Source organism: Nostoc sp., assembly GCF_036917675.1.
Classification (GTDB): domain Bacteria; phylum Cyanobacteriota; class Cyanobacteriia; order Cyanobacteriales; family Nostocaceae; genus Nostoc.
Window position 1 is genome coordinate 1 of record NZ_JBALCT010000074.1, and the last position, 57,671, is coordinate 57,671.

Genomic DNA, 57,671 nt, shown 5'->3' on the forward strand with positions numbered 1-57,671 from the left:
TAGTTTAGGGGTAGCCCTACGCAAAAATAGCTCGATGCCAGGTTTAATTTTACAAACTAAAGCCCTCTAGCTCACGTCATTGCTAGGGGGCTTTACTTTACGCGTCATTTGTCGCAAAAATCGGCGTTGCATAATGCGGGATGAATCAGTTAAACACGGATATTTCTCTATACTTTAAATAGTAAAGTAACAAGCGAATTGAGTATTTAAGCATATCTACTAATTTTGAGTAGCATAATGTTTTGCGATGTAAACGTGCTAAGTAATCACGTCAACGGGTATTTTCTCCTTCAACCCTGATCATATAGGTTTTGCTCACAATATAGTCTCCTGGAGAGGATAAAATAGGGGTAAACTTTCCATCCATCTGTGACATAAAAATAGCAGTGCCAAGTACAAACAATCTCCCACAGTGGTTGAAATGTTTCTGCACTATGGTCTCCTCTCCCAGCACCCAAGCCAAAATTCCTTGCCTTCGGCAGGCTTCGCCAACATGAAAATGATTTACGGCTGTCCTACAACCAAATTTTGTTTTTTTTGACCCGACAAAGGTTTCTAGTTCATCTAACTCTCCAACTTCTGGAATTTCATCTTCTTGTGGTGCATCTGGAAGTTGTTGAGCAATTTGTTTAACCCAATAAATGATTGTTGTATGATCAACTCCTGTAGAACGCTCAATTGCGCGAAATCCCATACCATTAACGTACAGCTTCAAACATTCTTGTTTAACTTGATCAGAATATCCGTTTATTAGCCAAGCCTTCTTTTAACTTCCTCAGCCAGATTTACCAGTAACACTTCTACTTGCTCACCTGTTTTCAAATCTTTGAGGGAGGACTTTTGTGTTGCTGCTTCCTTAGAACCAATAATTACGCAAAATTGAATTCCTTGTTTGTCAGCTAGCTGAAATTGTTTACCCAAGGGGCGCTTATCAAAGTTAGTTATAACATTAATTCCAGCCTGACGCAGATGTTGAGAAACTTTTAAATAAGTTGGCATTAAATCATCTTGCATATTCACTACCATCAACTGGGCTGGTGTCACAGCTAAAGTACTAAGAATACCAGCTTTTAGTAAACGACTAATTAAGCGAGTTAAACCAATAGAAATGCCTACACCAGGCATTTTTTCGCCCAAAAATACTCCTACTAACTCTTCATATCTACCGCCAGAACAAATACTACCTAATGCTTCATGTCCTAATAAGGTTGTTTCGTAAACTGTGCCAGTATAGTAATCAAGACCACGGGCAATGGATAAATCAATACAGAAACGATTTTCGGCAACTCCGAGATTACGCACGCCTGCAATTACTGTTTCTAATTCGGTAACTCCCAGGTTCAATTGCTCAGTTTCTGATAGGTTTTGCGCGAGGTGATTGAGCTTATTTAATACTTCATTAACAGAACCATCAATTTTAATAAATTCAATAATATTTTCAGCCTGTTCTGCTAAAATGCCCTCTTTTTCTAAATCTTGCTTTACTTTCTTTTCACCAACTTTTTCCAGAGTATCAACAATACCAATACACGATTTAATTTGGTTTTCAGCAATTCCCACTGACTTAAAGAAACCAGTAAGAACTTTGCGATTATTGATGCGAATCAGAAAATCACCAATATTAATTGCTTCAAATATCTCAGTGATAATTGCAGGCATCTGAGCATCATAGAGCAAGCTGAGTTCACGACGAGCAACTACATCAATATCGCACTGACGAAACTGACGAAACCGCCCATCTTTCGCCCGTTCTCCCCGAAAAACTACATCCATTTGGTAGCGGGCAAAGGGAAAGGTTAATTCATTCAGGTGGCGGGCAATATAAGCCGCCAAAGGAACTGTTTGATCAAACTTTAAAGCTCTTGCTTCCGAACCAGTTTCGCCCGATTTATCTCTCTCGGCTTGTCGATTTGGTGGCAGGATAGGATCAATGCCATAGATGATATTGTCGCCTTGATTGCCTTTAGCTTGCAGCACTTCTAAACGTTCTACAGCAGGTGTTTCAATGGGCGTAAATCCATAGCTTTCAAAAACTCTACGGATGATATCTAGCAAATATAATTCTAGACGCTTTTCGCTAGGAAGAAATTCTGGGAAACCGCTAGGAGTAGAAAAGTTTATTTTGTCACCTTTTGCCATGCATGTACCTTACTAAGTTGAGATTTGAGATGAGAGTTATACAGCAATACGGTTCAGTTAAGGCTAAAACTCTTTGTGAAAGTCATTTTTTTTAACGAACCGTAGAGGCGCAGAGAACACACAAAGAAAGAAAGAAAGAAAGAAAGAAAGAAAGAAAGAAAGAAAGAAAGAAAGAAAGAAAGAAAGAAAGAAAGAATAAATGCTTGACTGAACTGTATTGAGTTATACGGAATCCGCCGGAAGCATCTAACTTTTGTAGAAGGCTCTTTAAACCTCACCCCAACCCTCTCCTTACTAAGGAGAGGGAGCAGAAATCTTATTTCCTTGCTTGCTAAGGGGAGAAATTACTATTTTTTTAGCCGTTCTTCTTGAATTAGGGTGCGTTGAAAGATTTGATTATTCTTAAACCAATGCCAAGTGCGGGCACGATTGTTATTGTCAGGACTAATGTAGATCATTTCATAGATGGTCATTTCTGGGTTTGTCTTATAAGCAAACCACAAAATAACAACTGAATCATCTGCTTCCCAAGCTTTTCCTTGAATGCGATCGGTGTCAAACCAGAGTTTATTATCTTTATAGCTTCCAGGAAATTCATACTCTTCTCGTTTGCCATCAGACCAATTGTAACGATTGATTTGGTAGTAAGGATGAAGTCCATCTTCTGGAAATTGACAAGTTAAGTGAGACTCATACTTGTCGAGGATTTTTCCTGTTGTATCAATTAATGTATAAGTTCCTACCCAATCTCCTTCATGACGGACAAGTACGGGCATTCCTTCTCGAATATTTGAAGTCATTGCAATTCACCTCTTAACAACTGTAGGTAAGGTTGACAACACAAGCTAATAATAATAGATTGAGCGGGTAAGCAGTGCATACCCTACAAAAACTGCTGAATTTTAGCATTGGCATTGTAAGTTGATATATTAACATTGTAAGTCGATGCTATATACCGCTTCTAAAAACTTACCTTCTGTTTCTTGACAGTATTTATGATGATCGTCGTAATATCCTTCCCTCAACTTTCGTAAAGTGGGGCGCGTCAAACTTCATTATCAAACCACCAAGGGTCATTAGTAGTGTTAGTTTTGATCAAAATAGCTTTTTTTCGCATGAAGCGTTTTAGCGCCGCTGCACCCATGCGTGATCCTCCCAGACCAGAGAATTTAAAGGCGTTTTTCTCTCCCTCATGTATCATGGCGGTGAGTCCAGCATCGTTGATACTGATGCCACCTGCATCTATCTGGTGGGCAACTTCTAAGGCTTCTGCTTCTGACTCGGCAAACACAGCAGCACTCAATCCATAAATTGAGTCGTTCGCTAAAGATACTGCTTGCTCTACTGTGGAAAAAGGCATCACTGGCATAATCGGGCCAAAAGTCTCTTCGGTCATCACTTTCATGGAATGGTCAACTTGGGTGATAACTGTCGGACGACACCACCAACCCCCACCTAAGTCTTCAATTACACCCCCGCAGTGAATTACTGCTCCCTTTTCAACTGCATCTACGAGATGGTCGCTAATAATTGCTGCTTGTCTTTCGGTGATGATGGGGCCAATTTCTCCACTTTCAATTGTAGGGTAGGCTAGCCCAAGGCGATAAGCTTTGGCTACTAGTTGATGGTAAAACTTTTCAAATATCGATTCAGCAACATAAATTCGCTCAATTGAGAGGCATGACTGTCCGGTGTTGACGACGGAACCCCACAATATTGCTGAGGTTGCTAATTCTAAATTGGCTGATTCCAAGACGATCGCCGGATCTTTTCCTCCTAATTCCAAAAAAGCTGGAATAAACTGTTTAGCAGCGGCTTCTGCTACTTTTCGCCCTGTGGCTACACTGCCTGTAAAACATACCAAATCTACATTTTCAATCAAAGCAGATCCGGTTGTGCCTGCTCCTTCAACAAAAGTTAATACATCGTGCAGTTTAGGAACGGCGTTGAGTGCTGTAATCATTGGTGCTACGAAGCGGGGAGCGATTTCACTGGGTTTGACAATCACCGCACAACCCGCCAACAATGCCGGAATGGTATCAATGGTAGACAGTAACAGGGGAAAATTCCACGGGCTAATTATCCCAACTAGGGGATAAGGAACCGATATTTGTTGCAAGGCGATAAACGGAATGGCTGTATTTTTTGCAGATTCTTGCAGCAACTCTGGCGCTAACCGACACCAGCGATCGATGCTAGAGAGGAAGGAATCTATTTCTAATACTGAGACTGACAATCTTCCTGTATCATTTACCAAAGCTTCCGTTAAGCGATCGCGTCCAGATAATATCGCTTCCTTCCACTGCTGTAAAGCTTCAATTCTCCCCTCTAAACCCAACTGCTGCCAGCGAACTTGCGCTCTGCGGCTGCGCTTACATTGTTGTACCAGCAGCTTTGGGGGCGGTGGGATAATTACGTAGTCAAATTTGCCAGTTCGGGGATTGCGGACTTCTATTGGTTTTGTCATTAGGAGTTATTCAATTTTGGATTTTAGATTTTATATTTTAGATTTTAGATTTTTCTTCAATCCCAAATCCAAAATCCAAAATTCTTCTGCCCAATTCAAATTATCCCCAATTTGGTTAACCGCTCAATGGTGGCTTGCTGCGTTTGCAGGAAGTGTTTGCGGTCTACTTCTCCTTCCAGCATAGTATTAGCAGGGTAAAAGTGTGACTGGCGATAACTTTCGGCGTATAGCTCAAACCGTTGGCGTGAAAGTAAATTATTTAACCCCGGTCGGCGGCGATCGCGTCGTAATGCTACTAGGTCAATCTCTGCGAATGCTGCCATGCTTTCACCTGCACCTGTCTCAGCTAAAACGATTCCGCGATGGTCAATGATTTTAGAGCCACCATCAGCCGAAGTAATGGGGATGGCAATATTAGCGACACCTGCGGTATTGGCTGAAACTACGTATGCCAGATTTTCGACGGCGCGAGTGATTTTTGCCGCGTCTTTGGGGGTAAGGTTTTTGTTGTATACTTCCGAGGTTGAATGGACAAAAATCTCCGCTCCTCGCATCGCCAAACACCGCGCCACTTCTGGATACAAAATTTCTTCTGATGCTAAAGCTGCCAAATTACCGATCTCCGTTTTGGCAACGGGGAAAACTCCCTCTAAACCATAGCAGTCGAGATACTTATCCCAAACATCATGGGGGGTGGGAGCAAATAAGGAATTTAGCCGCCGATATCGCAAAACAATTGAGCCAGAGGGGTCAATGATAAAGCAGGTTTGGAAATACAATCCGCGAAAATTGGGGTCAACTTCGTAGGCATTGCCAGCTAAAAAGATTTTATGCTTTTGAGCAATTTTACCAAGTGCTTCATACTCAGCCCCAGCCATTTCTATACAGGCTTTTTCTGCCCATCCTAAGAGAGAATCTCCCATCGGAAAACCAGTCAGGAAATATTCTGGCAATACAATTAAACGACAATCAAAGCCAATGAAAGCGATACTGGCAGCAATTTGTTGAGCTAGGCGGTTGATGGAGTTTTGCATCAGCGATCGCGCTTCGTGGCGATCGCTTGTTTGGTTGACTGCATGACAGGTAACTTGCAGTGCCAAAGCACGGTAGGATTCTAAATTATCGGTGTTATTGTCCAAAATTCCTCACTAATTGAAAGAATGCGATCGCCATCTCAGAGCGTAGGCGTAGCCCAACCTAGCCATCGTACAAGTTTATCTGTCAACTCAGATCCAAGGGCTTTGTTGAAACTTTTTGCTTGGATGTTGTCGGTCTGAGGTCGAAACTTTAAGTTCTGATATTAAATCAGGTTGCTACTTAATTATTATTTGCTTCTTCTGTCTTTGTATAAACTTAATTTAAATAAAGAACTCCAGGTAGAAGAGAATGTCAAATTTCCCCGATCGCACAGAGTCAAACACCGATAAAGTGTTACTCATCGGAGTTACTGGTGGCACAGGTGGAAATGTCGTCAAGGGATTTCTCGAACAGGGAGTTACCAATTTGCGAGTCATCACTAGAGAAATTGACCTGAATCGTCCAACTCTTGCAAAACTCAACGATGCCAAAGTTGAATTGGTAAAAGCCAATCTCGACGATGAAACCTCCCTCATCGCAGCCTTTGCAGGGATTTCGGCTGTTTACTGCCACGCTACTTCTGCGGACTCCCCTAAAATTGACCCGCGAGAGGTGGAGAGAGCAAAGCGAGTTGCACAAGCTGCCAAACAAGCTGACATTAAGCACTTTGTCTATAATTCCGCAGGTGGGGCGGACAGGAATTCAGGAATTCCCCGCATTGAGCAAAAGTACCAAGTGGAGGAAATTCTCAAACAAGCTGGCTTACCGACTACTATGTTGCGAGCCTGCTTGTTTATGGAGGAGTTTTGGAAGAAGTACACGCGACCTTCCATCCTCAAAGGTAGTTTCCCGTTTTCTATTCAGCAAGACTTGCCCCTTCATCTAATTACAACGAAGGACATGGGGCGCGTTGCTGCCTACGTAATCAAACATCCTACCAAGTATATTGGTCAAGAAATTGAGCTAGCTGGCGATGTGCTGACTCCAAAGCAGATGGCAGAGGCATTCTCCCAAGCGCAGGGGATGAAAGTTGTCTACAAAGAGACACCCGCCTGGATTTTCTTACTCTTGCTCCAAAGGGAACTGTTTGATTTGATTCAGTGGTATCGCAAACAAGGTTATCAAGCCGATGTCCAGCGTTTACGAGAAGAGGAGTTTCCTGGACTTCTGACTACATTTAGGGAATTTCTGGCAGAAACCAACTGGGGAAATGCCCAACTCACCTACGAGAGTCTGTGATTACCTCACCCTCAATCCCTCTCCTTATAAAGGAGAGGGAAGCATTGATTCACCAATTTAGAGAATGCGATCGCCACCCCAGAGCGATCGCACAAGTCTATCTGTCAATTCCGATCCAAATAGCCGCACAGCGATTTGGTTATCTGCGTCGCGTTCTGCACTGCTCCGGCGCAGCCATAAATCACGAGCCGCTAGAGCATCCCGTGCATCTTCTGGCACAGGTTCAGCTGCATCTACCCAAGTTAACCAGCGATCGAGTGTTTCATGTGCAAGTGTGCGAGTTAGTTCGAGGGTATCAAAAGTAGGCGCGCCGGTGTAGCACAAGCTAACAGGCGATTGAAATAGGCGAACATACACACTTTTGCTAGTAAATAACTTGAGCCGCGAATCGGACTGCAACTTCAAGAATGTTTCGTTAACTGGCTCATAGTAGCGATCGAGATATGCCAAATCGGTTAAAAGCTCAGTCCGGGGAATGTAATCTATATAAAAGAAAATATTGGGAAGTGTGCCAAATTCAAACGCTAAATGAGGAACCTGGATATGCGACTTCAACCAAGTGGTAAGACGCATGACGCTGAAGTTTGAACTTTCAGGGCTTCCTAGCCATGAATGAACTAGCCAGTCAATTTCTGACGCCACAAAAGTGGTCAGCGATCCGTTGATATTGCCATCGAGACTGCGGTATGGCTGTAAATCTAGTGTAGAAGGGTCTGGATGTAACTGAAAACGAGCCTCTAGTTTTTGGTGGAGTTCCTTAGTAATTTCCCACAACTGCTCAAATACAGCTTTCTTGTCTAGATCAGTTGGTTGCTGAGTCATAGTTTGAGTTTGTTGCTTTTATATAGAGTTTGACACTTTCCCCATCTGTGATCAGGGGGAACATCTGTGCGTTGCTACCAAAGCCTATATTACATCGTAGACTGCGATCGCTATCATCATTTGTGACTGGATTCAAATCGGCTACGACTAGACGCATCAACATAACCTGTAATGCCCCTGAAATAGCAATTTGGCAGCGTAATTATTACGATTACATATTATTACATAATATTAGAATGCTCGTTGAAAACCCTTGAAGATATGTCCATGATCCAAATACGTTGGTAGGGACACAGCAATGGTCATAGGTGTCAACTTAGCGTGAAAACCTGCCTAGAACCAGCTTTTAGATTGTCTCGTTAAGAGTCTCCGACTGGGAATGCCGTTCTAGAGGCGGAGCCTCTTGAAAAGCGGCAGAGCAGCATTTCCAGCCTCTTGCTGGAAACGAGGTTTTAAAAGGCTTTGCGCTTAAGTTGACACCTATGAGCAATGGTGTATCCCTACGAGAAATCTATATGTCTCAGGGTTTGTGTGAAATGGGATGAAATCTGGAAATCATTTTTATCTCGGCGTGTAGGAGAGCCTGTAAATCGTGCCGCTGTAGTCATCCGATATTAACAAATTACCCTGCTGATCCACTACCGTATCCACGGGTCGCCCCCAGAAATCTTGCGTTCCTGGAATTACCCAGCCGGTGACTAAATCTATCTGGTTTCCTGGGATCTTTGTCGTATTTTCCCAGGGAAAGTAAGCTATTTTATAACCTGTTCTCTGCTGCCGATTCCATGAGCCGTGCAGCCCTACCAATACCCCAGTTGAGTATAGGCTGGGAAACTTCGTATTTTGTAAGAAGGTTAGTCCCAACGGAGCTGAATGCGCTTGGATACCTCTGATAATCTTGTCCATCGCATTGCAATTAACATGTCCATCGGCATTAAACTGATAGTCGCGGTCGAAGGGCATATAGTAGGAGCGATTTGATGTGTCAGGATTGGGGTTGCAGAATGGCCAACCGTAGTTACCGCCATCTCGGACTCGCGTGAGCTCCTCTGGCGGGTGGTTGTCTACGTAGGACGGGACAACCTTACCGTAGTTGTTAGTGGCATCCTTGAAGGGATAGGCGATGTTATCTCGATTATTAACGGCTACCCAGAGGTCATTTGTGCCAGGGACGAATGCCAGTCCTTCTGCATTGCGTAAACCTTGGGCAAAAAGCCGCGGATTGCTTCCATCAGCGTTGTACTGGTAAATCGCACCCCGCCGTGGGTTACTGACAGTATCTGCTACGCAGGCGTTGCATGTCGAGGCGATGGACACGTATAGTTTGTGGTTGGCATCGAGTGCGATATTTTTCAGTTCGTGACCGTAAGCACCTTTGAGTTCGGAGGTGCTGCTGTCTGGTAAGCCAGCGACGACAACTTGGCGATTCTGGGCGGTTATGTCTCCAGATTTGTAGATGAAGCGGTTAATTTGATTACTCTCAGAGATATAAATGTATGTGGTGTTATTAATCGTGTGAAACACAATGCCCTGCGGATTGCGTAGACCTGTCACAAAGTCAGAAATAATTGGGTCTTTGCTGCCATTTGCCCTGACAATCAGTACTTTACCGGTACTTGGCTGCGACACTAGAAGATTGCCATTGGGAGCAACTGCGATAAAGCGGGCTTTCGGAATGCGAGCATAAACGGAGATGGAGAAGTTGGGCGGCACTTTCAAGTAACGGCTAATATTGAAAGGCCAATAGCTCATTGTATTAGAAACCTGAATCTTGGTGTCAATAGACGCGGCTGCTGGGATGGCCAACGCTGGGGTGGAAAGAACCTCGAAGGGGATCACAGTAGTAAGCAGGGCGAGCAAGCTAACTAGCCGCGCAGATACTATCCGTCCGAGCCATTGTTTTGGCTGTAGAGCAAACAGAATTGACATTTTCAACTTCCTTTTGATGTGGATAGTAAAATAAGATAACTACACTTAAGACTGTGTTTAGAGCCTTAGTTGTAGCAGCCAGCAACGCCAGAAACGCTTTGACTGCTCTCAGTGCTAAGAATAAAGTGTTGAGTGAATTAAAAATTACTCAATACTTATCTAATTGCTGAAGTAGCCCTATTTACACTAGTTAGACTTCCAAATTTTAAACTGTTTATTTACCAAGAAAAAATCAGTGAAGATTTGATTATTAATTAATTTGTGTCAATTCAGAGATAGCTTTTTTAAACTTCTGCTAGTTGTTAGAGTATGGGGCTGGCAAGAAGTTGAGCCTATTTACCGGGACTTATGCAAAATTGTTTCAAAAACCTGATTTTTCGTAGTGGTAATTCCTGAATTACCACTAATTTAGAACTTTCTTCCGTAAGTCATATTTGCCAATAATCTTAGCTAAAATGGATGATTAAAGGTGATTACAGTTAATAGAACCGTCCGAAAGTTCAATTGATATAAATCAAGAAAATAAATCCTATCTCTGTTGACTAAAATTAATTCTCCTAAAGGCTAGTACAGATTACATAAGATACGAAATCGGGGAGTTACTCAAAATTAAACAACACTATCTTTCGCCCTTAAACTATCAGCAGCTACATGAAACCCTCATTACTGCATTGTTTTAAGACATCTAAATATTGTCTAAAAACCTTAAAGAGACTGGGTTCTAAATTTCCGAAAAAGTCTAATTCTTACCCGAATATCTCTGAATTGCAGGTTTGATTGATTAATATTGCTCTTGTCTAGATTTAACTAGCATATATAGAACTCCGGTTTGATTAATCAAAAGTTTTTAAGATAAAAGCTTCACTGGAAAATTTTTTAGTCTCAGTATACTTTCCAAATTCAAGTCCGATTCCTATATTTACTTACATACTATTGAGATCAGACTGAAACGTAACTCGTATATTCACTAATATTTAAATTTTCTCTTAAATTTTTTTAGAGTAAATTTACGTAAGCTGTAATTCAATATCATGTTTCAGCAAAAAGTGGCGATACTCAAATACAAGTTATTGTTAGCTTACTGACATCAGCCCTCTATCTTCATCCTTTTTTTTAGCTGAAGGTATTGAGTGTAGAACTTTATTTACGCTAACTAACTATTTAATTATCGGCGATTCATCTCTTTACCGGAGAATTACTAATAGAAAATCCCCGACGCGTGGGTTTAAGATTAGCCAATTCCACTTGAAAACTTACCTTATCGCTCATTTTCCCACTTCTGGCTTCCAAAGTCCAATTACCAGGACGCAAATACCAAAATAAAGAATTAGCTAACTGTGTATCTAACTTTTCACCATTTAACCACCACTCAACAGGCGCAGATTTATTTCCCACTAGCTTCAATTCGAGTTTTTGCTTCGCGTCTTCACCTGGATACAGTAAGAATAAATCGCCATGATGCGGAGATAAAATTCTCAAATTGGTAGAAGTAAAATTCGATTGCTGTTGTTTTGCCAACCACTCATCATACTCTGGTGGTAAATTGAATTGATTTTCACGTTCGTAATTACTTTTATCTTCAGGATAGAAATATTCCTGCACCACTGAGGTACAATCTGGTGTTGGTCGTAACCCCGAAATTGCACAAATAGGTAGTTGCACTAAACCTTCTGGAGATGGAAAATCTGCTGGTTCTTGATGTTCGTGCAGGTGTAACATAATCCGATTCCACAAGGGTGCAGCCCCTGTCACACCTGAAACCTGTCGCATCGGTTCGCCGTTGAAATTGCCTACCCAACTAGCAACGGTGTAATCGGTAGTGAAGCCAACTGTCCAAGTGTCACGAAAATTGGAAGAAGTGCCAGTTTTAGCCGCAGAAGGAAAGGGTAAATTTAACACTGAGTCTACACCAAATGCTGTTGCACGAGCATGGCGATCGCTGAGTATATTGGTGATTAATTGCCATATTGTGTGGTTGTTGGGGAGTGGGGAGTCGGGAGTCGAGAGTGGGGATTTGGAAAATGTGCTTACTAAAGGGGTCGCATCTCCAAGTCGTGCTATGGTCAGGTAGGCATGCGCTAATTCCCAGAGACTGACTTCGCCACTACCTAGAGTTAACCCTAAACCATAATGTTCTGGGGTTTGATTGAGGTGTTCAAATCCTAGTTGATGCAGTCGTTCTAAGAAAGTTTCCACACCTACTTTTTCTAACACCCGCACTGCGGGTACATTCAGGGAATTTGCTAAGGCGATTCGCACCCGCACTGGGCCAAGAAAGCGTTCGGTATAATCTGTTGGACTATAAAGTTTCGCGCCGGGAATGGCATAATGGGCGGGTACATCTGCTAAGATACTATTTGGGCGAATTAAACCTTTTTCTAAAGCTAATTCATACACAAAAGGCTTGAGTGTAGATCCTGGTTGACGTAGAGCTTGCACTCCATCGTTGCGTCCCAGTTTGACTTCATTAAAGTAATCAGGCGAACCGACATAAGCCAAAACTTCGCCACTGCGGTTGTCAATCACCAACGCAGCTGCATCATGGACATTGTTGGCGGCTAGAGAATAAATTACCTGTTGTACCTGTGCTTCGACAAACTGCTGCAAAGGAAGATTTATAGTCGTGCGGATGGGGGAATTTTCTTCTGTTTGCGTCTCAGACATCTTATTGGCTAACCAAAATAAAAAGTGTGGTGCAGCGATAATTCCCCGTTGGCGAGATTGAAACACAACTTTTTCGGTGTGTGTTCGGGCTGCGATCGCTCCACTAATATACTTTTCTAGTACCATACGATTGAGGACGTATTTTTGTCGCTGCTTCAGCCGTTCCCAATGCTGGTAAGGGTTAAAGTATGTGGGATTATTGGGAATAGCAGCCAACAAACTAGCTTGGGCAAGATTCAACTCACTAGCTGAGATGGAAAAATAAGTCCGCGCAGCTGCTTCCACACCATATATATTGCCTCCCATTGGCAGCCGATTGATATATGCAGCAAAGATTTCATCTTTGTTCATCCCTGCTGTTAACCGCCAAGATAGCCAAATCTCTTGCATTTTACCAGAGAAGCTGCGAGGCACGGGATCTAACATCCGCGCCAATTGCATCGTAATCGTGGAAGCGCCGGAAACAACTTTTTTGGCGTGAATGGCTTCTTTACTGGCGCGGATAACAGCTTTCATATCCAACGCCCCGTGATGGTAAAAGCTGCCATCTTCGGCGGCTAAAATGGCATGGGTAAACTGGGGCGAAACCTGATTTAGTGGTACTACTGATGTATGCTCTTGGTCACGGGTGAGCAATGTTCCTAATTGTAAACCATTGCGATCGCTAAATTGCATTGCCAACTGATTTTGGGCAATGTCTGCGGCACGAATGGGCGCAAAATAAGGTGATAGGCGTACTATTAGGCAGATTAGCAGCAGAGCCAGGATAACTTTACCAGTTTTATGCAGTTTGTGCTTAATTTGAGTTAGCGATCGTGAAATTAGTTTCATCAGGGAAACCCCTGTCTAAGAAAAGTTACCTTAATTTTCCCGCCGACTTACTTACATCTACATCAGTAAATATGTCAAATCCTTAATAATTCATTTTTACTAACTTAGCAGATGTAAATTAATGTTTGCAAAATTTATAGTTAAGAATTGTAGTTATTTTTTGGAACAATCACACTGAATTAGTTATCAATGTAAATAAACATAGTTAAATCCAAAGTTTAAGTACAAATAACTAGTCATCTGGAGTAGTTTATTAGTATTAAGATTGCCCACTGAATAAGCGAGTGTGAACTTTTGTTAGCTATAATTTGTGAATTTTTAATTTTGAATTACTAAAAATATGATTATCAGAGTTTTACTCCGTTTCCACCATAAAATTCTCTATCTCTTCCTTAGTGTCCTTGGCATTCTTAGCGGTTCATTAAAAAAAATTAGTCATTCCTCAAGGCGCAAGAGAAAAATACAGTTTATTCTTCTCTTTACATTTATGTTAGGAATGGCAGGGTGTAATTTTTTTGGTATCAACTCAAGTAAAGAACAACTCCCAGCAGTTTCGCCACTCACACCACCAAAACTACCAGATTGGATTGAACAAATTAGTCCCATTGGGGATGCCAAATCTCTTAACCAAATTCGTATCCGTTTTAAAGAAGCTTTAATCCCAGTTGAAAGTCTTGATAGTCCAGAACAGCAAAAGCTATTACAAAAATTTGCACTTTGGCCACCTTTACCCGGTCAATTTCGCTTTTTAACACCGCGTATGGTGGGATTTGAAGCTGATAAAGCATTGCCAATAGCGACAAGATTTCAAGTCACTCTCAAAGCAGGTTTAGCCGATTTAAAAAATCATCGCCTAGACAAAGATTTACCTTGGACTTTCAATACCGAATCTATCAACCTGACTAATTTACCTGGTGTCAATCCTGTTGAGAAGGCTGAGGTTGAACCAATTGATTTACAACAGAAGTTACAGTTTACTTCCAATGTAGAATTAGATTTAGCTTCTGTACAAAAACATTTACAGTTAATTACCGAAGGACAAAATAAAGTTACAGGTTTTAAAGTCGAATTTAACAAAGAAGAAAAACCATCAAAAAATGAAGAAGATCCTTTAGAAAAATTTGACCCTTCGGCACGCAATTGGATTTATAACCTCATCCCCCAGCAAAATCTCGAAAAAGCAACTCGTTATCGCCTGGTATTTTCTCCCGGAATACGTCCTGCTTATGGTAATCTAACTACAGCGAAAGAATTCGCCAGTAAGTTAGTAACTTATTCGCCTTTGGCATTTCAGAAAATTAACTTTTACGGACAGCCAGATGCAGGTGGAACTTTTGGAAGATTTCTTAAAGGCAGTCCGCAGCTTGAATTTAATAACGTTTTATTAGCAGATTCAGCTAAAGAAAATATTACTATTAATCCAGCACCAAAAGAAATTTCGAGAATTATACAAGTAAATGATGAAGATAAAATTGTCGGCATCAATCCTTATGCGTTAGAACCCGCCAAGACTTATACAATTACTATGGGTGCTAATCTCAAAGATAAGTTTGGACAAACTTTGGGTAAACCTGTCACAGTTAAATATGATACTGGAGATTTAGCTGGGGATATCTGGGTCCCATCAGATTTGAATATTTTCCCCACAGGTAAAGATTTACAGCTAAATATTAGTACGGGAAATCTGCCAGAATCTAAGTACAAAGCCGCTTATCGAGTAGTTAACCCGACAGATTTAGTTTATTTTAATAATAGTAGTGATTTATTACCAAACCCTTCTGATTGGCAAAGTTTTAAAGTATCGGGTAAGAAAAATCAATCAGTTGATATTGCTGTTCCTCTCCGAGAAAAAATAAGTGCTGCTACGGGAATGTTAGCTTATGGAGTGCAAGCCCGCACTAATAAATATCAGGAGAATGGTAAGGAACTGTGGCGAGAACCGACAACTTATGGCTTAGTTGAATTGACGAATTTGGGCGTATTTACTCAGTGGTTTCCTGAGTCAGGCTTAATTCGCGTCAATCATCTTACAGATGGTTCACCAGTTAAAGCGGCTGCTATTGAAATTTATCAATCAAAATTACAGGCAAAATCTCGCCCGGAACCTGTACCTTGTGCAACGGGTAAAACTGATGAAAATGGAACTTTTAGAATTGTTCGTGAAGGATTACCGCAATGTTATTCTGGGAATGAAAGTTCTAGTAAATCACCACAATTATTAGTAATTGCGCGTGAAAATCAAGATTGGGCATTCGCTAGAACAGAAGAATATAGCGGCGTTTATGGATATGGTATTGATGCAGGTTGGCAAGATAGTAAGCCAGAATCACGCGGGGTAATTTTTTCAGATAGACAGTTGTATCAACCAGGAGAAAAAGCTTGGTTAACTGGGTTTGCTGACTATTTACAAAATGGCACAATCCAGCAAGATAAAAATGCTGTTTACCAATTAACCTTGGTAAATCCTGATGGACAAAAGACTAATTTAGGTACGCAAACTACAAATGAATTTGGCACATTTTCTCTGGAACTGCCAATCAAAAATACTCAGCGCTTAGGCTACCATACAATCCAGGCTAAGAGAAAGAACGGGCAAGAAATTTCTGGAGAATTTCGGATAGCTGAGTTTAAGCCACCTAATTTTAAAGTCGAACTCAACTTAGATAAAGAATTTGCTCTCATTGACGAGAAAGTTGATATTAATGCTACAAGTAATTATTTATTTGGTGCGCCTGTACAAGGTGGAGAAGCAAAATACTTTATTACTCGCCAGCAAGCTAATTTTGTTCCTAAAGGTTGGGACGAATTTACTTTTGGTAGACAATGGTTATGGCCGGAAGAAACTCCTACCATATCTAGTGATGTGTTGCAAACTAATGCCCAGCTAGATGCTAATGGTAAAAGTAGTCAAAGTGTGAATGTGGCTAATGATTTACCATATTCGATGACTTACCGAGTAGATATGCAAGTTGCAGATGTTTCTAATCTGTCTGTAGCGAATTTCAAAACTTTTACAGCTTTACCGAGTAATCGCCTCATCGGGTTAAAAAGCAATTTTATCGCTGATGCTGGCAAAGCTTTTCCAATTGAAGTGATTGTTACTGACCCTACAGGAAAACCGATAACAGGTCAACGGGTGCGCCTGGAATTACAACAAATTAAATATAGCAGCGTCACCCAATTAGTTGAAGGTAGCCAAACACCAAAAAATCAAGTTGAATATAAAACAGTCGGACAAGCAGAAATTACATCTGCTAGTAATCCGCAATCGGTAAGTTTGACAGCGCCGGAATCTAGTTCCTATCGGATTAGAGTTAATTTTAGCGATGCCAAATCCGAATTAAGTGCCACAGATTTACAAATTTGGGTAACTGGAGGAAATTCAGTATTTTGGGGTTCGGAAGAAAAAGATGTATTAGAAGTAAAGTTAGATAAAAAAGAGTTTAAACCGGGTGAAACCGCTACTGCAATAATTCAATCTCCCTATCAAGACGCAGAACTGTACTTTGCTGTGATTAAAGACAAACCCCTTTATCAGCAGATTATCAAAGTTCAGGGAGGCACACCAAAAATTCAGTTTCAAATCACGCCAGAAATGCTGCCAAATGCAGCCATCGAAGCTGTATTAGTAAGGCAAGGTAAACCCATAAACCAAGTGGAACCAGGAAGTTTAGATAAGTTGGTGAAGATTGGTTTTATACCTTTTAAAGTTAATTTAGAAGATAAGTATTTAAAACTGCAAGTTAAGCCAGTGCAAGCATCATTAGAACCTGGTGCAGAGGAAACAGTACAACTAGAACTAAAGGATAATCAAGGAAACCCCACCAAAGGACAGTTTACAGTCATGGTGGTAAATGAGGCGGTGTTACAACTTTCTGGTTATCGTCCACCAGATTTGGTAGATACAGTTTATGCAGAACAGCCAATATCTACCCGCTTTAGCGATAATCGACCAGATGTAATATTACAACCACAAGATGTAGCTAAACCCAAAGGTTGGGGTTATGGCGGTGGTTTCTCAACTGGTGCAGCAAATACTCGCACTCGCACTGATTTTAAAGCTTTAGCTTACTACAACGGTTCTGTTCTCACCGATGCTAATGGTAATGCACAGATAACCTTTAAATTGCCAGATGATTTAACCACATGGCGGGTGATGGCTGTGGCCACTGATGGAAATCTGCGTTTCGGTAACGGCGACGCGACGTTTATCACCACAAAGCCACTGCTAACTAATGCCATCTTGCCACAGTTTGCCCGTCCAGGCGATCGCATCCTTGCTGGTTTATCTGTAACTAACAACACTGGGAATACAGGAAATCTCTCAATTAATGGCGAACTTAGCGGGAATGTGAAGTTTGCTAAGGAAAACCCCACAACTACTTCTTTGCAAACCAAAGCTGAATCTGCAACTCATGCTTATCGCTTTCCAATGGTGGCGGATAGCGTGGGAATTGCTAAAGTTCGCTTTACCACTCAGCTAAATACAGCCGCAGATGCTTTTGAAGTACCTTTGGAAATTAAGCCAATTGAAATTACAGAACAAGTCGTTGAAACTGGTGTCACTGAAAAACAGGTGAAGATTCCCCTGAATGTTGATAAAAATACCTTCCCTGATGCGGGAGGTTTAGATATTCAGTTGGCGAGTAGTTTGATACCGGAGATTCAAGCACCAGCAAAGCAGGTTTTAGAGGATAATGATTTGCCGTTTACAGAACCGGCGGCGAGTCAATTAATGATTGCTGCTAATCTGCAAACTATCGCCCAAAAATATGGACAGGCATTTGCAGAATTTAATCCCACCCAACAGGGAAATCAAGCAATTGAAAAATTAAAAAAACTCCAAATAGCCGATGGTGGTTTTGCTGCTTTCCCCGGACAAGAAAAATCTGACCCTTGGGTTTCTTCTTATGCGGGTGAATCTTTGGCTAAAGCCAGTCAGGTGTTCCCTAATTTAGTCGATTCTGCAATGGTGTCTCGCCTGAAAGCTTATTTGCAAAAAGTTCTGGCGAATCCTGGAGAATACGATTTTTGCAAACAGCAACTGTGTAAAAGACAACTGCAACTTAATGCTTTAATCTCACTTTCACAAATTGGGGAAAAGCGCAATACCTTTCTTGCAGATATTTATGAACAACGCAATAACTTTGATGTCGTAACTCAAATTAAACTGGCACAATACTTGTCTCAATTCCCAGAATGGCAAGATGAATCTCAACAATTAGTGAACAAGTTACAACAGAATATATATGAAACTGGTCGCACAGCAGTTGTAAGTTTACCCAGCAGTTGGGGATGGATGAGTTCATCTACCACGACGCAGGCGGAAGCTTTACGCTTATTTATTGCCAAGCAAAGTAAACCCGAAGTTATAGATAAGTTATTCCAAAGTCTTCTAGCACTGCGACGGAATGGCACATGGCAAACTAACTATAATAATGCCCAAGCCTTAACAGCTTTGGTAGAATATAGCCAACTGCAACCCACGCCGCCTAATTTTGTTGCCACAGTGGAATTAGCCGGTAATAAGTTAGGAGAAAATCGGTTTAATGGCTATCAAAATCCTAGTTTACAGCTAAATGTGCCAATGAATAAATTACCTCGTGGTCGCAATGATTTAACGCTGCAAAAATCAGGTAATGGCACTTTGCACTATCTGGTTGCTTATAATTATCGCTTGCAAGGAAATCAACCAGGCAGATTTAACGGCTTACGCATAACACGAGAAATTAGTCAAGTAAATAAAGAGAAAGTTTTACAGAAAACAGGTCTTTACGCTTTCGATAAACCCTTGACTTTAGCCTCTGGACAGGTGTTTGATATTGGTTTAGAAATCATCGCCGATCGCCCCGTGGATCATATAGTAATTAAAGATCCACTACCAGCAGGTTTTGAGGCGGTGGATGCAAGTTTCCAAACTACCACAGCTGCATTACAAGCAAAAGCCGATAACTGGGAACTTGGCTTTAAAAATATCTACCGCGATCGCATTATCGCCTACGCCGACCACCTGGAACCAGGAGTTTATAGCTTGCATTATTTAGTCCGTTCTGTTACTCCTGGTACATTTTCTTGGCCTGGTGCCCAAGTTCACTTGCAATATGCACCTGAAGAATTTGGGCGTACTGCTGAGTCTACGTTAATACTGGAGGATGGGAAGTAACTATTTATCTGAGTGACTGTTCCGGCATTAAAAAGTTTTTGGCTGGTGGTCGCTTGGCGATCGCGGTTGGAATTAGGCAGATATGCCAGTTCATCACTGTTTTCTACTGCTACCGTCCTGTCTTGAATACCTCTGCTGGAGATGATGCTGTTAAGTCAAAAGAACTCTTACCTGACTGACGGGGCAGAGGGCGATCGCATCAAGCCTTAGGTCTTTCTTGCCAATCGACATAGAAAAAGAGAATTGCAAGCATTATATAGCCAATAGCCCAAGGCGCACCAGTTCCCCAGCCGAAATTAACAACTGTATCTGCAACAGTCCAACGATAACTGTGCATCAATCCAACCCAGGAAATTACAGCAGCGATCGCAGACCAATAGGCAGCTTGGCGAAACTTGCGCTCAATAATGTAAACTGTGATCCCAGCTAAAATCATGGCGGAAAAAATAAACCCTTGCTCAAGAGCAAAAGCCCCATCAATATACGTATCACTCAACTTAAATTGCTCAATCAAGGTTGGTGTAAAAGGTTTTTCCGGTGTACCCAAACCTGCTGCCCGGAGTGCATTTTTAGCTATTATTGCACCCCAACCAGCAATTCCCGGTAATAGACCAACAACCACAGCAGGTGCATGGTGCGACGGGGTGGCTGTAAAGCTTTGAGCCACAATCACAATCCCAATCCACAACACAATTGCCATCCCAGCTTCAATCGGGACAAAGTAAGCCAGCATTGCCACAGTTCCACTTAGGCAAAGCAAGCCCATGATTATGCCATTGAGTATAGAGTAACCAACTCTTGCTCCCAAAGCTTTCCAGCCAGGATGACCAATATAAATAGTAGTCGGAAAACAGGAACCACAAATAGCAGCAACCAATGTACCAATACCATTTACCCTCAGACAGGGAGCCGCAGGATAAGTATCACCCGCAGCTGAGGCACTTTCTAAATTCTGAAGACTGCCGACAAGATTAAATAACCCCATTGGTAGAATAATGCTGAAATATTCCACCAAGACTGAACGACTGCTCCACAATTTTGCCAGCCACAAAGAAGGGAGATAAAGTCCTATTGGTTGCAGGGTAGCGCTAAACTTGGCATGATCCCAACTGACAAAACCTGTTCCCCAGGCAAGGGCAATTCCCAACAGAACTGCCAACAAGCCACCAGGGATGCCAAATCGCACTCGCCCAAAATAAGTCAGCAGAATTACACCAAGAGGCACCAAACCGACTACAGGATTGGCAAAGGTACGAAATAGAAAACCAATAGCAATAAAAGTGATTGCAATCCCGCCCAAAGTGGAAAGCAATGCTGCACGGGGGGCGAAGCGACGGAGTGCTTCTCCTCCCCAAGCCCCGACAAACTCTATCAAACCGGAACCAAAGCAAGCCACCAGTCCTGCTTGCCAAGCTAATTCAGCAGCTTGTTCGCCAGATGCACCACCAGAAATTGCTGCTAATTTTACAGGCAGCATCACCAGAAAAATATAGGCAAAAAGGCTGACGGTGTTAATCCCATAGGGCAAAGCAGTAATATCGTCCCTCTGCTCACGTTTCCCTTGCTCTTTGGCTAGCCTTGCGTAATAGAAGTTGCCAACAATCAAACTTATTGCAACTCCTGGCAAAATGCGCCCATAAACTAACGATGCAGGAAAGCCAAGCACTCGTTCGCACAAATTGACAATCAATAAAATTTGAATAAAATTATCAAGCGCCAGCCCAAACAAACCATCAATGTCTCTGCGAACGAACCAACGGGGTACTCTGGTTGTAGCGATTTCCATTGTTTTACTTTTGCTTTGCCAATTTTATGGCTATGGTCTTGCCGCTTTCAGAATACCAGCAATGGTATTACAGGTGATCGGTCGGTTACAGATAGTTTTCTGTTAGCCTACATCAGCAAGGCTTTGGGCAAGTTGAGAGAATCGATTGTTGCTGCTGGCGGACTACGCCCCGCCTGAGCAAGCGTCCGACATTCCGCACCCCCCACTGTCACAATCGGTTTTTTGGGATTTTTACCCCCTATTAAGGCTACTTTTTATACTAAGCAAGGAAATATCCAATTGCGTAGGCGCAGCCCAACTTAGGCATCGCTAATCCCAAATCTCGAAACGTCCAAAATTCGTTATGTGACACTTTAGGGTGCGGAATGTAGGTTTAATGGGAGATAAACAGGGTGGCTAACAGTCGAGCGATCGCACTTAAGATGTAAAAAAGGGAATCTAGAAATCTTCAAAGCCTATGGCAGAACAAGGCAGTGACACATATTCTCAAAGTCAAGGAACATGGCGATTTGTATTTACCAATTTCCTGCCTACGCTATCAGTAGGGGATTCAGACCCGCCAATGATTGAAGACCACAAAACAAGAAAATTTGGTGGGGGTGCAAAAACGCCACTCGTACAGAATTCAGAATGAATTCTGTTTCGATAAATAGAAATGGGCAAAAGCCGGATATTCTACAGGAGAAGCTTTTCAATGTCGATAGTAGAGTATGAATTCACAAAAAGTATTCTTGAAATTATAAATTTGTATTTTCCTGATCAAGGAACTATAATTTTGAACTCTAGTGAGTTATTCCAGTAGTTAAATATTAAGACAAAAGCTATCAATAAGAAGTTATATGCTAGATTTGCTGACTTTTGGCAGTGAGCAGTTATCCTTAAAAACTGATAACTGCTCACTGATAATTGATTAATCAAACTTCCGCAGGAAGATATTCTTGTTGTCTTTCAACAAATGTTTGGACACGGCTGCGGTAGTTTCTTATAGTCTCATCTACCCAATCGCGATCGTTGCTATTTGCATACAAATGTACCAGTGGTTCGCTGGCATCTGGTAAAACTAACAGCCAGCTGTCATCGTAGGGTTGACAAATTTTCACCCCATCGATGAGTTCTAGGTTTTGGGCTGGGTGAGTTTCCACCAAGTAACGCATTAAAGCACCCTTGGCTGTCCACGGGCAGCGTACTGTATAAGTTTTATGAATTACACGAGGCAATTCTGACCGGGCAGCAGCAAGCGATCGCTCCTGTATAGTCAACATCTCAATTATTTTAGCAATGCAGAACATGGAATCAAATCCCGGATGCAGTTGCGGAAAAATAAAACCAGTCTCTCCACTACCTCCTATTACCACATTTGGATTTGTCTGGCAAGCCTCCATTAAGGCTGTAGGGTTGGCTTTAGTGCGAATCACTCTGCCATCGTGGCGGCGGGCGACTTGTTCAATAGCACTGGAAGCATGAACTGGCACTACTACTGTTCCTCTGGGGTTAGCCGTGAGAATCATGTCCACCATCAGTGCTGTTAACATTTCTCCCCGAATTGGGAAGCCTGATTCATCAACTAAAATCAGCTGTTCTCCATTAGCTGTGACTTGCACACCAAAGTTAGCTTTCAATGCCTCGACTACATGACCTAACTGAGTCAACAGTCCTTCTCGGTCAGTTACTGACATCGCCGTTTTATTCACACTGGCATTCAGTACTACTGCATCAGCACCAAATTTATCCAACATTTGGGGTAAAACTGCCCCTGATACAGCATAAACATAGTCAATTACCACTTTTGCCCGACTGTTGCGGAGTGTATGAACATGCAATAGTTTCTCAAAAGCAGTGCAGTAGCGATCCATCACTTGGCTGGGGTAAGATACATCGCCAATTTCATGAATTAGCGCCCGCCGCATATCTTCCTTAAAGTAAGCCCCTTCAATTTTCTTTTCCAGGGCTTTGGTGATATTAATACCCTTAGCATCCATGAATTCAATCAGAATGTAGTCAGGGCGATCCGGGTGTACCCGCACATGGATACCACCAGTTACCGACATTGTGGGGATAACCGTGCGGGCGATGGGGATAGCTGTAGCATCGAGGTTTTGAATATCAACACCTACTGACATCAAACCAGCAATCAGCGATCGCGTCACCATCCGAGAGACATTACGCTGGTCACGAGAAACCGTTACCTTAGAACTAGGTTTCAAAGTAGAACCATAAGCGGCTCCCAATTTCACGGCGAATTCTGGGGTGATGTCGATATTAGCTAATCCTTGTACACCACGTTGCCCAAATAAATTCCGTTGGGCGGTGTTCCCCCAAATCAAGTTAATGTTTAAAATTGCCCCTGACTCAATCTTTTTACTCGGCCAAACGCGCACACCGGGGCTAATTTGGGCTTCTTCTCCCACCGTGGAAAGCGAACCCACAACCGCAGCTTCTAATACTTGGGCGCGGCGGTCTACACGAGTGCCACGGGAAATCACACAGGCAGAAAGATGTGCTTCTTCGCCAATGATTGCCCCATTCCACACTATCGGGCGTTTGAGATTGGCATCAGCACCAATAGTGACATTATCCCCAATTACGGTTCCTGCTTCAATCTGTACTCTTGCCCCGATGCGGCAATTGTCACCAATCACTGCTGGGGCTTCAATCACAGCCGTCTGGTCGATATAAGTATTTTGGCCTACCCATAAGTTAGGGGAAACTTCTTTGTAGGCACAATCCAGTTGCACTTTCCGATCTAAAGCATCATACTGAGCCTCGCGGTAGGCATCTAAGTGACCAACATCACACCAGTAACCTTGAGCAATGTAACCATACATTGGTTCTTCTTTTGCTAGTAGTAAAGGGAATAAGTCTTTGGAAAAGTCGGATTCAGTGTTTACTGGCAGATATTCCAAAACTTCTGGTTCGAGAATATAAGTGCCAGTATTGACGGTATCAGAAAAAATTTCACTACTAGAGGGTTTTTCTAAAAATCGCCGAATCCGTCCTTCTTCATCGGTAATCACCACCCCAAATTCAATCGGGTTAGGAACCCTAGTCAAAATCAAAGTAGCTTTTGACTTCTTTTGTTTGTGAAATGCGATCGCTGCCGTGAGGTCGAAATCTGTGATACTATCGCCACTAATCACTAAAAAAGTTTCATCAAGAAGTTCAGCAATGTTTTTCACACAGCCTGCTGTACCTAAAGGCTGATCTTCTTCAACGGCATAGGTCATCTGGACACCAAAATCGCTGCCATCTAGAAAGTAGTCTCGCAAGACATCAGGTAAATAATGCAATGTCGCAATCACTTCTGTAATTTGATGTCGTTTGAGGAGATTGATAATATGTTCGGCAATTGGTCGATTTAGAATCGGCACCATCGGTTTGGGCAAATCGCAAGTTAACGGGCGAAGCCGGGTTCCCGAACCGCCTGCCATCAGTACTGCACGCATAAATCCTCCTTAACTATTTACAGCCTTCGCTGCTTGAAAACGCGTCAGATATATTTTGTTCTTCTTTCTTTAGTCTCCTATGGATATCGATATTTGAGGAACTTCCACAAGACGCATCTCCGGTTGACACTCCCGTGTGATCGCGTACCGGACAAGGGACGATCGCGTTTTGATTGGGGATAACTCCCTGAACAAGGACGAATAGGCATCCTTGTTCGGGATGTGGAAAATTTTTTACAATAAGTGGTTATTGCGATCGCTTTTTGGGCTGTCAATCGGAAGGCAGTCCAGTAGTCTGGAGCGAAAGATTTAGTCTAACTACTACAAAAACCCCAAAGGCACCAGAATTTAGTCCACCAATGAGCGCGGAAGTATCCCAGAATCTCAAAAGAGAGAAAAAGAAATTAGTTTGGTATTTTGGGGCTTCTTAATTTTTTTGTTTGGCGGATGCACAATTATAGGGGCAATGTCAGGCAACTCAACCAGTGGCTCTGGTAGTTGCTACGAGCAACCAGGACAAGACATACTCAAGCGAGAAAGCAATAAGACTGTAAATCAATCGGACGTGGATCGCTATTACATCGAACTTAGAGGTCCTTGTGGGTAACAACGATAAAGTTTATATTCGTAGCCGTTCACCCTTGGCAAAGATTGAGTATCAGATATAACGCAAGTTTTGACAGTTTCTGCTACGGGGGCGTGAAAGTTTACCAGCCACAAGTCAAAAGGTCGTGGTAATTTCTTTAAAGTATTTTCCAGAGCAATGGTGGAAGTATTCGGGTCTTTATCTTGATGGGCAAGGAGAAACAAAAGTTTTTGGGGTGAATTGGCAAGTTTAAACTCCCTAGCTACCCCCATCATTTCCCCAGTATGTACATAAGTTTTGTGGGTAGTGGCAACCAGTACTGGCACTGGGGATATTTGTTGAATTATTTGCACAAACAGGTCAGGGCGATAATATTTTTGATAGCCGAGATTGCAGAATACTGTAACTGCACTGACAAATCCCATTAACCAAATTAATATCACGGCTTTTTTCCCGTTTATTCCCCATCTGCCGATGCTTTTTACCCCATTTTTCCCTTGTTCTCTTCCTGTCCATTCCTTGGGAGGATGCCAACAAACTGCGAGACTTGCCCCTAGTAAAACAATCACGGCGGGAAAGTAAACAAAGTTATAGCGGGCACCCCTAGTCAGATCGATTCCCAAAAAGTACGTAAAGATAAAGAATAAAGCGATCGCGCTGATCACGACTCCAGCAAACACCTGAATCATAATCCGGCTTTCTGGTTGCTGTAATTGAATCTTGATCCCACTTACCAAAATTGGTACTGCCCAAATAAAGAAAATCAGCATCACCAGTCCAGAAAGAATCACCACCAATAGCTGTGGAGATTCAACTGGCAGGAGGGAAATCATTGTAATCCATGTGCCTAAAGCTTGAAAAATTGGGCTGAACCAATCTAGTCCGACGCGCGAACCTTGAATCCACTCGGTCAAATTACTGCGATTTCTATTCTCTAAAAAGATTGGTAGCCAAATTAAACTCGCCACCAAAGTACCTGTGATAACGCCATAGATGCGCCGCCAGGGAGGAGAGAAGAAAAGAGAAAATTTGCTGCTAGTCTGTAATTGAAGCCAAGCCAGAAAAATTAAAACGACACCTTCTGTGCAGAGGGTGAGGGTGAAGAAGTAATGAGTAGCAACACCTAAAGCATTAATTGCCACCCAGGAAATTGCTACCCACATGGGTAAAGGTGTGCGGTTTTGAATATGACGTGTGGCAATTACTAAGCACGTGAGAGAAGCAGTTACCCATAAAGCTGCCAAACTGTAATGACGCGCTTCTTGTGCTAAAAAGATGCCGTAGGGTGATACTGCCATCATGGCAGCAGCCAAGTGTCCCACTAATGGCGAACGAAACGCTATCCTACCTAATACGTAAGCAGATGGAATCGAGGCAGCACCGATTAAAGCTGGTAGCGATCGCGCCGCAAACAGGGATACTAATCCTCCTTCGCTCTTAAATAATTTCATCCACAAGTAAGCCAGCACAAAATAGAGTGGGGGATGGGTATCTTGGGTAAGTAAGTTATGAATGACATCACCAACACTAGCGCCTGGGTTTGGTTGCAGTGGTTGCAATAGGATATTAGGTGCGATCGCTTGATCTAGGGGTACTGATAAAAAATTATTCCCCAAGCTAAACACCAAGGTGGAAAACTCATCAGTCCAAGGAGGCTTTGCAGTCAAGTTCGCCAGGCGCAAGCCAATGCCGATCAGCAACCACATCAAGTTCAGCAAGGAGTGAACCCACCAAGGAGGAAGGCGAACCTGCCAATTATGCCAATACTTATGTTGTGAGCCAGAGTTTACATTTGCCAGAGGCAGGAAATGGGTAGCATAGACTGGTAGCAACGAGATAATTTTTCTGTAAAAATAGAATGCACCTTGGAAAATAACTCTCATTGCCTAGCCTCAAAGGAATGGATTTGTAGATTTGACGTTTTAGATTTAAGTTCGTTCTAAAAACAAAAATCAAAATCTCAAATCCCTCGTTGTGATTATTTCACATCGGTAACGCGCCAGCTAAGTTTCAAATTAATCCAGAAATTCCAGATTGTAGCAACTGCGATCGCAATAAAGTTGGCAATATAGCGGTTATGAATAAGAAAATTGAATACCAAATTTAATATCAGTACATTTAATACCAGTCCAGCAAGGCAGATGGCGTTGAATTTCACAAACCGCTTCCGGCGTTGATGCCATTCTTGCTGTCTGGCACTGACATCAGCAAATGTCCAAGCGTCATTCCAGAAGAAATTATTTAAAATCGCAATCTCACCAGCAACAATTTTACTGCGTGTCAATGGCCAAGCCAAGGTAGTCGGATCACTGAGCAAGTAAAGTACTGCCATATCTACAAATACCCCACTAAAGCCAACTAACCCAAAACGCAGAAATCGACCAACCGGGAAATTGACTTTTCTACTCAATTGTCCTACCCGCCCTGTGGAAAGCCGCAACCGTACTAAGTGGTGGATGTAATCTATATATTGCTTCCATGTCACTTTACTCTCACCCTCTTTGCGTTCGCAGAACACATACCCAACTTCCGCAACTTGGTCTACTTTTCCCCGCCCGATTACCTCTAGGAGAATTTTGTATCCGACGGGATTGAGTGTTACATTGGCGATCGCACTCCGACGCACCATAAAATAACCACTCATCGGGTCGGAAACTCTGCCCAGTACCCCCGGTAAAATCACCAAGCCTAACAACTGAGCGCCACGAGACAAGAAACGTCTGACAACACTCCAGCTACTAACGCCGCCTCCTTCCACATGACGACTGGCTACTGCCAAATCTGCTCCCTGCTCAACACTACGCAACAGTTGCATCAGCACCTCTGGCGGATGCTGCAAATCTCCATCAATCACCCCCAACACACTCCCCCTCGCTGCTTGCCACCCACGAATCACAGCTGAAGAAAGCCCCCGTTCTTCTTGGCGTCGCATCACTCGCAACTGGGGGTATTCTGGGGTCAAGGATTGTGCTATTTCCCAAGTTCGGTCTGGGCTATCATCGTCTACCACAATCAGTTCATAGTTTCCTGGAATAGATTCATCCAGTAACTGACTCAATATGCTGACTACATTCTGGATGTTATCACGCTCTTTATAAGTAGGAATTATTAGAGAAAGATGGATAGATTCACCACTTGTACTCACATGGTTAGGCGGTAACTCTGAAATTTTTAGTGGGCCAGTTGGTACCGTTAACAGCAAGTTGGATGAGTTTATCTTCATAATTTCAGATTACAGAAGGAGGATGTGTAAAGGCTGAAGGAAATAGAGCCAAACAAATGCTGGACTTATTGACTGAACCTGCTTACTCAAAGCTTTATGAATACTTTTGTTACAGTTAGCTGTTCTGAAAAGTTTAGTAATTCCCACACCTCAATTCAAAATATTTTCCTCAACTTTATCTAAACTTTAAATTTAACCACTTATTTTTATGGTATAGCGTACATTTACATAATTTTTTATACAAATAATTGATACTGTACCATTAAGCCAGCAAATCTACAGTTTACCAAGAGTTATGCAAAGACTTTTTAGTATTAGTAGGGCTAATATACCAATCCAAAATCATTTGTGAGAAAATAGAGAAATAAATATAAAGTAGTGATTACGACTAAGTGCAAGGTGTCATAATAGTGAGTGAAATCACTAAAAGAGTTTATCAAAACATAGCCAAGACAACGCAAACGCGGTCAAGATGTTGTTCTCGGTATATAAATATAAGGTGACTATCCCAATACTGAGAGTTTCTCGTGGGTTCATAACTTAAGCTGTAATATTAGATACTATATTCTTGGTTTTATTGTTGTTGGGGTGTTAATGTCTGTTTTACATAAATATACCGTTATTGCTCCTGTGAGCCTGAGCATTGCTTTGTTGATTACTAGTTGCAGCGAAAATAAAGTCTCCCAGTGCCAGCGACTGATTCGAGTTGTGAATGCTGGAACTTCTTTGATTGATAAAAATAAAGGAGCGCAAGTGATCACCAGCATACAGCTGTCTAAAGATTTGGAATTTGTGACTAAATCGATTGGGGAACTGAAGTTAACAGATCCCAAGCTGAAAGAATTTCAAAGCAGTTTTGTCCAAATTTTTCAGAATCTCAGTCAAGCGATCGCTAAAGCAGGTAGGGCGCTTGGTGCGACTAAGACAGCAGAAGCCTCGGCATCTGGTAGAGAAAAAATCCAAAAGGCTAGAGCCGAAATTGATTCAGCACTGACAACAGCTACAACTATTGGCAAGCAGTCGGATACCTTAATGAATGAGATGAATAAATATTGTAGCCAACCAGAATAATCGAATTTGGGCATGGGGCATTGAGCAAAACAGTTCCTCTTTTGGGAGTTAAGAGGATGTTTGTCAAGTCTTAAAGTATACTATAAAATCCCGCTTCCATTCCTCTCCTCGAAAGGTCGAGAGGCTTTGAAACCCCCATTCCCTTGTAGGAAAGGCGGATAGGGGGTTAGGTTTCTGAGCTTTTCGTGTTAGCAATAATACTTTTAAAACATCCTCTTACACTCTTGGCAAAAACTTTAGGGTGCTTCTGAAACTCTAGCAGAGCAAAATAAAATCAATATAATAGCTAAGACAAAGGTAAAATTCCCATAAAAAGTCTACAGCAACTTATTCAACGGCGTTTTTGTCGCTCAGACTTTCTTTCGATGGTGGATTTTACCCTGATGATTTTCTGGCTATACTAGTGATTTAAGCCGATTGGTTGATAAATTTCATCCCCCAGTATGAAAGACATAAAAACTCTAAATTTCAGACATATATTAGTGTGCATTTCCTTTTAAGTGACACAAAAGCCTTGTCTAGTCTGGGAGTAAATAAATTTATTTGGGGTACAAAAATTTTATCACTCAATCACTGAAGTTAACACTAATACTACAGAGTGAATCTAGATCAATCAAACGTCTTCTGAGTTAGCACCTATGAAAGAAGAATTGACAGCCAGAGTTGTACAAGTCTTGCGAATTAATATGAGTTGGATGACTTGGAATTTATTTCTGGCTTTTATACCTTTAGCTTTGAGTGTGTGGTTATTTCGCTTTCGGCGTGGTGGCTCTTGGCTTTGGTGGCTAGGATTTTTAGTTTTTTATGCTTTCTTACCGAATGCACCATATTTGTTGACTGATGTAATTCACCTGATAGATGATATCCGCAAAATTCAATCGGTCTGGATGATTACGTTGGTACTAATTCCTCTGTATTTACTAGTAATTCTCGGTGGATTTGAAGCTTACGTAATATCGTTAATTAATTGGGGTTACTACTTACATCGCATCGGCAAGAGTCAATGGATTTGGCGCTTTGAGTTGATTACCCATTTTCTCTGTGCTGTTGGTGTTTATTGGGGGCGATTTTTGCGTTTCAACAGTTGGGATTTTATTACTCAACCGGATGCCGTACTGACTAAAGGGGTAGAAGAAATTCTTGGGAAACAGCCCCTGGTGATTATTGTTATCACCTTTGTGGTACTTGCAGGTTTGTACTGGATTATGAAACAAGTAACTTTAGGTCTTAGTCAACGAGATAGTAGAATAGGCATAAATTCAGGACGCGCAAACTCTAATACGCCAAACATTTGATAAACCAAATACACATTTACCGATTTAGGAGACGGACTTTTGGACAGGCTGCAACGATTAACCATTAACGGATTCAACGATATTTTGCGATCGCTCAACGAAGATAGTAATCGTGATGTATTCTTCACTACTATGATTGATTTGTATGCTATCCATCCTGATTTTCCGGGATTAACTGAGTCTGAGAGTTTGCGCCAAAAGCCCACAAAGCGAGTTGAATTTCTAGAGCAACGCTTTGCGGAGGACATCGGTGATTACCGATTTCTCCCGTACATTCAGTTACATGAATACGAGGCATACCTTTTTGCTGATCCAACCTGCTTTGAATATCTTGATGCTAATCGCACAAAGGAGATTGAGGCTCTTAAGGCGATCGCTAATCAATATGAGACACCTGAGTTGATCAATGACGGACAGCAGACAGCTCCCAGTAAACGCATTATCGCTCAGTTTCCTGATTATAAAAAAGCGAAGCCTGCTTTTGGACCACAGTTGGCTGAACGAATTGGACTGCAAGTAATTCAAAGCAGGTGTCCTCACTTCAACACATGGCTGTCACGGCTAGAATCATTAAATTAATTAAATTAGCTCGTAATCAGGGCTGGAGCCGCTTACTACAAACCTTTAATTATGGCAATTTTAGATTTTGAATTGAAGAAAAAATCTAAAATTTAATAACTCCTAACTAATCAAGTTTTCGTCGTGCTGCTTCTAAAATTATGCGTTGTTCAGCACGAGCGATCGCTTGATATGTTCGCTCTACTGCTTCCGGTTCAACAGAAATGGAAGTTATACCCCATTCCACTAACTTATCGATAATTTCGGGATAGAGGGCTGGTGCTTGACCGCAGATGGAACAAGGGATGCCGGCACTTTTGGCCATTTTGATGAGTTGAGCGATCGCACTCATAACTGCTGGATGACGTTCATTAAATACTTTTGCTAACTGTCCTTGTTCTCGATCCACTCCTAGCAGTAATTGGGTTAGGTCGTTTGTACCAATAGAAATTCCAGCTGCACCTGCCTTAACATATTCTGGCAGTAAAAACAGTACGCTTGGCACTTCTGCCATTATCCACAATTGAAACTGTGACACCTCAGTTAAAAGAGCTTGCTCAACTTTGCGACGACAAAAGACAAATTCTTCCACAGTCCGCACAAAAGGCAACAGTAGATTGACATTGCTATAACCGGCTTGCTGTACACTCGCTAAAGCTTTCAGTTCCAACTCAAATACTGCGGAATTTTGTAAATAGCTAAAGGTGCCACGTTCACCTAACATCGACTTTGGTGAAGATTGTAAATTATCACTCAATGATGTTAAATTTTGTGGCCAATCTAAAGAACGATAAAAAACTGGTCTTGGTGCAAAAGCACGAGCAAACTGCATAATCTGCTCAGACCATAGCTCTAACAATTCTGCCTGACGTCCGCTTAAAATCCAACTATTGGGATGTCGCCCGGACAATATATTTAGTACCATCAATTCTGAGCGCAACAATCCCACCCCATCCACAGGCAAGCTTTGCACTTGTTCTATTAAACTGGACTGACTTAAGTTAACCAGCAGTTGGGTAGCAATCATTGGTAGATGAGAAGTAACAGCAGGATGGGGCGCTTTCGGGTTGGGGCGATGGGCAAAAGGAAGATTTTCTTCTCCCCCTCTCTCCATCTCCTCCTTTGAGTCTCCTTTGATCCGATAAACTTCTCCTCTGTCGCCATCAAGCAGCAGTCGTTCGCCAGTTTTGATTAAGCTTGTCGCAGATGTTGCGTTCACTACTGCTGCAATACCTAATTCTCTAGCAAGAATGGCAGCATGGCTGGTTAATCCGCCTTGTTCGGTAATAATACCAGCAACTTGTTGCAGTAATGGCAACCAATCAGGTGCGATCGCTGGTACTACTAAAATTACTCCCTTTGGTAGTTGTTCGGGTTTCTGTTGGGGATTAATAATTACTAGGGCAGTCGCTACAACACGTCCCCCAGCTGCTCCTAGTCCCCGAATGAAGTCTACGTGGGGAATTACAGATTGGGGAGTACTAACTTGTGTGATGTAGAGCTTGTCAGATATAGTTTGCCCAGCGATAGTCCATTTAATGGTAAAGGTTTTACCTAGTTCACTCACCAGTTGAGTTCCCAGAGCAATTATTTGTTGTAAGTATTCTTCTTGTAAAGCGTATTGTTTTTGTTGGCCTGACGCAATTAGGTAGGTACTCAGACAAGTGTGATCTGCTGTTAGCACTGACTTGGGCACCGTTTGCGAAAAAGCTCCAGGTGCTGCATTATCAACACCATAAGCCAGCATTTTATTGCCCATCTGTTGCTCAAGCACAACCCCAGTTTCCTGTTGAATGTAGTAGACATCTGGCTGGATTTCGCCAAGAGCGATCGCAATTCCTAATCCCCAAGTAGCTTCAATTTCCCACCCAGAAGAGTTAGCTCTGAGCAAACCACTAGCGATCGCATTTTCAACAGGTTGCACCAAAACTGCTAGATTTATTTGTTGCAGGTCAATTCCGGCTCGCTGCCAATATAGTAGACTTCTAGCACGAAATATCTGGCTCCAGGTACGCTTTAATGCTCTTGCGATCGCTTCCGGTTCGCACTGGCAAAATACTGACTCCAGCAAACCAGATATATTCTTCATACCTGGGGTAGCAGTTGATACTGCCAAGGTAGGTCGAAGAATCAAACAGCCAGTTTGCCATTCTCTAGCTGCTTGGAAAATTGTACTCACCCACTGCTGTGGCACAGTCGCAGTGAGAATTTCTTGGCGCAAGCGACTAGCCACCTGCTGAAGTTGACGCCAATTAGCTACATCTAGGTGTAACGAAGAATGGGGTAAGTCAGCCACTAATGACTCTGAACTATTGAGATTTTCGAGAAATTGCCGCAAAATTTCTGCCGAAACGACAAAACCAGGCACCACTGGATAGCCTAGCTGCATGATTCTACTCAAGTAAAACGCTTTGTCACCTACTTGGGCGCGGTCTTGTAGTTTAATTTGTTCTAGCCAGTAGAGTTTGTCCACTCAATTTGTTAGTGTCAAAAATAAAATCTTATTGGAAAATAATCTTCAGAATGCAAGATATTAATTTGCACGTAAAAAAGCTATATTTTTGTAACTATATTACCAAATAGCCTAATATATAAAATTATCTATACCAGACTAAGCATTGCCAAACACTTACTACCTTGCAACTAATGATTGGGTAAATATCAGCTTCAGGCTATGCCTTGCATTGCTTATTGGAGCAATTATCGGCTTAGAACGCCAAATTAGGCACAAACCAGCTGGTTTAAGAACTCATATACTGGTGAGTTTGGGTTCAGCGATGTTTACTCTCATAATTATGCAAACAGGTGCGTCACAGTCCAGTCCTGATGCACTCAGCCGCGTGATTCAGGGGATTGCAGCCGGTGTGGGATTTCTCGGTGCTGGAGAAATTGTCCGCCAATCTTCTCAAGAATCACAGCGACTTAAAATTCACGGACTGACATCAGCAGCAGCTATTTGGGTTTCGGCTGCTTTGGGAATTGCTGCCGGGTGTGGTTTGTGGCAGTTAGGATTAATTAGTGCTGTGCTGACTTTTCTGGTTCTCAACGTTTTTAGAAGGTTAGAAAAACGTGATTAGTCATTTGTCATTTGTCATTAGACCTGTTGCAAAAGTCCCAAACACCGCAGCCTTAATCCCCTCCTCGCTTGCGGGGAGGGGAGACAAAGCGTAGCGGGAGCATCCACTTTTGGCAGATCGCCTTTTTTAGACCAACCATATAGTAGGGTTTTTGGCATCAAATAATTATGTTTCTTCCAAAAGTGGATGCTCCCAAGCGTAGCTTTGGCGGGGTGGGGTTCTTATTTATGCAAGAAGTCTATTAGTCATTAGACATCTCCGAAAATCAATTAAGACCCCACTTCCATTCCTCTCCCCGTTGGCGTCAGCCTGCCGTTAGGCAAGGGTCGAGAGGCTTAATTTCCGTGATATCTGTATGTAAATTTAAGATAACTAAATCTTTTTCGGAGATGTCTATTAGTTAATCAACTATGTTTAATCTTGATAAGTGACAAATGACTAATTTGGGATTATTTCTCCTGCTTTCACAAATAGAATTTGGGAGGACTTCAACCACTGGGAATCAAAAGAACCCAAGTGAGTGGTAGTAATCAGGGTCTGAAAGCGGTCTTGAATAGCATCAAGCAATTGATTTTGGCGGGATAGATCGAGTTCGGCAAGAACATCATCAAGCAATAGCAATGGTGGCTCTTTGACGACTTCTTCAATTAATTGTAATTCTGCTAATTTTAAGGCTAGAACCAGCGTTCGTTGTTGACCTTGAGAACCATATTGACGAGCGGGTGTCTGGTTAATAGTTAATTCTATTTCATCTCGATGTGGACCGACAAGGGTAGTGCCTTGGTGCATTTCGGCGATCGCTCGCTGCTGAATTTTTGCTAAAAAAGCTTGCTGCACTTCTTCTGGATGGTTATCCTCTAAAGGAATATTCGGCAGGTACTTGATTTGCAGAATTTCTGTACTGCCACTGATGCTGGCGTGCCAAGCAGTAGCAATGGGAGCTAATCTTTGGATAGCGCGATCGCGTCGTCTAATTACCCTGGTTCCTGTGGTGGCTAACTGTGCATCCCACACCGCCAGTTCTGTGTGCTGAGTGTCCAGTGCTGAGTCTTGATTTTTTTTTAAAAAAGCATTGCGCTGGCGTAACACATGGTTATACTGCTGCAAAATGTGAGCATAAACTGGTTCAAGTTGAATTAAGAGTGTATCTAACCAGTTGCGGCGACCTTCCGGGCCGCCGCGTACTAAGTCTAAATCTAGGCTGGAAAATTGGACTGCATTCAGAACGCCGAGAAAATCCATTTGACGGCGGATAGATTCACCATTGAGAGCAACACTACGGCGACCATTGCGGCGGAGGGTTAAGGTAAGGTCACTAACGCCTGTTTCTCGCTCAAGGGTGGCATTAATTTGGGCTATGGCTTCCCCTTCTTGAACTAAATCCCGATCGCGGGTCATTCGGTGCGATCGCAATGTCGCCAGCAACTCCACCGCCTCCAATAAATTCGACTTTCCCTGAGCGTTATTACCTACCAAAATTGTTTTGGCAGCAGTAAACTCAACCTTTTGGTCTTGATAATTGCGAAATTGTCGGAGGTTTAGAGTTTTCAGGTACATAAGTACGATTTTGGATTTTGGATTTTAGATTTTGGATTGAAGATAATAGGACTAACCTTTTCAAGGTGGGTAAAAATTTTGGTTAAGAAATTGCTCTTTAATATCTTTACTCTGTGTTCTCTGCGCCTCATAAGGTTAAATAAATTACTTTTAAACCGCAGAGAGCGCAGACGCTGAGAGAAAAAAGGGATTTTACGAGTCAACTTGAAAGGGCTAGTTCTAGATAAATCTAAAATCTAAAATCTAAAATCTAAAATTTCTTTTTCAGACGGCTTTCTTGCCCATAATCCGCAAAAATATCTTCTCCGCTTCAATCCAGACAAACATTAAGGCACTGAAGCCAATACAAACTCCCAATTCCTGCATATTCAGGTAGTGAGTACCAAAGAACTCTCGCAGGGGTGGGACGTAAACTAGCATCAGCTGCAAAATCGTGGTGACGACAACAGCCGCTAGAACAAAGATGTTAGAGAAGGGATTCATCTCGATAGTCAGTCGGTTGTTGGAGCGAATAGCGATCGCATGACCCATTTGGGCAATACACAAGGTAGTAAATACCATTGTTTTCCAAGCATCGCGATCGCCCTGATACTCAGGGGCATGGGTATGTTGATAAGCCCACCACATCAGGCTAATGGTGATAATCGCAAATATTATCCCAATGCGAATCATATAAGAACCCAATCCCCTAGCAAAAATACTTTCGCGGGGACTAAAAGGTGGACGTTCCATTACATCGGGTTCTGGGGGTTCCACAGCTAATGCCAAGGCTGGTAAACCATCTGTCACCAAGTTCATCCAGAGAATTTGTAAGGGAGTAAGGGGAACTCCTCCTAAACCAATTAAGGGTGCGGCGGCAATTGTGAGAACTTCACCAATGTTACTGCCGAGGATGTATTTAATAAAGCGGCGGATGTTGGTGTAAACTACTCTGCCTTCCTTGGTGGCGCTGACAATGGTGGCGAAGTTGTCATCAAGTAACACCATGTCACTGGCTTCTTTACTGACATCAGTGCCAGTAATCCCCATTGCAATACCGATGTCAGCTTGTTTGAGGGCTGGAGCATCGTTGACGCCATCGCCTGTCATCGCTACAAATCGTCCCCGGCGTTGCAGGGCTTGGACAATTCGCAGTTTGTGTTCTGGGGAAACCCTGGCATAGATGCTCACCAGGTCAACGTTTTGCTCTAATTCCTGGTCACTCATCCGTTGCAATTCTTGACCTGTGAGGACGCGATCGCCTTCTTGGGCAATTCCCAAATCGGTAGCGATCGCTCGTGCTGTTAATTGGTGGTCGCCAGTAATCATTATTGGGCGAATACCTGCATCCCGACACTCTTGAACTGCTAACCTTACCTCTGGGCGTGGCGCATCTAGCATTCCCACCAATCCCAGCCACACCAAACCTTGCTCGGATGTCTCATCTGAACCTTCCGGTGGGATCTGCGCCAGGGGTTTGTAGGCAAAACCTAACACCCGCAAACCTTTACTCGCCATTTGGTCATTGTTTGCCAAAATTTTCTGGCGTTGTTCTTCAGTCAAGGGAGCTGTATCATTACCCAAATGAATCTGAGTGGAACGTGCCAAGATTAACTCTGGAGAACCTTTGGTAAACATTAAGTAAGGTTCAGATTGTAATAAACTCGCGATCGCTGGGTCAACGCCTCTCGAAGATGCTTCACCTGTGGCGACATGCTGCACCTGAAAGATCACGCTCATCCGCTTGCGTTCTGAGGAAAAGGGAAACTCCCTAACTCTGGGTAACTTACTATTCCACTGGTCTTGTTCGATTCCAGCTTTTCGGGCTAGTGTTAACAATGCGCCCTCTGTGGGATCTCCTAAAATTGCCCATTCCCCTTGTTCTTTTTGCAACACCGAATCATTACAAACGGCACAGGCGACTGACAACGCTAAGATTTCTGGAGACTCCTCTAGGGAGATTTTTTGACCATTTAACTGAAAATCCCCTGTGGGAGCATAACCTTCGCCAGTGACACCAAAAGTTTTGTTATTAGTGGAAACCGATTGCACCACCATTTTATTTTGAGTCAGTGTCCCGGTTTTATCAGAACAAATGGTAGTTACAGAACCCAATGTTTCCACTGCTGGCAGTTTGCGAATCAGGGCATTTTGGCGTACCATTCGCTGGGTTCCCAGTGCCAGAGTGACGGTAATTACAGCTGGTAAACCTTCTGGGACCACAGCAACTGCCATACTCAAGGAAACTTCTAAGAGTTCTTGGATGTTTTTAAAACCGCCGTCCTTGATCACACCGCCGACAACAACGATCGCCACGAGAATTAAAGAACCCGTAACTAGAACGTTACCCAGTTGAGTCATCCGCCGTTGTAAAGGCGTAGGTTCATTTTCTACCGCCTGCAACATTGCAGCAATTTTACCCAGTTCTGTAGTCATTCCGGTGTTAGTTACCAGAACTTTACCCCGTCCTTGGAGTACTTCGGTTCCTTGAAAGACGACATTGAGGCGATCGCCTAAATCGGTTTCTTCCGGCAATTTTAGTGTTGCCTGTTTGTTGACAGATTGGGCTTCACCCGTCAGCGCCGACTCTCGTATTTGTAAATTAGACTGTTCTATCAAGCGTCCATCTGCGGCTATCTGCATCCCAGCTTCCAGCAGCATTACATCCCCTGGAACTAAGTCCTTGGCTGCTATCTCCACCAATCTAGCGTCGCGGATAACTCGCACTAAAGGAGAGGTGAGTTTTTTCAGGGCTGCCAATGCTTTTTCGGCACGGCTTTCTTGAACGTAGCCGAGTATGCCATTGAGGATGACAATTGCTAAGATGGCGATCGTATCCTTAAATGGCACTTCACCAGGCTTTAAGGTGCCCGTTCGCCAACCCCATAGGTCTATCAACCCAGAAATCAGAGCTACGCCAATCAGCATCAACAACATAATGTTCTTGAACTGATCCAGCAGAATTTCCCAAGCTTTACGGCCAGCAATTTCTTCAAGTTCGTTGAGGCCGTATTTTTGCAACCTCGGTTGAATTTCTTGGGGTGTTAAGCCACTGTCTGCGTTACTATCAAGCAGGTCTAGCGCTTTATCAACTTCTAAACTATGCCAAACAGCGGCACTTTCAGGCAGAGAATTAGCAGACATCGTGTAGGTCACAGCAAATGGTTACAGAATTCGATCATAATTTAGTGATGGCAAGAATTCCATTTCCTAAAGTTACATTAAGGCGATCGCTCGGTCTACTGAATGTATATGTAATTCTTAATATTTGTAAATTCTTGCTCTTTTAACATAGTATTATTTCTCACGAAAGAGTTTTTCGGAACAAATTGTACCGATAATTATCAGTACCCCGCTCTAAACGTAGCGATTCCGCATCAAGCAATTGGCGTAACGGCGGTTAAAACCGCTTGAGTCATGTTTCCTTCCCTACCTAAAGGTGAGGGGTTTTTACACTTCCCACAAGGTTTTATGAGTTTTGCACTCCCCACTTTGACCGCAAGCCACGCAAGCCAGATGTTTGGGCAAAAAACAATTCGACCGCTTACTGCTGCTAGCCTGTGTGGCATTACTTTCATTCAAGATCGACTGATTGCTATTGACAGTTTTAAAGGGCATCTACTGGAGATTGATCCCACTTCTGACAACAGCAAAATTCTCAATCCCCATCAAGTTAAAGAATTTACCGATGTCACTGGTCTAGCCGCGTGGTCAGATACCCTCTGGGTCAGCCGAGAAAATACTGTTTACTTTTGCAAGCTCAATGCTTTGGATTTAGAAGATTTTGTAACATTGCCTTATCCGGCTGACGGCGTTGCTGTTTGGGAAACAGCAGTTTATGTCAGCTGCCAAAAGCTGGGTTACATTCTGATTTTTGACCGCGAAACCCGAAAAGAGATTACCAGATTTTATGCCCCAGGCGTTGGGATAGAGAATTTGGCAGTGACTCAGGAAATGCTGTGGATTTGCGATCGCACTGAACAATCAGTTTACGCGATGGATCGGGCGACAGGAGAACTTCAATTTAGTGTTTTGACACCCTTTGAATGTCCCACAGGCATAGCGATACATAAAAATGCCGAAACAGGCAAAGAAAGTATTTACGTCGCTTATGCCTCAGAGGAGGCTTATATTCGGGACAACCCAAATGCTGATCCGAGTTATGAGCTAACATTCCGCGATCGCACTTTTATTCACCCTTTGTATTATCATTATCAGCCAGATAAGCGCTACGCCCTCTCTAATGGCTATCTCATTGAAATGTCCTATGCTGAGGAAATTGCCCCCTTAGACGAGGTTTATTTACCTGATGTGGAATGGCGCATCGCCCTACCATCGGAAACTGAGCGTCAAAAGGTGAAACACGTTGAACCCATTGGTATACCCTTTACCGAAGAAGTGATAGAGGGGCAACGTGTAGCAGTCTTTAAATTTGATTCTCTTGCCCCAGGAGAGCGGCATATATTTGGCTGGAAAGCACTTTTAGAAGTTCGAGGTATTAAGTATCGCATCACACCCAGAGATGTGGAAAATATACCTGAACTTTCCCCAGAATTACAAACACGCTACTTAGTGGATGACGACGATTTAGCAATGGATACTCCCATTGTTCGCCGTGCTGCCAGAGAAGCGATTGGTTCTGAAACCAATGTGCTGCGGAAAATGCACAGCATCCGCAACTACGTCTATGATCAGTTATCCTACGGTATTAAACCTTACATTGACGCGCCAGATACAGTTTTAGAACGGGGCGTTGGTTCCTGTGGCGAATATGTCGGCGTCTTACTTGCCCTATCTCGTTTAAATGGTATCCCCTGTCGCACTGTAGGTAGGTATAAATGTCCTGCCCATAGTGACTTACAAGGTGTGCCGCTACAACCCGACTTTAATCATGTTTGGCTGGAGTTCTACGTTCAGAATTTTGGCTGGTTGCCAATGGAATCAAATCCTGACGATGTGAGTGAAGGTGGGCCTTATCCGACGCGCTTTTTTATGGGCTTATGCTGGTATCACATTGAAATTGGCAAAGGTATTACCTTTGAAACTGTGACAAGTCAAGGTGCGCGGCTAACGAAAGAAGATATCCCCATTGGCGATTTGGCGATTAATCATATTCGGTTTACAATTCTTAAAGAATTGCCGCCCTTTTGAATTTATTCCATTTATTTAGCCAAATTATACTTTTTAATTAGCTTCTGGTTTTCAGGCTGATTGAGCCAGTCTTCTAGAGCCTCAGCGATACTATCGCTGAGGTTTTTTTCTTTGAGAGTAGGACTACCTTAAAATAGCGATGTCTACGATGGTCACTGAGCTTGCCGTACCACTTCTCTACGAGACGCTCCGCGAACGTGGAAGCAAGCTACGCGCAGCGTCTCGCAGAGAAGTGCGGGCGTAGCTGCGGCACCAGCAACGCTACAGGCGATCGTCCATTCTACCTAAAAGCTTGCATCAATCCCAACAACCCCCTCAGAATGAATTAAGTAGAATAGTAGAAGATGCCGTACTCTCGGCGCTAACACACCCGAAGACTATGACCACCTTATAATAGCGATCGCAGTTCTGAAACAAATCCATAAGTACTTATCCCAATTCTCTTGATGGAGAGACGGTTTCGTTAGTTTGAGAAGACGGTTTATTGAAGAAGAAACTCCAGATTCTTTGAATAGCTATTATTAGAAAACCAATCACAATCGTTCCTGCTACCAGTGGTAAAGCTAGCGCCAGCACAGACAGTCCGATTGCCATGACTAACTCAATCGTTGACACAACTGGATTGGTTAATCCACCTGAAACGCCTGTAGAACTTATCCGCAATGTATTCATTAATCCCTTAGTTAATCCTGCGGTTCCACCACCTGCAATTAAAGCTAACGTCCATTGCACCAGTGGATTCATCTCTGGAGCAACAGATGCTGTTACGATTGTCCCGGCGATAAATGCCGCAGGTGTGGCAACAATATCCAGCAGATGATCTAACCAAGGAATGTAATAACCGATAATTTCCAGCAAACAAGCGACTGCAAATACAATTACGGCTTGAGGTGTTTCCAGCCAATCAAAGTGAGTCGGCAAATCAAAATGTCCAAAAACTGAAGCCACACTCAATGCTAGCAGTGGTACAAATACTCTGAAGCCAGCCGCCGCACTCAAACTAATCCCCAGTAATAATTCAATAAATGTATTTAGGTTGAACAAAGAAATTAAATCCATAGTAAGACTCAAGTTATACTTCTGGTGTTTTTTCCATCTTTGAGCAGAACGGAGTGACAACTCTAAGTTGTGATCTCAAGATAAGAAACTTGATGAAAATATTTCATCTGACTATGTGTAGAATCAGTGAAACCTCACCTCTGTCAATGGGCAATGCCCATTGGTGTTAACTTAACGTGAAAGCCTTTCTAGAAGCAGCTTTTAGATTGTCTCGTTAAGAGTCTCCGACTGGGAATGCCGTTCTTGAGGCTCCGCCTCCCTTGCTGGCGGCTCTGCCGCCAGCAACAGCGTTTCCAGCCTCTGGCTGGAAACGAAATTTTAAAAGGCTTTTAGCTTAAGTTGACACCTATGGGCAATGCCATACCCATATGATAAATCTATAATATTGCCCACCTGATAATAGCGATGTCTACGACGGGCGTAGCTGCGGCACCACCAACGCTACAGGCGAGCGTCTGTTGTGAAATGAGATTTATTAAACACTCTTCCCTAAGTATCGAGAAAATTTTAGATTACTACTCTAAATGCTTAACAGGTATTAATACCAAGTTTCCCAAGCAATCAGCAACTTCTTTCCGATGACAGCGATTCGGATTCATTTCAGCACACAACAGTAAAACATTACTCGTTTGAGCAACTTGTGCAATTTCATGTAGAGCTTTATCTGCTTCTTCTTGATTTACTGGAATCCAATTTTATTTACCAGATGTATTACCTAGAGCGGTTTTAGAAATATACTCAATATTATTTAATTCACAGAAGATTTTAATTTTGTCGCCGTACCATTTACGACTCCAAGCACGAGGAACCATTCTCACATCAACAACACATTCGACATCAAACTTTTGCAGGTATTCCAAGAAGGCATCGTAGTCTTTGCGATTGCCATATCCGAAGGTAAATATGCATCTTGTTTTAGCAATATCTTTAATCTTCATTTTTAATTCCTGGAACAATCAATGCAATTAAAATTTTCTTTCTTTCCTTAGAACAACCTCTATATGAAGTAGCTAATTAAGTGATATTATAGATACATTACTACTTTCAGTATGGTATCAAAGTTTTTCCATTACATACTGCCGAAACTTCCAAAATTTTGGAAAATAATAAAGTAAGTCGAATATTATACGACTGACCCAAATTCTTCTAGGAAAATATGACTCATCCTTTCCTTGAACGCCTGCGTAGTCCAGATAGCCCAGTCCTCGTTTTCGACGGGGCTATGGGAACCAACCTGCAAACCCAAAACCTGACTGCTGAAGACTTCGGCGGACCACAGTATGAAGGTTGTAATGAATACTTAGTCCACACCAAACCGGAAGCTGTCGCTAAGGTTCACCGCGACTTTCTCGCGGCTGGTGCTGATGTCATTGAAACCGATACCTTTGGCAGTACGTCCCTGGTGCTGGCAGAATATGATTTGGCAGACCAAGCATATTACCTCAGCAGGACAGCCGCAGAATTGGCGAAGCGTGTGGCTGCGGAATTTTCCACGCCAGAAAAACCCCGATTTGTGGCAGGTTCCATCGGCCCGACAACTAAACTTCCTACCTTGGGACATATTGACTTTGACACCATGAAAGCTACTTTTGCTGAACAAGCAGAAGCGCTGTGGGATGGTGGTGTCGATTTGTTTCTGGTGGAAACTTGCCAAGATGTGCTGCAAATTAAAGCGGCGCTGAATGGCATTGAAGAAGTGTTTGCCAAAAAAGGCGATCGCCGACCGTTGATGGTATCTGTGACAATGGAAAGCATGGGTACAATGTTGGTTGGTTCAGAAATCAGTGCTGTACTGACAATTTTGGCACCTTATCCAATTGATATTCTCGGTTTGAATTGCGCCACTGGCCCAGACTTGATGAAACCACATATCAAGTATTTGGCAGAACATTCACCTTTTATCGTTTCCTGTATTCCCAACGCGGGTTTACCTGAGAACGTCGGCGGTCAAGCGCACTACCGCCTGACACCGTTGGAATTACGGATGTCGCTGATGCATTTTGTTGAAGATTTGGGTGTCCAAGTGATTGGGGGTTGCTGTGGGACGCGTCCAGAACACATTCAACAATTGGCAGAACTTGCTAAAGACTTGAAGCCAAAAGTTAGACACCCAAGTTTAGAACCCGCAGCAGCATCAATTTACACTACTCAGCCCTACGACCAAGATAATTCCTTCTTGATTGTCGGCGAACGTCTCAACGCCAGTGGTTCCAAGAAGTGCCGCGATTTGCTAAATGCGGAAGATTGGGATGGACTCGTTTCAATGGCGAGGGCGCAGGTAAAAGAAGGCGCACATATCCTTGATGTGAACGTGGATTATGTGGGACGCGACGGCGTGCGGGATATGCACGAATTAGTTTCGCGCATTGTTAATAATGTGACATTACCTTTAATGCTTGACTCCACCGAATGGGAAAAGATGGAGGCGGGTTTAAAGGTTGCCGGTGGTAAGTGTTTGCTGAACTCCACCAACTACGAAGATGGGGAACCGCGCTTTTTGAAAGTGCTGGAGTTAGCGAAGAAATACGGTGCTGGTGTAATCATTGGTACTATCGATGAAGATGGGATGGCGCGGACAGCAGACAAAAAGTTTGCGATCGCCCAACGCGCATACCGTCAAGCTGTAGAATATGGCATACCTGCCACAGAAATATTCTTTGATACTCTAGCGTTACCAATTTCCACCGGGATTGAAGAAGACCGAGAAAACGGCAAAGCCACAATTGAATCTATCCGGCGCATTCGTCAAGGATTGCCTGGAAGTCATGTGATTTTGGGTGTTTCCAATATTTCCTTTGGTTTAAATCCAGCGTCGCGGATGGTGCTGAACTCAGTGTTTTTGCACGAGGCGACAACGGCGGGAATGGATGCAGCCATTGTCAGCGCCAACAAGATTTTACCGCTTTCTAAGATTGAGGAACGCCATCAAGAAATCTGTCGCCAGTTGATTTATGACGAGCGGAAATTTGAGGGTAAGGTCTGCGTTTATGATCCCTTAGGAGAGCTTACCACAGTATTTGCCGGGGTGACAACAAAACGCGATCGCTCCTTAGATGAAAATCTCCCCATCCCAGAACGTCTCAAGCGCCATATTATCGATGGCGAACGCATTGGCTTAGAAGAACATCTCACAAAAGCTTTAGAAGAATATCCCCCCTTAGAAATTATCAACACCTTCCTGCTAGATGGCATGAAAGTTGTCGGCGAATTATTCGGTTCTGGACAAATGCAGCTACCCTTCGTCTTACAATCTGCGGAAACCATGAAAGCGGCGGTAGCGTATTTAGAACCATTCATGGAAAAATCTGAATCTGGCAACAATGGTAAGGGAAGCTTTATCATTGCCACAGTCAAAGGCGATGTCCACGACATTGGTAAAAACTTGGTGGATATTATCTTATCCAACAACGGTTACAAGGTGATTAACCTGGGAATTAAACAGCCGGTGGAAAACATTATCAAAGCTTACGAACAGCACAAAGCTGATTGTATTGCCATGAGTGGTTTGCTGGTAAAATCCACCGCCTTCATGAAAGAGAACTTGGAGATATTCAACGAAAAGGGAATTAGTGTCCCTGTGATATTAGGTGGCGCAGCGTTGACTCCCAAATTTGTGTATGAAGATTGCCAAAAAACCTACAAAGGCAAAGTTGTTTATGGCAAAGATGCCTTTTCTGACTTGCACTTCATGGATAAATTAATGCCAGCAAAGGCCGCTGGAAACTGGGAAGATTTGCAGGGATTTTTGGATGAAGTCGAAATTGCTGAAGTTTCGACTAATGGTAAGAAAGAATCAGTAACAACAACTGCCGAAAAAACAGCATCTGCTGAACGAAAAGAAGTAGATACAAGACGTTCTGATGCAGTATCGATAGATATTGAACGCCCAACACCGCCTTTCTGGGGAACGCAGTTATTGCAGCCTAGTGATATTCCCATTGAGGAGATATTTTGGCACTTGGATTTACAAGCTTTGATTGCTGGACAGTGGCAATTCCGCAAGCCAAAGGAACAATCTAAGGAAGAATATCAGGCTTTCTTAGCTGAGAAAGTTTACCCAGTTTTAGAAACTTGGAAACAACGGATTATTGAGGAGAATTTGTTGCATCCCCAAGTGATTTATGGCTATTTCCCTTGTCAGTCTGAGGGAAATTCTCTACATATATATGACTCAGAGAACCAATCACAACAGATTGCAACTTTCGAGTTTCCCAGACAAAAATCGTTAAGGCGGCTGTGCATAGCAGATTACTTTGCATCGAAGGAGTCGGGAATTATTGATGTCTTCCCGATGCAGGCGGTGACTGTAGGGGAGATTGCAACAGAGTTTGCTCAAAAGCTGTTTGCTGCCAATCAATATACAGATTACCTATATTTCCACGGTATGGCGGTGCAGGTGGCGGAGGCTGTGGCAGAATGGACACACGCCAGAATTCGGCGAGAGTTAGGTTTTACTGCCCAAGAACCGGACAATATTCGGGATATATTGGCACAACGCTATCGTGGCTCACGGTATAGCTTTGGGTATCCAGCTTGCCCGAATATCCAAGACCAGTATAAGCAACTGGAGTTATTGCAGACTGACAGAATTAAATTGTATATGGATGAAAGTGAACAACTTTATCCAGAACAGTCTACCACTGCGATTATTGCTTACCATCCCCTAGCAAAATACTTCAGCGCCTAATCCATATTCCCCTCTCCTTAATAAGGAGAGGGGTGCCCGAAGGGCGGGGTGAGGTTATTATCTTGTGAACAACTTCAGCCCCTAATCCATATTCCCTTCTCCTTAATAAGGAGAGGGGTGCCCGAAGGGCGGGGTGAGGTTCTTATCTTGTCAACAATTCAATCAAGGCTGAATAAACATTTACAGTTATCGCTTTACCTCACCCTAACCCTCTCCTTATAAAGGAGAGGGGACTGGAATTGGAAATAAAAATGACTAAACTTTATAACAAAAATAGTGAAATAGAAAAAAGGCGACTATTACGCCAAAATATCACAAAAGCCGAGAAACTTCTTTGGGATAAAATAAGAGATAGACAGCTAGAAAACTGCAAATTTCGCAGACAATATAGTGTTGATAAGTTTGTTATGGATTTTTATAGTTCTGAATTCAAGTTAGCTATAGAAATTGATGGTGAAAGCCATTTTCAAGAAGGTGCTGCTGAATCCGATAAGGCAAGACAACAATTTATTGAATCAGCAGGAATTAAGTTTATTAGATTTACGAATAATGATGTGTATGCTAATTTGTCTGGGGTGCTGGAAAGTATTGCTCAGAATATAAGAAATTTAAGGGGATAGTAGTTGAACCTCACCCCCAGCCCCTCTCCTTATTAAGGAGAGGGGAGCAGGATTAAACCTAAATGATAAAAATAATTAATATAACAAATTATCACCAAAATCAGGTGGGAGCATCTCAGTTTTGCAAATATACCAGATTCTTGCTCCCTCTCCTTACCAAGGAGAGGGTTGGGGTGAGGTTTTACAAGGAGATTCTTGCTCCCTCTCCTTAGTAAGGAGAGGGTTGGGGTGAGGTTCTACAAGGCTTTTTACACTCATTAAGATGTTCCCAATCAGGCTTGATACCAAGTGCGCGTAGCTGCTCTGCTAAACGTTCAGCCCGTCGCCTTTCTTGTGGGTAAAGTCTCGTGTAGCCGCGACTTCCAGTTGCCCAGCGAATCTGAGCCGAACCTCTGATTATTTTGCATCCAACTGATATCTTTTCTTTAACAGGTGGGTATTATAAGCCTACTCTGGTAACAACATCTTCATAAAGATACATCAAAACAAAATATATTTCCGCAATTATACTGTGATGCCATGCTTTTATTATTTCTGGAATTGGATTAAATAATTCTCAAAAAATCAGTATTTACCGGATAAGATAAACAATTCATAAATGATATAACTTTAATAAATTCTCTTTTGTTTTAGCTACTTGATTTGAAAGTTAGTAAAACCAGATGCAGTAGTTACATAAATATAGTTTCATCCTTTGCCTAAAAAGTTAATTTCTAGGCACAATCACCAATTTTGATAAAAAATCAAAAATCCGCTAAAAACCACTTGACAGGGAAGCAGCTATGTCTCGTAAACGTCAGCTATTCAAGGTAATTCAAAAAACCTTTGGACAAATTAGCAAGCAGTTTTTATCTGCAATTAACAAGCAAATTATTTGGCTCCTACGAGCTATTTCTGGCACTCGAAGAAGACGCGGGTCTGAGAATGCTGGGTTTTTGTTGCCGACAGTGGCGATGGTTAGTTTGGTAGTCGTGCTGTTAACAACTGCAATTTTGTTTAGGTCTTTTGAGCGCTCTAAAAACGCTAGTAATGTCCGGGTAAATCAGGCTGTGCTTAACGCCGCTACCCCAGCAATTGATCGCGCCAGAGCAAAATTAGACAAGCTATTTGATGACCGCCGACTGCCACGAGCCACACCTTCAGATATAGTTTTAGAGAGTACCTTCAAAAATAATTTGAATGAATATACCTTTGGAGATGAAACTCAACTAAATCTGAATTATACCGATCCAAATGCAACACCAACCGTTCAAGCAGCACTACCAACTGCATGGATGTTCCCTGTTGATACAAATAACAATGGGAAATTTGACACCTATACTCTTTATGGAATTTACTTCCGAACTCCGCCGATAACTGGTGGCACATATAGCCGCGTTAGAAATCCTCTAGAGGCGAGAACACCGCCCATGACCTCTGGTAGTGTAAGCACTGGTTGTCAAGATACTTTGGGAACAAGTGCTAGTTTGGTAGGGAATACGGGCTGGATTAATATTGCTAGTAAGCTGAAAAAAAGCTTTTTTGTCTACACTGCTAATGTTCCCATCACTAACCCACCAGCGACTGGAAGTGATGCAGGTAAATACGAAACTTTCCAAGGGAATAAAGGTTTTTCAGGTTTAGAATATCAACAAGACCGTATACAATTACCGCTAGTTAATAATGCGGTGGTTTATGACGATGATATAGAACTTACCCCTGGTCCTGCATTTAACCTAAATGGACGGATTTTAACTAATAGTAACTTCCTGACCGGTAGTAATTTTCAAACTGTTACACTTTATCAGGTTAGTAGTGAAAATTCCTGTTTTTACGATGATGACAATGCCAAAATTGTTGTAGGTGGCAATTTATCAGGAGGTGCTTTCACGGCTGATGGTGATTACAGCAACACTACTGGAGTGCATTTATTCCAAGGGCAAGGAGTTGATCCTAATCTAACTCTTGGTGTTACAGCTAACAAATCAATTAGTCCTGAAACACCGAAGAATATTGCCTACAATAGTTTAGCTTATGTACAGCGCATCAATCTTTTGGTGCAAGCACAGATGGCTAACGCTGCATCTAGTGACCCACAGGAAGCCCAAGATGGTATTGCACAGCAACTAAAAGTATTAAATCTAACTACTTCCACTGCCTCTACAGCGCAACAAACTACTATCCGTAATAATCAGCTACAACTTTACTTTAAAAAACGTACCCGTCGTGTACCTTATGGTGAAGTTGCTTTTGGTGTAGATGCAACGACGATAGGAACTGATAACAATGGGGCTGCTATTACTACTACTAACGTGCTACAAGAAAGTGGTAATTCACTGCGTCCACAAGACTCTTGGGTTTATCCCTTTAAACCCAGTGATGGGCAAACTAAGACTAATTACGCCAATTTAACACTTAACACTGCTAGTTCTACTAAGCTGCTACCTAGTGCCACAGAAACAACTACGCAACAAAAACTAGGTAAAGAACAATACGTTGGCGATCGCATTTTGCTTGGTAATAACCTACCTGCATTATGGTGGAACACGGCGACATCGACATTTATTGGTTCAGATAGCACAGATACCCAAGATATTACAGGTATTAACTGGGACAACGGAACTGGAACTCGCAATCGCCGCAGTCGTGTACAGCAACTGGCTGATTTAGGAACTGTTGACCGAGATGGAGACTGGGAATCAGCAGCTGCTACATTACCAAGTACTCCCCAAGATTCTGTAGGTGGCTTGCGGGTTGTTACTGGTGCAGGGATTTATTTACCTCAAGGTTATACTGTTGGTAGTACCCAAGCTCTTTTGAACACAGCTTTAAACCCAGCTGCTGGTGGTACAAATAGAATTTGGTCAGATATGATGCCCGTGCCTAATGGTATTGCCATTAATGCTGATAAATCAATCCAAGATACCAAAAATAGCAACATATATTTACCAATAATTACTCCTACTCCTCCTACTAATCCTCTTACTCCTCCGCCTGTTCCGCCTTATACGCCGTATTTACGGATGCGGGCTACAGCTGTTTATCACTACCAAGCGAATAACTACAATGCGACAACCCCTAAACCTATTGCTTGTATAAGTAGCTTTTACGACCCTACAAATAGCACTACAGCTAAAAACCTTGCATCTCTTCCATATAACAACATTACGGGTGGCAACTCCCATAATGGTATTGTCTACGCAGCTCCAACAAAGGCTGTTTCTGACTATTCAGCTTTACTAAATTACCAAGCTAATTTAATGTATCCCAATGGGCGGTTGGTGAATGAAGTACTGAAAACCGCTCTGCCAAAAACAGCTTCCTCTCGGACACTCTCAGAGCAGTCTGCTATTCATGCTGCTATTTGTGCCATCCAAATATTAGACGGTACTATCGGCTCTCCAGATAGTACTGTTATCCCTCACGGCGCAATTTACGAAACTGCTTTTTTAGATGCGAGACAGGTTAAGGCAATTCATAAAGATGTGCAAATAGATGCAAGTGGTAACATCATCCCAGGTAGAGAGACATTCACCAACGCTGATGGAGATGGAACCGGGACAGTAGCACAAGTACCAGATGCATCTGCTGGTTCCACGGCTCCAGACTATGAACTCGCCAAAGAAACCCGCCAACCTCTGGAAATTCGCGCCACTGTATTAGACATTAATCTGTTGCGAACAACAACTTATGGCACTGGCACTGGTAGTGGCACAACAGCAACACAAGAATACTTAATTCCCAATAGCGGTATTATTTACGCTACTCGTGATGATGCACTTTTAGATTTAAGTGCCAGTTCTAGTAGTGGCATAGATACACAAAAAACAAAAAGCCCTGTAGACTTCAAACTTGACCCAACTCGCCGTCCCAACGCCATCATGTTAATCAATGGCAACCCAATCTGGCGTGTTCTGGGTTTCAGAGATGCAGAAAAAGGCTTCATTTTAGCCTCTAACTTGCCTGTATATATTAAAGGCGACTTTAATAAACATACCCAAGAAGAGTTTAATACAGCTCTAGCTAGTGATTTGGGCAATTTCTACTCTCGATCAGACCGTAATACTCAATTTGCCTGTCGTAAAAATGACACTCGGCTACCAGGTAAGTGTCTGCCAGATGGGGATGCATGGCGACCTGCCAGCGTGTTGTCAGATGCGATCACACTTCTTTCTAATAACTTCAAGTTGGGCAACCGCAGCGATGGAGACTATGACCTAAATAATAACTTGGGCGATACTAATTCGATTACCGCATTTCAGAATAATGGGTTTGCTACCAACAACACTAATGTCGTCAATGCTCTCTGGTATGACCCTACCAATACCTCTAATAATGTCTATCCTGTTGCCACTATAAACAGTTCTTACTTCAATAACTTTGTTACACCCATCCAGCGAAGGAGAACTGCCCCAGAGTATTTAATGGAAGTATGTCCGAAACTACCTGTTTCAGCTTGTGATCCGGGGACTGATTGGTGGGTAAGAATACCCGCTGATGGTGGTCTAAAAGCGTCTGATGTTATCGCCTCGACATTTGACATTGCTACGCACAAGGCTGGTACGACAGCAGTGCTACCCGATGCTAGTTATCTGAGCTATCCTCGCCGTGTTGCCTTTCAGCGTGCTACAACTTCAAATACTGTACCTATTCTACCCCCAGCAACGCCGCCACTATATTATACACATGGAGAACTTAAGCTTGCTGGCTATTTACCTGCAATTATAGGGCTAACATCTTCCGGAGGCACTAAAACCATAAAATCATTCCCATTGAATGTGGGTAGTTTTAGTGGCACTGATAGACCTACTTCTCAATCGAATGCTCTATGGTTTCTAACAACACAGCTAGATACTGAGGTACCTAATAATGATGATTATCGCCCAAAACTACTTTCAGCACCAGCATTTACTGATGATACAGCAACATTTACTGCTGGTACAAAAACTCAACCAGCTTTGTCGCCAATGTTACAAATTAAAGTAGCTTTCGGCACTAATAGAAATGAATCACCAACATCAAACGCAGGCAAATTGGGTCCTGGCGGTGACAATCAGGATACTAACTGGGGCTGGTTACAACAAGCATCAACTACTGGTACCACTTTTAACTTAGTCGCAGCAGGGGGAGATACCCCAGCTCGTCCTACAGAAGATAATGGTGGTTTACACAACTTTGTCCGCTTCTTGGAAAATTGGAACCCAACTACAAGCTCGACAGCCAATGCTTTTGCAGCTAAAATTAATGGCTCTTTTATCCAAAGAACTCGTAGTGTCTATGCTACTGCACCATATGTAGCATACTTAAATGGCTCATCTCTTAAAGGATATCCGATCGGTAATGCTAGTGGTCAAGTACCTTTTTACCTATCTCCTTTACGGCAGTGGGGTTATGATGTCGCCTTGCTGTCGCAATCGCCAGACGCATTTTCGCAAAAGTTAGCGATAACGCCAGATGACAAACCCAATGAGTACTTCCGGGAAGTTGGCCGAGATGACGCATGGGTGCAAACGTTGTTATGTGCAAAAGACACAAAAGGAACCGTTAGTATAAGTGATGATACTGCTATTAATGCTATCGATCAAGCTCAATGCCCATAATAAAATTTCAGAAGCTGGTGATTAGCAATGATTAAGCACAAACAACAAATCCACCCTTCTGGTGAGTCTGGTTTTACGATCATTGAGTCGTTGGTAGCACTACTCGTAGTTGCTATTTTACTAACAGCGATCGCGCCTGTAATAGTTCTGGCAACAGCAACGCGAGTTCAGTCTCGACGGGTGGAACTGGCAACCCAAGCGGCAAAAACATTCATTGATGGCATCAGAACTGGAGCAATTACAGCGCCAAGTGCAGTCACTACACTTGCTGCTCCTACATCAACTGCGGCCAGACGCATTTCAGATGTAGCTGCTGTAGCTGCTGTAGCTGCTACAGGAAGTACACCAGCTACAGTAGCTACAGCAGCCGTAACAGGTAGACCACAAGACTATTTAATTAACACTACAAATATGGCTGCTCCTACATCAGCAACTGGTTTGTATTGTTTTAACCAGAATGGCACTATTAGTACTACAGATTGTTCAAGCAATCAGTTTTACATTCAGGCTGGTCGAATTGTCCAAAGTACTGGGGTAAACGATGGCTATCGTCTGGGAATTAGGGTTTATCGAGCAGATGCTGACTTTCCCTTAATAGCCAGCACTGTTAATACTAAATACACACAAACACCTTTCACTAGTGGATTGGGTAGCCGCAAAGCACCATTAATTGAAATGACAACCGACGTTGGCAACAGTACCACTACATTTCAGGCTTTATGTCAGCGCCTGGGTACTGCAACAAATCAAAGTTGCCAATAAAAAACTGGGCAAGTTCATATTATACGAGCGATCGCTATTTATGCGAGCGATCGCTGTGCATCTATTACCAAAGAGAATACCGGAGTATGATAAAGACACTAAAATTTTTGCTCAGTAACCAGCTAAAGCGCTCCAAGGGCATCCAGCAAGTTGATGGTTTTACCCTAATTGAATTGTTGGTAGGCATGATCCTAGCCTTCCTAATCATCACGCCATTGCTAGGATTCATGGTTAATATTCTGGATACCGACAGAAAGGAGCAAGCAAAGGCAAATTCCGAGCAAGAAATTCAATCTGCACTAGATTACATTGCCCGTGATTTACAACAGGCAATCTATATTTATGATGCTACTGGAATTGGTTGTCTAACCGGTACTGTTGATGCTACTACCGCTAACACTTGCCCAAATGCAGCTACAACAGGCAATCAACTACCTAGCCCAACTGCAACAGATAGAGTTCCTGTGCTTGTCTTTTGGAAGCGAGAATTAGTTAGTCAGGCAATTACAATTACAGGCACTCAAAAAGATGATACTTTTGTTTATTCATTAGTTGCTTACTATTTAATTAAAGACGCTACTTCTAGTTCTACTTGGTCTAACGCTGCTCGTATCGGCCGATGGCAAATTAAGGATGGTGTAGCAAATCCCCTTGGACAAGCTTGTACTGGATATACTGGAAAGTATGTCACTGACAGTGGTAATAAATATTGTCCTAACCCAGGTTTTGCTTTATTTAAGCTTGATGGAGCAGGCACGATAACACAAAAGATGAATGCTTGGACAAAAGCTACAGCAAGTTACACTGCCGATACTACAGTACTTGTTGACTTTATAGATCAAACCAAAACTGATGATACGCCACCAGCACCTGGGACTAGCTGCCTCCCTACCAGCATAGCAACCTCTTTCAGTACTCTTAATACGGCTAAAATGACTAGCTTTTATGCCTGTATTGATACAGTTAATACAACAGCACAAGTTTTTTTACGTAGTAATGCACTCGCACGCTTACAAAGCAATAACCTTAATTATCAAGTCAGCAACAAACCTTATTTTCCGACTGCAAGCATACGAGTACAAGGACGCGGATATTTATTTACCAAGTAAATGCTGGAATTCAAAGCATTAATCAATGGCAGTTAATTATGGGAAAGTTAAGTTTGAGATTATTGCGACTAACTCGCAGCAATGTAAAAAGCAAACGGCCATGTTTACTTAACACGCTGCACTACGCCTCTGCATATACCCAACAAGATGCTGGCTTTAGCTTGCTGGAATTAATCATAGTGATGGTGATGATCGGAATTCTATCAGCGATCGCAGCTCCTAGTTGGTTTTCCTTTGTAAATCGACAACGCTTGAATAAAGCTCAAGATGCCGTTTTAGCCTCTATACAGCAAGCACAGCAAACAGCTAAAAAGAACAAACTTAGCTACAGTGTCAGTTTTACAACTGATAGCACCAATGTAGTAAAAGTTGCTGTTTATCCCAGCAGTTCTCCTGGTATTCTCTTAAGTGACAAGAGATGGCAAAGCTTGGGCGGAGATTTACAAATTCCAGCAGGCTCAGTGTTGTTGAGTACTAACATTGCTAGTCCAAACACAATTGGTACTGCAATATCCTCTACAGCATACGATTCTACTACTCAACCAAACACTATTACCTTTGACTATATGGGTACTCTACCAAATCCCAGCTTTGGTACACCCCCAACAGGTTCAACAGATGCTCCAGGTTTAAAAATTGTGCTGGCTTCTGCTATAAGTTCTGTATCATCTTCTAGTAGCGTAAAGCGATGCGTCATTGTGAAAACTCTCTTAGGCTCAATGCTCACAGCAAAAGACTCCCAATGCAGTTAAGTAATCTTCATAGTGAAAATTTATAAAAATACGAAATAATACTGAACATAAAACTGCACTTTGAGAGCAAAATTGTAACATCTAGTGCAGTTTTATGATTTTAAATGCCTCAAAAATCGCCTTAATAAAATATAACTTTTGTCAAATGACTGAAAACATTGACTTTACTGTAGCCATCCCAACTTATAACGGTCAAAGTCGTTTGCCTGAACTACTAGAACGACTACAAAATCAACTATATACAGAACATTTATCTTGGGAAATTATAGTTGTAGACAATAACAGCACTGATAATACAGCTAAAGTTATTCAAACCTATCAACAAAATTGGCAGTGTCCTTATCCACTAAAGTACTTATTTGAAACGAGACAGGGAGCAGCTTATGCCAGAGAAAGGGCAATTGAAGAAGCTAAAGGCAGATTTATAGGTTTTCTTGATGATGACAATTACCCAACATCCACCTGGGTAGCAGCAGCTTATGCTTTTGGTGAACAGCATCCTTTAGCCGGTGCTTATGGTAGCCAAGTTCATGGTGAGTTTGAAGTTGAACCACCCGAAAATTTTAAGAAAATAGCTTGTTTTTTAGCCATTACCGAGAGAGGTACAAAACCCCACCAATACAAAGCTCCCATGAAAATGCTACCTCCAGGGGCTGGTTTAGTAGTTCGCAAGCAGGCATGGGAGAGAACAGTTCCTAAAAATCTAGTTTTAAATCATAAAGGTAGAGAAGCTGGGTTAGCCAGTGAAGATTTAGAAGCAGTACTATATATCCAGCTAGGAGGTTGGGACATTTGGTACAACCCAGAAATGTGTATTTACCATAAAATTCCAGCATGGCGATTCCAAAGAAAATATTTAATTAGTTTATTTCGCTGTGTGGGTTTAAGTCGGCATCACCTTCGTATGCTGAGAATACAATCTTGGCAAAGACCTCTGGTGAGTTTAGCGTATTTAGTTAATGATTTACGCCAAATAATACTTTACGCGCTCAAATATCGAGGCACGTTTCAAAGTGACTTAATTGCTGCTTGCGAGATTGAACTGCTCATGAGTAGCTTTATCAGTCCTTTTTACCTATTTAAAAAAAGATATTTGAATCTAGCGGTTCCCGACCTGGCGAGGTATCTTTTTAAAGCTATTAACCTTGGTAAAAAAGATTGGGGTGTACCTCAGTTGCCTAGAAAACGCCATAGCCACTTTTTAGCTTATCAGAAACTATCATAAAAAATATATAAATTGTGGTAATTAGGATGGATAAATTAATTGAAAATCTATTTTTAAACTTCACTGTAGCTATTCCTACATATAATGGGAGAAACCGATTACCTCAGCTCTTAGATTTACTTTTGAAACAAACAGGAGTAGAACACCTCAATTGGGAAATTATTATTGTTGATAACAATAGTTCCGATAACACTGCCGAGTTGATTCAGGATTACCAAAAAAGCTGTAGTAATAACTTTCCTTTAAGGTACTTCCTAGAAAGTAAACAGGGAGCCGCTTTTGCAAGGTTGCGAGCTGTGCGCGAAGCCGGAAGCCAGCTTATTGGATTTTTAGATGATGATGTCTTACCTGCGCTTGATTGGGTTGCACAAGCTGTAGCCTTTGGTAAAGAGTATCCTCACGCCGGAGCATATGGCGGTCAAGTTCATGCTGAATACGCAGTAAAACCACCAGAAAATTTTGAAAGAATTCAAGCTTTTTTAGCTGTAACAGAACATGGGCCAAATCCACATTTGTTTGATGCGGGTAATTTAAGGCTTCCTGCGGGTGCGGCGCTTGTTGTTCGGAAACAAGTATGGTGTGAAAATGTACCACAACGACCTAGTTTAAGTGGGAAGTTACCTGGTATTTTGGTGCAGGGTGATGACTATGAACCATTGCTTTACATACATTATGCAGGCTGGCAAATTTGGTATAACCCTACCATGCATAGTTATCATCAAATACCACATTGGCGACTTGAGAGAGATTACCTCCTAACTCTGGCACGCGGCTGTGGCTTGTGTGTTTTCCAGTTACGCTTGATAAATACTAAAAATTGG

Annotated in this window: 33 protein-coding genes and 2 pseudogenes (1 of these 35 running past the window's edge); 17 read left to right on the forward strand and 18 right to left on the reverse strand. The window is 42.5% G+C overall.

The annotated features are described in order from the left end of the window. Positions 1–145: 145 nt before the first annotated feature. The 5 genes and pseudogenes from V7K31_RS29665 to V7K31_RS29685 form a co-directional block, all read right to left on the reverse strand. Positions 146–745, reverse strand: a pseudogene (locus V7K31_RS29665) (IS1 family transposase); the annotation flags it as partial. 5 nt (positions 746–750) lie between these two features. Beyond that, positions 751–2,139, reverse strand: coding sequence for a histidine--tRNA ligase (gene hisS / locus V7K31_RS29670; protein ID WP_335099770.1), 1,389 nt, complete (start codon positions 2,137–2,139; stop codon positions 751–753). Positions 2,140–2,486: 347 nt separating this feature from the next. Then, a complete protein-coding gene (locus tag V7K31_RS29675; protein ID WP_335099773.1) occupies positions 2,487–2,939 on the reverse strand; it encodes a DUF3598 family protein in 453 nt (150 codons plus the stop codon). 245 nt (positions 2,940–3,184) lie between these two features. Then, positions 3,185–4,606, reverse strand: coding sequence for an aldehyde dehydrogenase family protein (locus V7K31_RS29680; protein WP_335099777.1), 1,422 nt, complete (start codon positions 4,604–4,606; stop codon positions 3,185–3,187). A gap of 95 nt (positions 4,607–4,701) precedes the next feature. Next, entirely contained in the window at positions 4,702–5,745 is a 1,044-nt protein-coding gene (locus V7K31_RS29685) for a nitrilase-related carbon-nitrogen hydrolase (RefSeq protein WP_335099779.1), read from the reverse strand. Positions 5,746–5,992: 247 nt separating this feature from the next. On the opposite strand from V7K31_RS29685, the gene V7K31_RS29690 reads away from it, so the two are divergent. Then, positions 5,993–6,922 (forward strand): NmrA family NAD(P)-binding protein, encoded by a 930-nt coding sequence (locus V7K31_RS29690; RefSeq protein ID WP_335099782.1) that lies wholly within the window; start codon positions 5,993–5,995, stop codon positions 6,920–6,922. A gap of 57 nt (positions 6,923–6,979) precedes the next feature. On the opposite strand, the gene V7K31_RS29695 is transcribed toward V7K31_RS29690, so the two are convergent. The 4 genes from V7K31_RS29695 to pbpC form a co-directional block, all read right to left on the reverse strand. Continuing rightward, positions 6,980–7,744, reverse strand: coding sequence for a red chlorophyll catabolite reductase (locus tag V7K31_RS29695; RefSeq protein ID WP_335099784.1), 765 nt, complete (start codon positions 7,742–7,744; stop codon positions 6,980–6,982). Beyond that, the gene (locus tag V7K31_RS29700) at positions 7,725–7,901 is read right to left on the reverse strand and encodes a hypothetical protein (RefSeq protein WP_335099786.1); all 177 of its coding nucleotides are present in this window, start codon (positions 7,899–7,901) and stop codon (positions 7,725–7,727) included. The genes V7K31_RS29695 and V7K31_RS29700 overlap by 20 nt, the downstream gene beginning before the upstream one ends. Before the next feature lie 404 nt (positions 7,902–8,305). Continuing rightward, the gene (locus V7K31_RS29705; protein WP_335099789.1) at positions 8,306–9,673 is read right to left on the reverse strand and encodes a PQQ-dependent sugar dehydrogenase; all 1,368 of its coding nucleotides are present in this window, start codon (positions 9,671–9,673) and stop codon (positions 8,306–8,308) included. A gap of 1,176 nt (positions 9,674–10,849) precedes the next feature. Beyond that, positions 10,850–13,168: a penicillin-binding protein 1C gene (pbpC, locus tag V7K31_RS29710; protein ID WP_335099792.1), complete on the reverse strand. Its 2,319-nt coding sequence runs from the start codon at positions 13,166–13,168 to the stop codon at positions 10,850–10,852. A 496-nt stretch (positions 13,169–13,664) separates the two neighbouring features. Between pbpC and V7K31_RS29715 the strand changes: the two genes are divergently transcribed. Continuing rightward, positions 13,665–19,331, forward strand: coding sequence for an alpha-2-macroglobulin family protein (locus V7K31_RS29715; RefSeq protein WP_335099795.1), 5,667 nt, complete (start codon positions 13,665–13,667; stop codon positions 19,329–19,331). Positions 19,332–19,530: 199 nt separating this feature from the next. Here V7K31_RS29715 and V7K31_RS29720 read toward each other — a convergent pair whose 3' ends face one another. Beyond that, positions 19,531–21,117: an NCS2 family permease gene (locus V7K31_RS29720; RefSeq protein WP_335099797.1), complete on the reverse strand. Its 1,587-nt coding sequence runs from the start codon at positions 21,115–21,117 to the stop codon at positions 19,531–19,533. A 15-nt stretch (positions 21,118–21,132) separates the two neighbouring features. Here V7K31_RS29720 and V7K31_RS29725 point away from each other — a divergent pair, with 15 nt between their 5' ends. Then, complete coding sequence (locus V7K31_RS29725) at positions 21,133–21,294, forward strand: hypothetical protein (RefSeq protein ID WP_335099800.1); 162 nt, start codon at positions 21,133–21,135, stop codon at positions 21,292–21,294. 737 nt (positions 21,295–22,031) lie between these two features. Here V7K31_RS29725 and V7K31_RS29730 read toward each other — a convergent pair. The 3 genes from V7K31_RS29730 to V7K31_RS29740 all read right to left on the reverse strand — a co-directional run bounded on the left by V7K31_RS29730 (position 22,032) and on the right by V7K31_RS29740 (position 28,369). Further along, positions 22,032–24,560 carry a mannose-1-phosphate guanyltransferase gene (locus V7K31_RS29730; protein WP_335099803.1) on the reverse strand — a complete coding sequence of 843 codons (2,529 nt, stop codon included), beginning with the start codon at positions 24,558–24,560 and terminating at the stop codon, positions 22,032–22,034. A 576-nt stretch (positions 24,561–25,136) separates the two neighbouring features. Then, positions 25,137–26,852, reverse strand: coding sequence for a glycosyltransferase family 39 protein (locus tag V7K31_RS29735; RefSeq protein WP_335100527.1), 1,716 nt, complete (start codon positions 26,850–26,852; stop codon positions 25,137–25,139). A gap of 272 nt (positions 26,853–27,124) precedes the next feature. Continuing rightward, entirely contained in the window at positions 27,125–28,369 is a 1,245-nt protein-coding gene (locus tag V7K31_RS29740) for a glycosyltransferase (RefSeq protein ID WP_335099805.1), read from the reverse strand. A 594-nt stretch (positions 28,370–28,963) separates the two neighbouring features. Between V7K31_RS29740 and V7K31_RS29745 the strand changes: the two genes are divergently transcribed. From V7K31_RS29745 to V7K31_RS29755, 3 genes are all read left to right on the forward strand, one after another. After that, complete coding sequence (locus tag V7K31_RS29745; RefSeq protein ID WP_335099807.1) at positions 28,964–29,440, forward strand: hypothetical protein; 477 nt, start codon at positions 28,964–28,966, stop codon at positions 29,438–29,440. Positions 29,441–30,078: 638 nt separating this feature from the next. Further along, entirely contained in the window at positions 30,079–30,735 is a 657-nt protein-coding gene (locus V7K31_RS29750) for a DUF1361 domain-containing protein (RefSeq protein ID WP_335099810.1), read from the forward strand. A 39-nt stretch (positions 30,736–30,774) separates the two neighbouring features. Further along, positions 30,775–31,314, forward strand: coding sequence for a DUF4276 family protein (locus V7K31_RS29755; RefSeq protein WP_335099813.1), 540 nt, complete (start codon positions 30,775–30,777; stop codon positions 31,312–31,314). Positions 31,315–31,420: 106 nt separating this feature from the next. On the opposite strand, the gene V7K31_RS29760 is transcribed toward V7K31_RS29755, so the two are convergent. Further along, positions 31,421–33,766: a putative PEP-binding protein gene (locus tag V7K31_RS29760; RefSeq protein WP_335099815.1), complete on the reverse strand. Its 2,346-nt coding sequence runs from the start codon at positions 33,764–33,766 to the stop codon at positions 31,421–31,423. 145 nt (positions 33,767–33,911) lie between these two features. Here V7K31_RS29760 and V7K31_RS29765 point away from each other — a divergent pair, with 145 nt between their 5' ends. Next, entirely contained in the window at positions 33,912–34,370 is a 459-nt protein-coding gene (locus V7K31_RS29765) for an MgtC/SapB family protein (RefSeq protein WP_335099818.1), read from the forward strand. Between the two features lie 438 nt (positions 34,371–34,808). Here V7K31_RS29765 and recF read toward each other — a convergent pair whose 3' ends face one another. Then, positions 34,809–35,927, reverse strand: a complete 1,119-nt coding sequence (gene recF, locus V7K31_RS29770) for a DNA replication/repair protein RecF (protein WP_335099821.1) — start codon at positions 35,925–35,927, stop codon at positions 34,809–34,811. A 264-nt stretch (positions 35,928–36,191) separates the two neighbouring features. Then, complete coding sequence (locus V7K31_RS29775) at positions 36,192–39,050, reverse strand: cation-translocating P-type ATPase (RefSeq protein ID WP_335100529.1); 2,859 nt, start codon at positions 39,048–39,050, stop codon at positions 36,192–36,194. A gap of 17 nt (positions 39,051–39,067) precedes the next feature. Between V7K31_RS29775 and V7K31_RS29780 the strand changes: the two genes are divergently transcribed. Both V7K31_RS29780 and V7K31_RS29785 read left to right on the forward strand, forming a co-directional pair. After that, positions 39,068–39,196 carry a hypothetical protein gene (locus tag V7K31_RS29780; RefSeq protein ID WP_335099823.1) on the forward strand — a complete coding sequence of 43 codons (129 nt, stop codon included), beginning with the start codon at positions 39,068–39,070 and terminating at the stop codon, positions 39,194–39,196. Between the two features lie 181 nt (positions 39,197–39,377). Next, positions 39,378–41,057, forward strand: a complete 1,680-nt coding sequence (locus tag V7K31_RS29785) for a transglutaminase family protein (protein WP_335099826.1) — start codon at positions 39,378–39,380, stop codon at positions 41,055–41,057. A 429-nt stretch (positions 41,058–41,486) separates the two neighbouring features. Here V7K31_RS29785 and V7K31_RS29790 read toward each other — a convergent pair whose 3' ends face one another. Next, positions 41,487–42,116 carry a DUF4126 domain-containing protein gene (locus V7K31_RS29790; protein WP_335099829.1) on the reverse strand — a complete coding sequence of 210 codons (630 nt, stop codon included), beginning with the start codon at positions 42,114–42,116 and terminating at the stop codon, positions 41,487–41,489. A 515-nt stretch (positions 42,117–42,631) separates the two neighbouring features. Continuing rightward, positions 42,632–43,054: pseudogene (locus V7K31_RS29795) on the reverse strand (DUF488 family protein). 218 nt (positions 43,055–43,272) lie between these two features. On the opposite strand from V7K31_RS29795, the gene metH reads away from it, so the two are divergent. The 8 genes from metH to hpsE (V7K31_RS29835) form a co-directional block, all read left to right on the forward strand. Beyond that, on the forward strand, positions 43,273–46,803 hold the full coding sequence (metH, locus tag V7K31_RS29800; RefSeq protein WP_335099832.1) for a methionine synthase: 3,531 nt from the start codon (positions 43,273–43,275) through the stop codon (positions 46,801–46,803). A 251-nt stretch (positions 46,804–47,054) separates the two neighbouring features. Next, entirely contained in the window at positions 47,055–47,423 is a 369-nt protein-coding gene (locus V7K31_RS29805; RefSeq protein WP_335099835.1) for an endonuclease domain-containing protein, read from the forward strand. Between the two features lie 782 nt (positions 47,424–48,205). Next, positions 48,206–53,002, forward strand: a complete 4,797-nt coding sequence (gene hpsA / locus V7K31_RS29810; protein WP_335099837.1) for a hormogonium polysaccharide biosynthesis protein HpsA — start codon at positions 48,206–48,208, stop codon at positions 53,000–53,002. A gap of 27 nt (positions 53,003–53,029) precedes the next feature. Next, the gene (hpsB, locus tag V7K31_RS29815) at positions 53,030–53,764 is read left to right on the forward strand and encodes a hormogonium polysaccharide secretion pseudopilin HpsB (protein WP_335099840.1); all 735 of its coding nucleotides are present in this window, start codon (positions 53,030–53,032) and stop codon (positions 53,762–53,764) included. 89 nt (positions 53,765–53,853) lie between these two features. Beyond that, positions 53,854–54,873: a hormogonium polysaccharide secretion pseudopilin HpsC gene (gene hpsC, locus V7K31_RS29820; RefSeq protein WP_335100531.1), complete on the forward strand. Its 1,020-nt coding sequence runs from the start codon at positions 53,854–53,856 to the stop codon at positions 54,871–54,873. Between the two features lie 38 nt (positions 54,874–54,911). Continuing rightward, positions 54,912–55,625 (forward strand): type II secretion system protein, encoded by a 714-nt coding sequence (locus V7K31_RS29825; protein ID WP_335099843.1) that lies wholly within the window; start codon positions 54,912–54,914, stop codon positions 55,623–55,625. Between the two features lie 145 nt (positions 55,626–55,770). Continuing rightward, a complete protein-coding gene (gene hpsE / locus V7K31_RS29830; protein ID WP_335099846.1) occupies positions 55,771–56,850 on the forward strand; it encodes a hormogonium polysaccharide biosynthesis glycosyltransferase HpsE in 1,080 nt (359 codons plus the stop codon). A gap of 26 nt (positions 56,851–56,876) precedes the next feature. After that, positions 56,877–57,671: the 5' portion of a hormogonium polysaccharide biosynthesis glycosyltransferase HpsE gene (gene hpsE, locus V7K31_RS29835; RefSeq protein ID WP_335099848.1), read on the forward strand. 186 nt of this gene lie beyond the right edge of the window; only the first 795 of its 981 coding nucleotides appear in the window; its start codon is at positions 56,877–56,879; its stop codon lies off the right edge, out of view.

Excerpts from the sequence above, each read along its gene's own strand:
- V7K31_RS29790 (WP_335099829.1), bottom strand. The coding sequence starts at position 42,116 with ATGGATTTAATTTCTTTGTTCAACCTAAATACATTTATTGAATTATTA.
- V7K31_RS29780 (WP_335099823.1), top strand. The coding sequence starts at position 39,068 with ATGGTTACAGAATTCGATCATAATTTAGTGATGGCAAGAATTCCATTT.
- V7K31_RS29805 (WP_335099835.1), top strand. The coding sequence starts at position 47,055 with ATGACTAAACTTTATAACAAAAATAGTGAAATAGAAAAAAGGCGACTA.
- hisS (WP_335099770.1), bottom strand. The coding sequence starts at position 2,139 with ATGGCAAAAGGTGACAAAATAAACTTTTCTACTCCTAGCGGTTTCCCA.
- V7K31_RS29690 (WP_335099782.1), top strand. The coding sequence starts at position 5,993 with ATGTCAAATTTCCCCGATCGCACAGAGTCAAACACCGATAAAGTGTTA.
- V7K31_RS29735 (WP_335100527.1), bottom strand. The coding sequence starts at position 26,852 with ATGTGGTTGCTGATCGGCATTGGCTTGCGCCTGGCGAACTTGACTGCA.
- hpsB (WP_335099840.1), top strand. The coding sequence starts at position 53,030 with ATGATTAAGCACAAACAACAAATCCACCCTTCTGGTGAGTCTGGTTTT.
- V7K31_RS29715 (WP_335099795.1), top strand. The coding sequence starts at position 13,665 with ATGGCAGGGTGTAATTTTTTTGGTATCAACTCAAGTAAAGAACAACTC.
- V7K31_RS29775 (WP_335100529.1), bottom strand. The coding sequence starts at position 39,050 with ATGTCTGCTAATTCTCTGCCTGAAAGTGCCGCTGTTTGGCATAGTTTA.
- pbpC (WP_335099792.1), bottom strand. The coding sequence starts at position 13,168 with ATGAAACTAATTTCACGATCGCTAACTCAAATTAAGCACAAACTGCAT.
- V7K31_RS29700 (WP_335099786.1), bottom strand. The coding sequence starts at position 7,901 with ATGCGTCTAGTCGTAGCCGATTTGAATCCAGTCACAAATGATGATAGC.
- V7K31_RS29680 (WP_335099777.1), bottom strand. The coding sequence starts at position 4,606 with ATGACAAAACCAATAGAAGTCCGCAATCCCCGAACTGGCAAATTTGAC.
- V7K31_RS29785 (WP_335099826.1), top strand. The coding sequence starts at position 39,378 with ATGAGTTTTGCACTCCCCACTTTGACCGCAAGCCACGCAAGCCAGATG.
- hpsE (WP_335099846.1), top strand. The coding sequence starts at position 55,771 with ATGACTGAAAACATTGACTTTACTGTAGCCATCCCAACTTATAACGGT.
- hpsA (WP_335099837.1), top strand. The coding sequence starts at position 48,206 with ATGTCTCGTAAACGTCAGCTATTCAAGGTAATTCAAAAAACCTTTGGA.
- V7K31_RS29750 (WP_335099810.1), top strand. The coding sequence starts at position 30,079 with ATGAAAGAAGAATTGACAGCCAGAGTTGTACAAGTCTTGCGAATTAAT.
- V7K31_RS29695 (WP_335099784.1), bottom strand. The coding sequence starts at position 7,744 with ATGACTCAGCAACCAACTGATCTAGACAAGAAAGCTGTATTTGAGCAG.
- V7K31_RS29720 (WP_335099797.1), bottom strand. The coding sequence starts at position 21,117 with ATGGAAATCGCTACAACCAGAGTACCCCGTTGGTTCGTTCGCAGAGAC.
- V7K31_RS29675 (WP_335099773.1), bottom strand. The coding sequence starts at position 2,939 with ATGACTTCAAATATTCGAGAAGGAATGCCCGTACTTGTCCGTCATGAA.
- metH (WP_335099832.1), top strand. The coding sequence starts at position 43,273 with ATGACTCATCCTTTCCTTGAACGCCTGCGTAGTCCAGATAGCCCAGTC.
- V7K31_RS29730 (WP_335099803.1), bottom strand. The coding sequence starts at position 24,560 with ATGCGTGCAGTACTGATGGCAGGCGGTTCGGGAACCCGGCTTCGCCCG.
- V7K31_RS29825 (WP_335099843.1), top strand. The coding sequence starts at position 54,912 with ATGGGAAAGTTAAGTTTGAGATTATTGCGACTAACTCGCAGCAATGTA.
- V7K31_RS29740 (WP_335099805.1), bottom strand. The coding sequence starts at position 28,369 with ATGAAGATAAACTCATCCAACTTGCTGTTAACGGTACCAACTGGCCCA.
- V7K31_RS29745 (WP_335099807.1), top strand. The coding sequence starts at position 28,964 with ATGTCTGTTTTACATAAATATACCGTTATTGCTCCTGTGAGCCTGAGC.
- recF (WP_335099821.1), bottom strand. The coding sequence starts at position 35,927 with ATGTACCTGAAAACTCTAAACCTCCGACAATTTCGCAATTATCAAGAC.
- V7K31_RS29705 (WP_335099789.1), bottom strand. The coding sequence starts at position 9,673 with ATGTCAATTCTGTTTGCTCTACAGCCAAAACAATGGCTCGGACGGATA.